The organism is Sphingomonas sp. IC081 (assembly GCF_006874585.1).
Classification (GTDB): domain Bacteria; phylum Pseudomonadota; class Alphaproteobacteria; order Sphingomonadales; family Sphingomonadaceae; genus Novosphingobium.
This window is the reverse complement of sequence record NZ_CP029765.1, coordinates 1-55,497: the sequence shown is the minus strand read 5'-3', so window position 1 is coordinate 55,497 and position 55,497 is coordinate 1. Positions and strand designations below refer to the sequence as shown.

Annotated in this window: 57 protein-coding genes (1 of these 57 only partly in view); 11 read left to right on the top strand and 46 right to left on the bottom strand. The window is 62.2% G+C overall.

The genetic code is table 11. The features are described 5' to 3' along the window. A protein-coding gene (gene mobF, locus DM450_RS24580; protein WP_142639995.1) for a MobF family relaxase crosses the window boundary here: on the bottom strand, window positions 1–2,509 show its 5' portion. 932 nt of this gene lie to the left of the window's left edge; 2,509 of the gene's 3,441 nt are visible here — the first part of the coding sequence; the start codon lies at window positions 2,507–2,509; its stop codon lies off the left edge, out of view. Window positions 2,510–2,512: 3 nt separating this feature from the next. Next, a complete protein-coding gene (locus DM450_RS24575; protein WP_142639993.1) occupies window positions 2,513–4,954 on the bottom strand; it encodes a type IV secretion system DNA-binding domain-containing protein in 2,442 nt (813 codons plus the stop codon). A gap of 785 nt (window positions 4,955–5,739) precedes the next feature. Here DM450_RS24575 and DM450_RS24570 point away from each other — a divergent pair. Next, the gene (locus tag DM450_RS24570) at window positions 5,740–6,012 is read left to right on the top strand and encodes a hypothetical protein (protein ID WP_236549569.1); all 273 of its coding nucleotides are present in this window, start codon (window positions 5,740–5,742) and stop codon (window positions 6,010–6,012) included. A 220-nt stretch (window positions 6,013–6,232) separates the two neighbouring features. Here the strand turns inward: DM450_RS24570 and DM450_RS24565 are convergent, their stop codons facing one another. From DM450_RS24565 to DM450_RS24545, 5 genes are all read right to left on the bottom strand, one after another. Further along, on the bottom strand, window positions 6,233–6,538 hold the full coding sequence (locus DM450_RS24565; RefSeq protein WP_142639990.1) for a hypothetical protein: 306 nt from the start codon (window positions 6,536–6,538) through the stop codon (window positions 6,233–6,235). Between the two features lie 342 nt (window positions 6,539–6,880). Next, window positions 6,881–7,459, bottom strand: a complete 579-nt coding sequence (locus DM450_RS24560) for a hypothetical protein (protein ID WP_142639988.1) — start codon at window positions 7,457–7,459, stop codon at window positions 6,881–6,883. 534 nt (window positions 7,460–7,993) lie between these two features. Next, a complete protein-coding gene (locus DM450_RS24555; RefSeq protein ID WP_142639986.1) occupies window positions 7,994–9,142 on the bottom strand; it encodes a DUF2493 domain-containing protein in 1,149 nt (382 codons plus the stop codon). Between the two features lie 76 nt (window positions 9,143–9,218). Beyond that, on the bottom strand, window positions 9,219–9,665 hold the full coding sequence (locus DM450_RS24550; RefSeq protein ID WP_142639984.1) for a DUF736 domain-containing protein: 447 nt from the start codon (window positions 9,663–9,665) through the stop codon (window positions 9,219–9,221). 804 nt (window positions 9,666–10,469) lie between these two features. Next, window positions 10,470–10,763, bottom strand: coding sequence for a hypothetical protein (locus tag DM450_RS24545; RefSeq protein ID WP_142639982.1), 294 nt, complete (start codon window positions 10,761–10,763; stop codon window positions 10,470–10,472). A gap of 62 nt (window positions 10,764–10,825) precedes the next feature. Between DM450_RS24545 and DM450_RS24540 the strand changes: the two genes are divergently transcribed. Both DM450_RS24540 and DM450_RS24535 read left to right on the top strand, forming a co-directional pair. Next, window positions 10,826–11,788 (top strand): hypothetical protein, encoded by a 963-nt coding sequence (locus tag DM450_RS24540; protein ID WP_142639980.1) that lies wholly within the window; start codon window positions 10,826–10,828, stop codon window positions 11,786–11,788. 65 nt (window positions 11,789–11,853) lie between these two features. Continuing rightward, on the top strand, window positions 11,854–12,165 hold the full coding sequence (locus DM450_RS24535) for an integration host factor subunit alpha (protein WP_142639978.1): 312 nt from the start codon (window positions 11,854–11,856) through the stop codon (window positions 12,163–12,165). On the opposite strand, the gene DM450_RS24530 is transcribed toward DM450_RS24535, so the two are convergent. Next, window positions 12,138–12,338, bottom strand: coding sequence for a hypothetical protein (locus DM450_RS24530; protein WP_083910358.1), 201 nt, complete (start codon window positions 12,336–12,338; stop codon window positions 12,138–12,140). The two genes, DM450_RS24535 and DM450_RS24530, sit on opposite strands and share 28 nt — an antisense overlap. A 153-nt stretch (window positions 12,339–12,491) precedes the next feature. Further along, window positions 12,492–12,725, bottom strand: coding sequence for a hypothetical protein (locus tag DM450_RS24525; RefSeq protein ID WP_142639976.1), 234 nt, complete (start codon window positions 12,723–12,725; stop codon window positions 12,492–12,494). Window positions 12,726–13,082: 357 nt separating this feature from the next. Between DM450_RS24525 and DM450_RS24520 the strand changes: the two genes are divergently transcribed. Next, window positions 13,083–13,547: a hypothetical protein gene (locus DM450_RS24520; RefSeq protein ID WP_142639974.1), complete on the top strand. Its 465-nt coding sequence runs from the start codon at window positions 13,083–13,085 to the stop codon at window positions 13,545–13,547. 4 nt (window positions 13,548–13,551) lie between these two features. Here the strand turns inward: DM450_RS24520 and DM450_RS24515 are convergent, their stop codons facing one another. The 4 genes from DM450_RS24515 to DM450_RS24500 form a co-directional block, all read right to left on the bottom strand. Then, window positions 13,552–13,746 (bottom strand): hypothetical protein, encoded by a 195-nt coding sequence (locus DM450_RS24515; protein ID WP_008832697.1) that lies wholly within the window; start codon window positions 13,744–13,746, stop codon window positions 13,552–13,554. 193 nt (window positions 13,747–13,939) lie between these two features. Continuing rightward, window positions 13,940–14,491 (bottom strand): hypothetical protein, encoded by a 552-nt coding sequence (locus tag DM450_RS24510; RefSeq protein ID WP_142639972.1) that lies wholly within the window; start codon window positions 14,489–14,491, stop codon window positions 13,940–13,942. Beyond that, complete coding sequence (locus DM450_RS24505; protein WP_312846187.1) at window positions 14,488–15,114, bottom strand: hypothetical protein; 627 nt, start codon at window positions 15,112–15,114, stop codon at window positions 14,488–14,490. Before DM450_RS24505 ends, DM450_RS24510 begins: the two co-directional genes overlap by 4 nt. Further along, a complete protein-coding gene (locus DM450_RS24500; RefSeq protein WP_142639970.1) occupies window positions 15,101–15,553 on the bottom strand; it encodes a hypothetical protein in 453 nt (150 codons plus the stop codon). The genes DM450_RS24505 and DM450_RS24500 overlap by 14 nt, the downstream gene beginning before the upstream one ends. Window positions 15,554–15,750: 197 nt before the next feature. On the opposite strand from DM450_RS24500, the gene DM450_RS26415 reads away from it, so the two are divergent. Further along, the gene (locus DM450_RS26415; RefSeq protein WP_255490601.1) at window positions 15,751–15,879 is read left to right on the top strand and encodes a hypothetical protein; all 129 of its coding nucleotides are present in this window, start codon (window positions 15,751–15,753) and stop codon (window positions 15,877–15,879) included. A gap of 130 nt (window positions 15,880–16,009) precedes the next feature. On the opposite strand, the gene DM450_RS24495 is transcribed toward DM450_RS26415, so the two are convergent. From DM450_RS24495 to DM450_RS24460, 8 genes are all read right to left on the bottom strand, one after another. Further along, entirely contained in the window at window positions 16,010–16,447 is a 438-nt protein-coding gene (locus DM450_RS24495) for a hypothetical protein (RefSeq protein WP_142639968.1), read from the bottom strand. After that, on the bottom strand, window positions 16,447–16,710 hold the full coding sequence (locus tag DM450_RS24490; protein WP_142639966.1) for a type II toxin-antitoxin system Phd/YefM family antitoxin: 264 nt from the start codon (window positions 16,708–16,710) through the stop codon (window positions 16,447–16,449). Before DM450_RS24490 ends, DM450_RS24495 begins: the two co-directional genes overlap by 1 nt. Window positions 16,711–16,784: 74 nt before the next feature. After that, window positions 16,785–17,153 carry a DUF3768 domain-containing protein gene (locus DM450_RS24485; protein WP_142639964.1) on the bottom strand — a complete coding sequence of 123 codons (369 nt, stop codon included), beginning with the start codon at window positions 17,151–17,153 and terminating at the stop codon, window positions 16,785–16,787. A gap of 17 nt (window positions 17,154–17,170) precedes the next feature. After that, entirely contained in the window at window positions 17,171–18,160 is a 990-nt protein-coding gene (locus DM450_RS24480; RefSeq protein ID WP_142639962.1) for a hypothetical protein, read from the bottom strand. Beyond that, window positions 18,157–18,960 (bottom strand): hypothetical protein, encoded by an 804-nt coding sequence (locus tag DM450_RS26025; protein ID WP_185928882.1) that lies wholly within the window; start codon window positions 18,958–18,960, stop codon window positions 18,157–18,159. Before DM450_RS26025 ends, DM450_RS24480 begins: the two co-directional genes overlap by 4 nt. Before the next feature lie 10 nt (window positions 18,961–18,970). Continuing rightward, the gene (locus tag DM450_RS24470; protein ID WP_142639960.1) at window positions 18,971–19,198 is read right to left on the bottom strand and encodes a hypothetical protein; all 228 of its coding nucleotides are present in this window, start codon (window positions 19,196–19,198) and stop codon (window positions 18,971–18,973) included. Window positions 19,199–19,239: 41 nt separating this feature from the next. After that, window positions 19,240–20,484 carry a hypothetical protein gene (locus DM450_RS24465; RefSeq protein ID WP_142639958.1) on the bottom strand — a complete coding sequence of 415 codons (1,245 nt, stop codon included), beginning with the start codon at window positions 20,482–20,484 and terminating at the stop codon, window positions 19,240–19,242. Beyond that, entirely contained in the window at window positions 20,481–21,695 is a 1,215-nt protein-coding gene (locus tag DM450_RS24460) for a helicase HerA domain-containing protein (protein WP_142639956.1), read from the bottom strand. Before DM450_RS24460 ends, DM450_RS24465 begins: the two co-directional genes overlap by 4 nt. Window positions 21,696–21,943: 248 nt before the next feature. Here DM450_RS24460 and DM450_RS24455 point away from each other — a divergent pair, with 248 nt between their 5' ends. Continuing rightward, window positions 21,944–22,852 (top strand): HEPN domain-containing protein, encoded by a 909-nt coding sequence (locus DM450_RS24455; protein ID WP_142639954.1) that lies wholly within the window; start codon window positions 21,944–21,946, stop codon window positions 22,850–22,852. 156 nt (window positions 22,853–23,008) lie between these two features. Here the strand turns inward: DM450_RS24455 and DM450_RS24450 are convergent. After that, a protein-coding gene (locus DM450_RS24450) for an IS3 family transposase (RefSeq protein WP_142639952.1) occupies window positions 23,009–24,180 on the bottom strand; the annotation gives its coding sequence in 2 pieces (ribosomal slippage) (window positions 23,009–23,916 and window positions 23,916–24,180; 1,173 coding nt in all). A gap of 281 nt (window positions 24,181–24,461) precedes the next feature. Here DM450_RS24450 and DM450_RS24445 point away from each other — a divergent pair. Further along, a complete protein-coding gene (locus DM450_RS24445) occupies window positions 24,462–25,727 on the top strand; it encodes an SIR2 family protein (protein ID WP_142639951.1) in 1,266 nt (421 codons plus the stop codon). Continuing rightward, window positions 25,724–27,469 carry an ATP-binding protein gene (locus DM450_RS24440; protein WP_142639949.1) on the top strand — a complete coding sequence of 582 codons (1,746 nt, stop codon included), beginning with the start codon at window positions 25,724–25,726 and terminating at the stop codon, window positions 27,467–27,469. Before DM450_RS24445 ends, DM450_RS24440 begins: the two co-directional genes overlap by 4 nt. Window positions 27,470–27,671: 202 nt before the next feature. Here DM450_RS24440 and DM450_RS26020 read toward each other — a convergent pair whose 3' ends face one another. The 8 genes from DM450_RS26020 to DM450_RS24400 all read right to left on the bottom strand — a co-directional run bounded on the left by DM450_RS26020 (window position 27,672) and on the right by DM450_RS24400 (window position 36,042). Beyond that, window positions 27,672–29,147, bottom strand: coding sequence for a hypothetical protein (locus tag DM450_RS26020; protein WP_185928881.1), 1,476 nt, complete (start codon window positions 29,145–29,147; stop codon window positions 27,672–27,674). A 22-nt stretch (window positions 29,148–29,169) separates the two neighbouring features. Continuing rightward, the gene (locus DM450_RS24430) at window positions 29,170–30,300 is read right to left on the bottom strand and encodes a phosphoadenosine phosphosulfate reductase family protein (RefSeq protein WP_142639947.1); all 1,131 of its coding nucleotides are present in this window, start codon (window positions 30,298–30,300) and stop codon (window positions 29,170–29,172) included. 4 nt (window positions 30,301–30,304) lie between these two features. Next, entirely contained in the window at window positions 30,305–31,084 is a 780-nt protein-coding gene (locus DM450_RS24425; protein WP_142639945.1) for a hypothetical protein, read from the bottom strand. Between the two features lie 18 nt (window positions 31,085–31,102). Beyond that, complete coding sequence (locus DM450_RS24420; protein ID WP_142639943.1) at window positions 31,103–31,609, bottom strand: hypothetical protein; 507 nt, start codon at window positions 31,607–31,609, stop codon at window positions 31,103–31,105. A gap of 50 nt (window positions 31,610–31,659) precedes the next feature. After that, entirely contained in the window at window positions 31,660–32,175 is a 516-nt protein-coding gene (locus DM450_RS26015; protein ID WP_185928880.1) for a hypothetical protein, read from the bottom strand. A gap of 16 nt (window positions 32,176–32,191) precedes the next feature. After that, entirely contained in the window at window positions 32,192–32,386 is a 195-nt protein-coding gene (locus DM450_RS24410) for a hypothetical protein (protein WP_236549604.1), read from the bottom strand. Window positions 32,387–32,501: 115 nt separating this feature from the next. After that, a complete protein-coding gene (locus tag DM450_RS24405) occupies window positions 32,502–32,843 on the bottom strand; it encodes a hypothetical protein (RefSeq protein ID WP_142639941.1) in 342 nt (113 codons plus the stop codon). Between the two features lie 241 nt (window positions 32,844–33,084). Then, window positions 33,085–36,042 (bottom strand): Tn3 family transposase, encoded by a 2,958-nt coding sequence (locus tag DM450_RS24400; RefSeq protein WP_142639904.1) that lies wholly within the window; start codon window positions 36,040–36,042, stop codon window positions 33,085–33,087. Window positions 36,043–36,180: 138 nt separating this feature from the next. Here DM450_RS24400 and DM450_RS24395 point away from each other — a divergent pair, with 138 nt between their 5' ends. Continuing rightward, window positions 36,181–36,741: a recombinase family protein gene (locus tag DM450_RS24395; protein ID WP_099231134.1), complete on the top strand. Its 561-nt coding sequence runs from the start codon at window positions 36,181–36,183 to the stop codon at window positions 36,739–36,741. Between the two features lie 517 nt (window positions 36,742–37,258). Here the strand turns inward: DM450_RS24395 and DM450_RS26010 are convergent. The 13 genes from DM450_RS26010 to DM450_RS24335 all read right to left on the bottom strand — a co-directional run bounded on the left by DM450_RS26010 (window position 37,259) and on the right by DM450_RS24335 (window position 49,932). Next, window positions 37,259–37,429 carry a hypothetical protein gene (locus tag DM450_RS26010; RefSeq protein ID WP_185928879.1) on the bottom strand — a complete coding sequence of 57 codons (171 nt, stop codon included), beginning with the start codon at window positions 37,427–37,429 and terminating at the stop codon, window positions 37,259–37,261. A gap of 86 nt (window positions 37,430–37,515) precedes the next feature. Further along, window positions 37,516–37,953, bottom strand: coding sequence for a hypothetical protein (locus DM450_RS24390; RefSeq protein WP_142639939.1), 438 nt, complete (start codon window positions 37,951–37,953; stop codon window positions 37,516–37,518). Window positions 37,954–38,024: 71 nt separating this feature from the next. Continuing rightward, entirely contained in the window at window positions 38,025–38,339 is a 315-nt protein-coding gene (locus DM450_RS24385; protein WP_142639937.1) for a hypothetical protein, read from the bottom strand. Window positions 38,340–38,514: 175 nt separating this feature from the next. Then, window positions 38,515–39,411 carry a hypothetical protein gene (locus tag DM450_RS24380; protein WP_306439320.1) on the bottom strand — a complete coding sequence of 299 codons (897 nt, stop codon included), beginning with the start codon at window positions 39,409–39,411 and terminating at the stop codon, window positions 38,515–38,517. Further along, window positions 39,408–40,013: a DUF7007 domain-containing protein gene (locus DM450_RS24375; protein ID WP_236549605.1), complete on the bottom strand. Its 606-nt coding sequence runs from the start codon at window positions 40,011–40,013 to the stop codon at window positions 39,408–39,410. The genes DM450_RS24380 and DM450_RS24375 overlap by 4 nt, the downstream gene beginning before the upstream one ends. A 42-nt stretch (window positions 40,014–40,055) precedes the next feature. Continuing rightward, the gene (locus tag DM450_RS24370) at window positions 40,056–40,274 is read right to left on the bottom strand and encodes a hypothetical protein (RefSeq protein WP_142639935.1); all 219 of its coding nucleotides are present in this window, start codon (window positions 40,272–40,274) and stop codon (window positions 40,056–40,058) included. Continuing rightward, window positions 40,262–40,486: a hypothetical protein gene (locus DM450_RS24365; RefSeq protein ID WP_142639933.1), complete on the bottom strand. Its 225-nt coding sequence runs from the start codon at window positions 40,484–40,486 to the stop codon at window positions 40,262–40,264. Before DM450_RS24365 ends, DM450_RS24370 begins: the two co-directional genes overlap by 13 nt. Beyond that, entirely contained in the window at window positions 40,483–41,127 is a 645-nt protein-coding gene (locus DM450_RS24360; RefSeq protein ID WP_142639931.1) for a DUF6927 domain-containing protein, read from the bottom strand. The genes DM450_RS24365 and DM450_RS24360 overlap by 4 nt, the downstream gene beginning before the upstream one ends. A gap of 24 nt (window positions 41,128–41,151) precedes the next feature. Then, window positions 41,152–42,081, bottom strand: a complete 930-nt coding sequence (locus DM450_RS24355; RefSeq protein WP_142639929.1) for an ArdC family protein — start codon at window positions 42,079–42,081, stop codon at window positions 41,152–41,154. Between the two features lie 92 nt (window positions 42,082–42,173). After that, entirely contained in the window at window positions 42,174–44,447 is a 2,274-nt protein-coding gene (locus tag DM450_RS24350; RefSeq protein WP_142639927.1) for a ParB/RepB/Spo0J family partition protein, read from the bottom strand. A 124-nt stretch (window positions 44,448–44,571) separates the two neighbouring features. Beyond that, complete coding sequence (locus DM450_RS24345; protein WP_142639925.1) at window positions 44,572–48,795, bottom strand: strawberry notch-like NTP hydrolase domain-containing protein; 4,224 nt, start codon at window positions 48,793–48,795, stop codon at window positions 44,572–44,574. A gap of 34 nt (window positions 48,796–48,829) precedes the next feature. After that, a complete protein-coding gene (locus tag DM450_RS24340; protein WP_142639923.1) occupies window positions 48,830–49,696 on the bottom strand; it encodes a toprim domain-containing protein in 867 nt (288 codons plus the stop codon). Continuing rightward, window positions 49,693–49,932 carry a hypothetical protein gene (locus tag DM450_RS24335; protein ID WP_142639921.1) on the bottom strand — a complete coding sequence of 80 codons (240 nt, stop codon included), beginning with the start codon at window positions 49,930–49,932 and terminating at the stop codon, window positions 49,693–49,695. Before DM450_RS24335 ends, DM450_RS24340 begins: the two co-directional genes overlap by 4 nt. Before the next feature lie 224 nt (window positions 49,933–50,156). On the opposite strand from DM450_RS24335, the gene DM450_RS24330 reads away from it, so the two are divergent. Continuing rightward, window positions 50,157–50,426 (top strand): hypothetical protein, encoded by a 270-nt coding sequence (locus tag DM450_RS24330; RefSeq protein WP_142639919.1) that lies wholly within the window; start codon window positions 50,157–50,159, stop codon window positions 50,424–50,426. 5 nt (window positions 50,427–50,431) lie between these two features. Here DM450_RS24330 and DM450_RS24325 read toward each other — a convergent pair whose 3' ends face one another. Next, window positions 50,432–51,724: a hypothetical protein gene (locus tag DM450_RS24325; RefSeq protein WP_142639917.1), complete on the bottom strand. Its 1,293-nt coding sequence runs from the start codon at window positions 51,722–51,724 to the stop codon at window positions 50,432–50,434. A 112-nt stretch (window positions 51,725–51,836) separates the two neighbouring features. Between DM450_RS24325 and DM450_RS24320 the strand changes: the two genes are divergently transcribed. Further along, entirely contained in the window at window positions 51,837–52,727 is an 891-nt protein-coding gene (locus tag DM450_RS24320; protein ID WP_185928878.1) for a lytic transglycosylase domain-containing protein, read from the top strand. A 265-nt stretch (window positions 52,728–52,992) separates the two neighbouring features. On the opposite strand, the gene DM450_RS24315 is transcribed toward DM450_RS24320, so the two are convergent. Beyond that, on the bottom strand, window positions 52,993–53,790 hold the full coding sequence (locus DM450_RS24315; protein WP_236549588.1) for a helix-turn-helix domain-containing protein: 798 nt from the start codon (window positions 53,788–53,790) through the stop codon (window positions 52,993–52,995). 709 nt (window positions 53,791–54,499) lie between these two features. Then, window positions 54,500–55,381 (bottom strand): replication initiator protein A, encoded by an 882-nt coding sequence (locus DM450_RS24310; RefSeq protein ID WP_008831578.1) that lies wholly within the window; start codon window positions 55,379–55,381, stop codon window positions 54,500–54,502. Between the last annotated feature and the right edge of the window lie 116 nt (window positions 55,382–55,497).

Below are 55,497 nucleotides of genomic sequence, written 5' to 3'. Positions count from 1 at the left end.
TCCAGCGGATCGTATCGCCCTCATAAATCTTGAGCGTCTCGAGATTTGAGAGTTCAAGACGGCTTCGGGTGATGCCGGAATCAATCTTCTGAGGATCGAAGCGCAGGTTGCGCCCATTGGGGCCTGTTAGCTGGACCTTGCCGTTGTCGAAGATGCGGCTAACCTGATACTGCCCCCGCCCTAGCCCGACTTCTCGGATTTGCCCCGTCACCGTCAGGGTCTGGCCAACGGTGTAATGATGGGCATAGCGCAGCTGCTCGCGCTCTTTGCTCACCCGGTCATGGACAATGACGTCCAGGCCGTCGCCCTTCAGAGTGCCCTCCTGACGCAAACCTTGCTGAATTTCGGTGTTGATCTCCGAGCGTGCGTCGCGGCCCGAGGCGAAGACGGCGGTAACAGCCCGGTCTTCTGCAGACAGGGCCAGCCATGCCTCGGCCGCCTGTGCAGCCGGTTCGGCATGTTCGCTGACATTGTCGCCCAGCACTTTCAGCGCGGCGCCGGCGCGGCCAGTGTTCGCAAGCGCCGCTACGGTCAGGAGTTGCTTGTTGTCCGGATTGATACGCACGTTCTGATCCATGCGCGCCATGGTGATGCCAGCGGCTTGTACCATGGCAAATGACTTGCCCGCGTCGATCGAGGAGAGCTGTTGACGGTCGCCAACGAAGGCTACCTTTTCGATGCCGAGCGCTTCAGTGATGCGCATCAGCTTGAGCATATCCTCGCTCGAAACCATTGAGGTTTCGTCGACGACGACGATCGTGCCGGCGAGTTCGCTGCGCCGATCCTGGGCCCCCCGACTGCTGGGATCGCTTAGGTATTTCTCGTTCTGCCACACGAAAGACGCAATGGTCTGTGCCGAAACTCCCGCCTTTTCCATGTCCTCGGCCGTGAGGTGCTTTGGCACCATGCCCTCGCGCATGTCGCCGACCATCTTGTTCTGAAACGCGAGGCCGAGGACTTGCTTGCCCTCATCGCGCGCGACGGCAGCAACAGTCTGCAGCATGGTAGACTTACCGGCGCCGGCGACACCCTGGACGACGACGTAGCGATCCTCACTCGAGACGATCATGGTTGCGGCCGCGAGCTGCCCTTGATTCAGTTCTCGGGGCGCTGCGGCCTCCTGAAGCCGCGATGGCGCACTGGCGGCATCGACGATCGAGGTGCCTTTGCCATTGCCGGTTTCGACGTGATCGAGAATGGATTGCTCGACCTTCAACGACTCAGGTGTGGTGACAGCGTCGACCATCTGGCCCTTGTGCTGGATTTGACCAGAAACGAGATCGCCATTTTTTATCAGTCGGTCGATGCGCGCTTCGACGTTGTCGATCGTGACGCCCTTGAGGCCAAGATCGAGAGCCGTCTTGGAGACTTGATGGACCTGGAAGGCGGCTTCCCGCTGGCTGAGGATGCGGACGGCCGAAGCGACCGCGAGTTGGGCACGAGCATCGCCAGGAGAGCCTGCCAGACGCGCAATGCCAGCATCGACCAGTGGTTCAGGGGATCGCAAGAGGCCGGATACAAATTCCCGCGCCGTGTTCACCACCTCGAGCATGGCCTTGTAACCGCGCACTGCGAGGTTTTCCGGCTGCTCGCGAGAGGCCCGCAACGCAGCGGCGAGGACGTCCTTCCCGTCAAATCCGAGTGCTGCAGCGCGCTCGATCCAGCCTTTGACCATGCCTTCGCGATCTTCAACATTCAGTTTTGCATCGCGAGTGTTGACGGTGACGCTGTCGCGTCCTTTTGGTGAGACGATCCCAAGCTGCTCGGACTTGATCAGGATTTCTTCCCGCCGTGTGCTGTTGGCGTCGATGACATCCTTGGGGACACCGACGATCTCGAAGGTGCCGTGCTTGCCGTCCAATTGAACCTTGTAGCCCAGCTCCTCCATACGGGTCCGCAGGAAGGCGTGCTGGATCGAGCCGATAACGGTGTTATTGGACCAGATCTTGTCGGCGTGAAGCGCCTGCCATTTGCCGTCCGGCATGCGCGTCATGTTGGCGACGATGGAATGGATATGGAGCTGCGGATCGAGTGCCCGGCTCGTGTCGTGCTGGAAAAGGGCGTAGACGAGATTGCCTGTCTGAATGGCGGCCGTCTTGCCCTCAACGGTCTTGCGGCCTTCGGCAAGGTTCTTCTCGACCCACGCCATGGTATCCTTGACCGAAAGAGCAAATGCGCCATCAGGTCCAAGAATGCGTTTGTCGCCGGCTATGTAGGCCATGATCGAGACTGACTTTGGCGCGGAGAACGTCAGGTCGTAGCCTGGCCTTCGGTTGTCCTTCGCTTCGATCTGTTCCCCGGTGGGTGTCTCACCCAGGAGAACCTTTTCGAACGCCTCACGGGTGACGCTTGATCCTTCTGCAATTGAGCTGTCGGAGAGGCCATTGCCTCCCCATTGGCTGACCTCCCCTGCCTGCTCATTTGTATAATAATCACCCGCAACGAAATCGTCGTTTGTGAAATATTTGGCGGCGCCACCAGCGGAGCGAACGGATGCAATGGAATGCATCGATCAGTCTCCGATACCCATATCTGAATCGCCCAGATCGGGATGATCGTGACTATGGTCTTTTCCGTCCCCCGTGCCGAAACCGTCACGCGCTTCACGGACGCCTAGATTTTCCTCGGCGGTATCTCTATTTTCTCCTCTTGCCTGGGTAGCGGCATCCTTATCGGAGGATCGAGAGGAGATTTCCTGTGCGTCTCGTCTGGCCGTGGAGTCCTTTGGCCGGGCGTTCTCCCGCTCTGGAGTATCGAGACCATTATGATCGACGGTACTGTCCTGTGCAGCTTCGCCTTTGACGGTCCCGGATTGCGATGCACCGGGGTCCATACGGTCAAGTGCTTCACGAGAGTTGGGATCGCGGCCCTCTTGCTCTTCACGCTCCTGCTCTGAGGGTTGTGAAAGGATATTGGAGGCGAGTGCGATTGGATTATCCCGCGCGGCCACCTCCTCTTCGCTGAGCGCGATGTTTTCCCCACGCCCACCGTCATCCCCACCCTTCGGCTTACCCCCACCTCCGCGAACATTGCCGTCCGGATCGTCCGGCTTTGACGGTGGCCGGCGCATGAAGCCCTCGGCAACTTTGGCATAGTGCTGCCACTCAAGCTGGATGCGCGCTGCCGGAAATCCATCCGGAAATTTCACGAAACCGTGCATCGAGGGCAGGTTCATGATGTCGTCGGGAATGACGAGTGGTTCGATCTGCTTGCGCGGTGTCAGCGTCGATGCGTCGCGGGTGGAATTGTAGCCGTAGGAATAGCCCTCATCCATTTGCCGGATTTCGCGATTGCCGATGTAGCGGGCGCACTGCTCGGCGGTGTCCAGATCCGCAGCAGCGAGCATCAGCTTTGTACGTGCAAGCGACGACAGGTTGCGGGCGTTTTCTTCCCCGTAGACCTGCACCAGTTTGTCGAAGGAGTGGAGGCCAAGGATCATGGCTCCGCCAAAGTTACGGGCCGTCTGGAGGCCGTTCTCGATGGCGGGCAGGCGGTGAAGCGCGCCCAGCTCGTCGAACATGAACCAGGTCCGCAAAGAACGGGTGTGCGGCATGGTCATGAGCGAGTGAATGGCAAGGTTCGACCACAGGGTCAGGAGGGCCTTGTTCATCTCGAGGTCGGTGTAGGTACAGGTGATGAAGAGGATCGATCCGGGCTTCTTCTCGCCGGTGATCCACTTCTTGATCGAGTATGGCTCGCCCTCGTCGGGAAGGAAGCGCAGCGCCTGCGCATTGGTGTTGAAAACGGCACGGATCGATTCCGCCATGCGGGCGGCTTCCGGGGCAGTGAGTGGATCGGCGATCGTCTTCTGAAGATGACGGTGGACCTGCTTGAGATCGGCCGTCATCAGGTTGTCGGCGAGCGCCTGATTGGAGGTCTGATCCTTCTCGATCAGCTTCATGCACATTTCGATGAAGAGGGTGCGTGCGGCGAGGGCCCAGAACGGTTCCGACGATCCGCCGTCGGAGGGGATCAGCGCCGCTGCGGCAGCGGTGAACTCGCTGTATGTCGAGCAGTCATTGAAGATCGACCATGACGGGCACCGCACGTCCATGGGATTGAGGATCGTGTCGCGCTCGGGGTCGTAGAATGCCTCGACGTAAGCGCCGGTAAGATCGAAGACCACGGCGGTATCCTGACGTTCGCGCATCTGCGCCAGATGCTTCCGAAGGACAGTGGTCTTGCCGGTGCCGGTGGTGCCCAGGAGCATGGTGTGGGATTGCTCGAGGCGGTGGGGATAGGGGATGCCGGCAAGGTAATAGGGATGGTGAATGCCGGCAGCCTTGCGGGCATCGAACGACATCTTGAGAACAGCTTTGGGCTTCTTGCCGGGGAAGAGGTCTTTGGCCTCCTCAACGAACTTCATCTGGTTGTGCTGGCTGATCTCCCTGTAGAGCAGATCCCGATCCACCAGCATGGCGCCGCGCTCGTGCCGTTCTTCCATGATCGAGCCGCCTCGCCGCCGCGAGAAATCGACATACCAGATCGAAGCCGGGATGGTCGCAAACGAGGCGATCAGGATCGAACCGATGACGCCGCGCAGTGCCTTATGCCAGGCGAGGGCGACCTCAGGGACATAGGGCACGTACCCCATGAAGGTGTGGCGCACGGTATGGTCTGGGAGTTGCAGGTTGGCCTGCTTCATCGGATCGAGCGCGCACCAGTCCCACAGCCACGACAGCATGCGCATGCAGATGAGCTGGAAATTGTTCTCGTCGAGGGTGAACGAGAGGATCGTGAAATAGGATAGGGCGAAGATGCCCAGCCACATGAGGAAGGGCATCTTCGCGCCCTGCAGCCACATGATAACCTGGGTGTTGAGCAGCTGGCTTCCGCGCACGAAGTTGCCATTGTTGCGAGGCGTGTCGCCGCGCGCGGAATGGTGTTTCAGGGGCCTCGGTGAACCGTCGCTGCGAATGTCTTTGCGGTCTTTGCCGCGTTTCTTACGCGCCATGATACCGCTCCATGCGACGGGTCGTTTCCTCGAGGACGAGTTTCCGATGATCGGGGTGTTCTTCGCGCAGGATCGTGTCGACGGCAGCCTGTGTGTACTCACACACTCGCGCTAGTCGAAGGTGGCTCGCATTATCGAATACGCCGCCGTCCAGGTGTCGCTTGACTATGAACCTTATGAGATCAGCAAAGGATCTGTCTTGGTCGGCAGCGATCGCGTCGAGCCGGTCAAGATCGTGTTTGTCGAACCTTACGGATCGCTGGGTACTTCTCATGTTCAAACCATCCTCTCGAATGAGGGGATGGTGAGCTTTTGCGGAAAGCGGGCTTTTACTACTCGCGTTCCCTGCGGATAGCAAGTTTAATTAGGCGCTAAAAATCCATGTAATCCCATGTAATCCCAGCCAAGTTTCTGAAATATCGCATAATTTGCAATGGGAGTGAATGGGATTACAAATGGGGTTGATTGGGATTACATTAAATATGTTGGTAACATGTTGTTATTCAACCATAATCCTGCAACACCGTTGCGTAGGGTGTGCCTATTGAGCTGTCTTATCGTCCGTGAAGCCTCGTTGTGTTCTGATCCTCGTCTGGTTCGGGCTTGCCTCCGGTTTCCGGGGGGCAAAGGTCCGCCGTGAGGCGGAAGCGACCGAAGGGGAAGGGCGCTTTGCGCGGGTCGAATGGGGTCGCAAGTGCATGGATCATCCGTGAGTGAAGGGTGCGACTTCGCAGTCGTATCGTAGGGGAGTACGACACGGGTTTTCCGGTGCGCCAGGTCCGGTTATGGTGGTGCTGTTCAGAGCCGATCAGCCTGACCAGAAGGTAATGAAAATGGCGAAGTCACTGGACGCAGAAATGGCCGCGATCGAGGCCGAGGAACGTAAGCTGTCGGAGCGTCGCAAGGCGCATCAACAGAAGGTGCGGGAGGCGGCGATCGGGACGGTCGAGAAGGCGGGGCTTTTCAAGCTCCCGCATGATCGACTGGAGCGGATCATGAAGGCGGTGAAGACGCTGGGCGTGGACGAGGTGGAGAAACGGCTTCAGGCGTCAGCCTGAGCCGTTCCGGCACCGAACAAACGACCGATGGCCGCGCGGATGGGCTTGCCCATTCGGGCGGCCATTCCTTTAGAGGCGGGCCCCGGCGATGCGTAGCCTTGGCCGTTAGGCCGAGGCGAGCGAGCCGGGGGCAGACGCGGCAGCGATCTGGACGGCATCAGACAAAAAAAGGGAAGCGCGGCCCTGTGGGGCTGCGCCTCCCATGCGTGGCGGATTGGGCTCACCAGTTGAGCGGGTTCTCCATGTGCTCGACGTAGAGGGCTTCGGATGCGAGCATGATCTCATGGTCGATCTCGATCATGCTCCAGTTGAGGCGGTCGGCATGGTTGTGGACCGTCTCGCGATCGTCGATCGTCATGGAGGTCCAATCGATCATTTCGATGAAGTCGTCGCGGCGGTCATGGATGCGACAGGCGCGGTGCATTTCGGCTTCGAGCGAGGCGATGCGATGCTCGATCCGGATCTCCTTATCCGACTTGGCGATGAACTCGATCTTGTCTTCCGGGAGGGTAACTGACGTGCTCATAACGCTCACTCCTTAGTCAAAACGACAGTTACGGTCGGACCTTCGGGGCGCGGTCGGGTCAGGGACGCGAAAGGCGAGCCTTTCGCGCCGCGAAGCGGCGGTGGGGGGCACGATTTTCTTTGGCGGCCGCTGCGCTGTAATTGGCGCGACGAGGTCGATCCGCCGAAGAAAATGGTGGGGCCCCGCCGTCCTTGACGCGGCCGCGCGCCGGAGGTCACAATGGGAAGACTGTGTGGTGGTTTTACCTATCGGCGTGGCGCGGGCGGCGATGCGTAGCCCTGGCCGTCAGGCCAAGGCAAGCGAGGCGACCCCGCGCCGAAAGGTGGAGTACTTTGCCGGGCGCTATGACCAGACCATGCGAAGGGCGCAGCTGGGCGACGTGATCGCGGCCATCTGGTTGAGTGCCGGCAGGTATCGGGCAAGGCCCGGCTCGGCATCGAGCCGGCTTGCCATGACGGGATCGGCAAGGCTGCCGCGCAGCTGCTCGATGCTGATGGTGCCGCAGCTGTCGAGGTCGAGGCCGAGCATCGCGAGGATGGCGTAGGCGTTCGAGTTGGAGACGTTCATCTCGGGCGCGGCGTCCGGGTTGGTCGAGAGCGTCACCATGATGTCGGGTTCGTCATCGCGGCGGGCGATGCGGATGCGACGGCCGAGAAATTGGGCCGTCTCGATCAGGGCGATCGCGTCGACGTCGAAGGTGAAGTGGCGGGCGATCATGGCGATCGGCATCATGGCGGTGCGGGCCTCCCACGCGAAGACGTGTTCGTCGAGCGAGCCGTAGTCGTGGATGATGAGATCGAGGCCATAGCGCTTGCCGTATTCGTCGAGTGTTTCGCGCAGGGCGCCCATCTGCAGGGGGTCGATCATGACGGGGCGCAGATTGTCGGGTTCGGCATCATCCTTGATGCGGAAAGTGATCATCGGGAAGCTCCTTCGTCAAACTCGCCTCGTCTCTCCCTCTCTCCTCCAGCGCCGATCCGGTCACGGATCGGGGACGCCGAAGGCGCAATGGGAGACAGAGCGAAATGCCACCCGAAGGGGGGAGGGCAGGGTGGTCCCGATGGTCCTGATCGGGAAGCCGCGGCGCTGGCAGACCGGCGCGGATCTGTGTTCATGCTCGCGGCAGCAGCGCGCGCCGGGTTCGATGCCCGGCGCGCGCTCCCCCGCCCTCGATATCTGGGGGCCAGGTCGAGCGGCGCGGGGCCGATCGTCTTGCTTGCGGCAGCTCCTTACCGGAGGGGGGAAGGTCGCCGCGCGCGGCGTCGCCAGCGAGCCCCGGCGGGGGCGATGTTGGCGGCGGCGCGCGCGGCGGCCTGGCGTGGGGGGAACCGTAGGGTTTCCCCCACCTAGCGCGACGTGGACGACAAAGGGCCAGCGCCGGGGACGTGCTCCGATGCTGGCCCAATGCTCCTGCCAAGGAAAGGGTAGGGGCGGCGCTGGTCCGCCCCTGTTATCTCATCCCCAATTCTGCCGCTTGGCGTCGGCGGGCATGGGGGCCTGTGCGTCATAGCGGAAGGCGTGGGTGGGAACGCCTGCGCCCTTCAGTTCGTCCAGCAAGTGCGACTGAATGCCGGTGCCTTGGCAAATGATCGCTTCGACGGGCCGGAGGCTGACAAGCTGGTCATTACGCTTGAAACCGGCGCTCTTTCCGAAGCGCTGCGCGTTCGGGGCAAAGGTGACAATCGGCACGCCAGCTTGTGCGGCCCAAGCTGCGGCGATGGCGTCGCATCCCTTGCGCTGGCCGGTGGTGCAAAGGGTCATGCTCGGGATGCGGGCCTTGATCTGGTCGAGGCGGGCGTAAAGCTGCTGATAGTCGTGCCATTCCTGACCGCCGGAAAAGACGACAATCGGGCCGGTGGGGTTGCGCTTTTCGCGCATGGCGGTTGCGCGGGCTTTCAGGAAATCGGCGGATGCGATCTGGCTTGCGGTGGTGACGCTCGAAACCCTCGATCCGCGCGCGGTGCTCCAAGGGCGGCCGGTCTGCGAACGGTAGCAGTTGGCGGCATAGTCGCGCATGCATTCGATGGCGGCGCGCTGCTCCATCTTGGTACGGGCGCGAAGCTGCAAATCTTCCATCTCGGTTGCATAGATTTCGCTGCGGTCGTCCTGCTCGATCCTGTCTTTCAGGTCGCGGCAAAGCGTGTCCTCCTCGCGGGCCAGCTTCTCAGCTTCGTAGTGAAACGAATTGACGATGCCCCATGCAATGGCCTGCGCGCTCGGCTCAAGGCGGGTGTCGCGGAAAAGGTCAAAGATGGTGTTGATGATGGCATGGCATTCTGCCTGCGCCTCGGCGGGCTCGGGCATGTCCAGTTCCTGTGCCTCGCCCCCCATGTCGAGGATGGAAAGCGCCGTCACGTCGCCGAATGCTTCGGTAAAGCTGTCGAGCACGGAATCTTGCGCGATCATGTCGGCAATCTCTGCCTCACGGGCCAGCGCTGCCAGCTCGTCGGGCGTGGCTGCGGTTCCGGCTTCATCCTCGCCGCGCATGGTGTCGGCAATCGCCTTGTCGAGATACTGCTTGCGCAGTTCGGCGGGCGTGGTGCCGATGGCCTTTGCGAAGTCGGCAAAGCTGCTATAGCTGCGGCTGTTCGTTTCCTTGGTCATGATAACTCATCCTTGGCAGGGGATAGCGAATAGGGTCGGGAGAGGGGGGCAACCCTCTCCCTTCCCGTCGGGGGGATCAGAACTCGGGGACGAAATCCTCGTCGGTCTGCGTGATCCGGCCATCTTCGGTGGCGTTGCCTTCACCGAAACTGTCGTCACGCTGGCGGCGGCGGGTCTGGCGGGTGCCGTCCATGTTCTGGCGCATGGGGGCCGGACGGTTCCAGACGACGCGATAGCCGTCTTCGTCGTCACCAAAGACCATGATTGCCATCTTCTCGGGCAGGCTGGGATCGTCGAGGCTGCCCTGATAGAAAACCTCGCCGGTCGAATTGCTGGTGGCTTCCCAAAGCGCGCCGACCTGCACCCACTTGCGAGCGACGTTCAACGCCATGATCTCGAACGCGGGGGCCTTCTCGTTCGTGCTTTCGACGGGGCGAAGGCCAAGGCGGGCAAGGTCGACAGTGAGGGTTGCGATCGAACCGATGAGCTGGCCGTTCTTGAGGGCGAAAGTACCGATGTTCATGAGCATTACTCCTATAGTGCGGGGCTTATCCCCTAGTCTTTGGTCCGGGGCCTCTCCCCTTCCCTTCCGACACACTAATCTTACTCGCTAAACTCAAAATATTGAAATGCATTGATTTCTTGACAGCTATTTACCGTACATGGTGAACCTGAGCCTAAATAGTTGTCGCGGTAGCGACATTACAAATAAACGTCGGCCCGCCAGGGCCGTCTTTACTGACCAACAGAGCGCAAGGGGGTGGGTTGTCATTCACCGCACACGGAGCCACCTTCGCCTGTGTCCCAAGTGGCACGCCGGGGATCGCTCGATCAAAAGACGTCGCGCTGCGGCCTAGCGGAGCTTGCCGATCCGCGCTGGCTGTCTGCGACAAGCAGACAAAAGCCAGCCAGCGCGGATTGGCTAGCGCAGCTTGGTCGGAGGCAGCTTTTGATTGAGCAACCCGGTGTGCGACGCCGGGACACTGGCGGGGGTGGCGCAGTGTGTGGTGAATGACCTGGCGCGAGGTTGGTGCTGGGGATCGGCGTCCTCGCCGGTCCCCAGCATGGATAAGAGAACCGGCCCCGAAGGGGACGACAACAGCCGCAGGCTACTGGCGCTGCGCGTGGGCCAAGGGCGCCGTGGGAGGCTGGAGGAGAGGGAAGGGGGCGCTCGCGCGACGCAGGGCCTCTCACGCCCGTTGCAGGCCGGATGACGACGAGGGCAGGGCGCCCGGGCAAGGGATCGAAACCCGAAGGGCGGAGACCCGCAGGGGCTCCGGGAGCCGCAGGCGACTAGAGCCCGGTCTCGCCGCAGGCGAGATGACCCCTAATCTCTTGGACGGATCCAATGAATGATCTGAAACCCGAGGCGTTCGATATGGTGCCGAGTGACTTTCCACTGCCCGTTTGTCAGCCGATAGGCACGATAACATTTCGGATGTTCGCTCTGAAGAACTGCACATTCGTCAACACGAATTAGCTTTTCGAAATCGCCATCATCTGATGGGTCATCGATTATCCGCAAAGAGAGATTTCTGCCGATAGCGCTCAGTTGGATTTCAATACCTCGACATTTGATCTCGAATGGTATGCGGTAGGTCTTGAGGCTGTCGTTGCTCATGTTAGGCTCCAGTTGTTGGAGCCGCGTAAGGCGCGCATGAGCGGGGCGAAGTCTAAAGGGCTATGAAGACCTTTGAAGAAGCGAAACTATCTCCTGAGATTATTCAATCAATTCAGACATCTATCGAGCGACGTGTTGATGGCCATGACATTCAGGCATTTCTGAAGGGGCTTGTAATCCTGAGCGCCATGGGCGGGTCGGGCGAGTTCACCCGCAAGCAGATTGTCGCCGAGGTCGATCCTATAAGGACTGAGTTCACCTCGAACGTCTGGGCTGACGAAAAGAAGCTCCGCCGCCAGTTCGATACGCATCGAGCCTACCTTTCGGAAGGGGTGCCCGGCTTATTGGAGTTCCGGTGCGATCAGGATCGAAGGCCCTATCGCTACCGTTTGGGGGTGATCGAGGAGCCGGAACAGGAGGTTCCGTTTCAGCTAGCCGGTTCGATCCTGCGTTATCGAACGGGCGAGACTGTTCCGAGGTTGTCACGGTTGGGACGACTGACGCACCCCGGCGTGGGTTTGCACGCGAAGGATTACCGAAGGTGGCTGTTTCTGACGCCGCTGATCGTTCTGTGCGTGACGTTCATGTTATTCATGGCCGCGCTGTCATTGGCGCTGTACTCTGCGGCAAAGGGCGTGTTTGCAGGCCCGATGACGTATCTGGCACTGCTAGCGGTGCCTTTAGGCTGTGTGTGGTCCTTGTCGCAGCGCTGGAATCGGTTGTTCACGGATCGCATTCTGCTGCTGGGTATGGGCGACGTTGCGGACGTCGACGGGGGGGTGGTTCTTAATTGCGAGCGTGGCAGTGAAGGACGACTGGCGATCGTGATCAGGAGATATTTCGCGGATTGCCCGATATGTGATGCTGAGACGGTGATGCTGGCGCGTGGCGGCTTGGAGTATCCGGGGCGGATTGTCGGACGGTGTCAAAACAGCCCGCGAGAGCACGTTTTCAGCTTTGATAGGGTGACGCTCGAGGGGGCACCGCTGCGGCAGCGGCGCCGCGATGAAGGGAAGGCCGTCTAGCGCGCGGGCGCACGTCAGTTGGCCGCAGGGCCCATATATGTTGATAGCAAAGGATTAGATGCCAAATGCCGGTAGATGAAGGATCGACGTTGACGCGCGCGGATCTTGCGGAGGCGCTGCATCGTGCGGTTGGGTTTTCAAGGAACGATGCACTTCACCTGGTCGAGCAGATCCTCGAGCGCATGACGGATGCGTTAGCCGCAGGCGAGAACGTGAAGATCACGAATTTCGGGACATTTTTGCTGAACGATAAGGCCGAGCGGGTCGGGCGCAATCCGAAGACGGGGGTGGAGGTGCCGGTATCAGCGCGGCGCGTGGTGACGTTCAGGCCGAGCCAGGGATTGCGCGATCAAGTGGCCGGGTCGCCTGCTACGTAAGTTGCGAGGCCGAGCCACGATCCGTTGCCGCCGCGAAATTGGCGCACGACGTCGCCGCGATCCCAATGGCCGGTGAAGATTCCGCGCCTGTTGATGCCGCCGACGGGTCGGGTACGAGCGGCCAGCAGTCTGGCACGGCGGGTGTCGCGATCGAGGTGACGCAGAGGTTCCATGGTGATGATCCTTGCTGCAGGAGCGATCGCGCAGCGATCGGTCAGATTTTCATGAAGAGCCACGCATAGATAAGCGAAGCGGCGAGGGCGGCGAACAGAGTCCAAGCCGCTCGTGGGGCGCCGTAGGCAGCGACGGGGAGGGCAGCTTTCATGTCAGGCTTCATCCTCGGCATGTTGCTGGTCCTGGGCGTTGACCCAGGCAAGGTTGATCGCGGCGCCTATGAATGCCCATCCGACGATCGCGATGACGGACCATGTTTGCCATGATCGAGGCGGTAGTTCGGTCAGGTTCCCGAACAGTGTCGTGATTGTGAAGTTGGCGATGAGCGGCGCCAGGATGACAATCCATGGCGTCCACAAGGGCCGATTCAAGAGCTTTGCCAGCATCGATGGGCTCCTATTTGTACCAGGGGTGACGGGAAGGGCTGCCTAGCTTGTCTCAATGCCTTGAAGCAGTCGGTCGACCAATAAGGCAAGCGATAGCGCGGCGATCAGCGGGTCGCCGGTCTGGCAAGAAGTTTGGAACAGGGGGTGTAGGGGTTGCCAGACCGGCGGGAACAAGACTGCATCTCGCTCGCGAGAAGAGTTTTGAGTTTCAAATCCTAACGGAAGGTTAATTTTGGTTGAGGCGGAAGTTCTCGATAATGAAAACCGCCGTCATTTGAATGACGGCAGTGAGCCTTGACTAGCACGTTCGCTTAATGTTCTAAATGCGTCATAGGTCTCAACGAAGGAGGACAACCTATGAAAATGAAGGACGTATTGGAGGGGTACAACTACGATCTGCCCCTGATGGACGCGATGAACGATGCCGAACTTCGACCTTTTCGCCGGCTGCTGGCGGGAGCCCTTATGGGTGAGAGCCTGGATGCCGGGTATTTCGCGACCCGCGAAATGGCCGATGCCTATTTCGATCTGTGGAACGACGTCCGCAAGGGCGTTCGCTACGGCGAAGGGTACTTGGCCTTCGAGGAAATCCTCAAGGACAAGAACCCGCTGCAGATGAAGCTGTGGTATCTGACCTGCGAGCGCGATCTGAATGAGACCGTTAAGGACATGCGCTGGCTCGCCATCCTTGCCAACCGGCGTGGGTACATGGCGCGGGCCGTGCGTGAATCGGGGGCAGATGTGCTGCATGTCGCGGCACGCAATCTGGTCGTGGGCAAGACGCCCGCCGAACTGGTGGCGGACAAGACGGTCTGGAATTGAGCGCTCAGGCTACGAGCGCCAGGATGGTTTCCGGCTCGATCGGCTGATGCCGTGAGACGCGGAAGGGTTGCAAGGGGTTGTCGGTGCGCACGACGAACTGGTCGGCGCCGGTGGTGTCGCGAAGCTGACAGGCGACGGCATAGCACTTCTCGAAGGAGGTGAGATGGCGGCGGCGGGCTGATAGAGACGAGATAGTCATAGGTTTGTCCTTCGGGTGATGTCCTTCGGGTGATGTTCGCAAATGCGCGGAAACGAGCCATGCAGGTTCGTTCATGCTAAATTGACCTATTGCGATGTATCGTGCTTGCAGCCGGAATCGACGTTGAGGCGTTGCTACGGCTGATCCACGGTAATGCATGGGTCTCATTCAATCGACGGGGTCGAAGCCGCTGCTACGGTTTCGGCCCCGTTATTGTATCGAGGCGGCGTTGACGCTCGGCGCGCAGATGCTCGACCAGGTGTGGATCGGCATGTGTCTGGATCAGGCGTAGAAGTGCGGCGTCGGGCAGACGCATGGGATCGAGGCGTGGTCCTTTCGGTTTGGGCTCCATGCGGCCGAGGCCCAGCAACACGATGCGGTTTCGGATTTCGACGAGGCGTTCACCGCGCTCGGCGCGGGTGAAGGCGCGATCGAGGCCGTAGAGCCAACCGGAATCGGCATGAACAAGCATGGCTTCGCAGCGCGAGAGATCATCGGCGTGCCGGCATTGACGGATACGCTCGACGGTCAGTTCGCGCGCGGTGGTGCGCACCCGTGCGTAATGATCGCTGCTCGGCCTCTCGATCGCGAAGAGGCGGTGCATGTGGCGGACCCATGAAGCCATGCTTTCCCAGGCGAACGCGGCGGGCGTGGATTTCGCGGGCTTGCGATATGCGCGCAGCGGCGGCGCCGATCGAGGTGGTTGCTTGTCGCCGTGAAACAGGTCGGGTTGCCGCGCACTCATGGGATCGGCTCGATGTCGCGAACCTCGACCATCCGGATCTTGGCGGTGCGCTCTGCACCGACAGGGTCGAGGAAGACATAACAGTGGTCAGCGAAGGTGCCGTTGCACAATCTCCAGATGACGCCCTCGCGGCCGAGGAAAAGGTGTGGTCCATACGCGGGATCTACGGCTCCCGGAGCATCGACGATGCGGACCCGTTGGCGTACCCGGAGCCAGTTTGCTGCGCCCTGCAGAATCGCGGCTTTGTCGTCCCTTGAAAGGTAGGCGGGGCGATCTGCCCGTTCCGGCCCGAAGGTGGCAAGGGGATCGTCCGCGATGCGATCGAGCTTTGCTTCGATCGTTTCCATGGCCGGTGTCTCGACCTCGGCCGCAGGCCGGTTCCGCCGGTAGTGGGTGATGGTTCGCCCGCTGAACAAGTCCGCCTGGGAGCCGAGGACGCGCTTGCTTTGCTGTTCGAGCTGATAGGCTCGGCGCCAGTGGTCATCAGGGGTGAGGGCGCGCGCTGGCGTAGGTTCGGCATAGACGATCGCCATAAGCTCAGCGAACTCTTCGGGAGACACTGTGGCGAGCTTGCGATTGTATCGCATGCCCCCAGCGCGAAGCGCTTTGCTAGCTTCGGTCATGGGTTGTGACCCCGAAATGGCCGGCCACCGCAGTTAGATGTGCAGCGAGCGCCCGTTCAGCATCGGCCGGGTCGGGCAGCGAGGCGGCCGGGAAAAGGCAGGGATACCGGAAATCCAAACGGGCATGGTAATCCGACAGATGACGGATCAGCCGTGATGCGTCGGCCGAGATCAGTTGGGAATCCGGGCACTGCCTGAGGTAGGACCGCTCAGCCCCATAAAGATCGTGACTGATGAAATGCATGAGGTCCATCTCGTCGAAGCCGTGCTTTTTGAGCAGCGATTTCAACGACAGCTCCAGGGCGTGACCCATGCTCTGCCAGAAAGGCGCTTCACACTGGTTCCCGTCCAGCAATGCGCGCGTGGCACGGCCGTATTCGAGCGCCATTCGCAGATATCGGACGCCCAAATCTTCATCGCTGCGAGATTGCTCACGCATTGGTTTCTCCTCGAGGCTGATTGAAGTGCTGCTTTCGCGGCCAGGATTGACCTACAGCGGGTGTGGCCCTAGAATGGAAATCGCTCTAAGGCATTGATATTTAACATAATTGTTATTATCGCACCGTGTCAGATGGGCGTTGAACATGGCCCGCGCGCATGGGATGATCGCCCTGCGATGACAGAGGAACACGGATCATGGACCCGAAAGAGATGACCGACGCACAGTTGGTCGATGCCTGGGACAAAGTCGACGACGGTGAAAATCTGACCGATTTTGAACAGGCCGTTCTCAATGAAATCGAGCGGCGCAATATCGATCTGTAGAAGTCCGTTAGGATTATGACAATTCGTCGCTGCCCATGGCAGATTACTTGAACTTGTGTTCGGCGCTGCTAGAGCGCCGGACAGGTGCCGGGTAAACGCGACCGCCCGGCACCGCCATCATTTCATCGGATCAAGAGGTACGCTGTACCTGCCCAACCAAGCGGGCATCATAAGCTGCCAACCATTTCGTCCGAACGATGTCGTAGAGGCCTGCTGGCAACAGGCCATAGGCAACGCTGGCATCGGTATCACCTGGGACTGGACGAAGGTCAGGGCCAGGCCAGCGAAAGCGGTTGGCTTCAGTCAGGATGATCCAGGATCGGTCAATATCGAGACCGAGGCGTGCTTTCGTTCCTGCAGGAATTTCGACGGCGAGGCGTTCATCTGTAGGCGGCGTATGTGTGATCGGTAGCACGGTGACAACGTGTTCGCCGCCCTTCAATGTAGTTGCCAGCAATATGGCACAAGGGCGGTCTTTGCTGCCTTCCTCGCTACCGCTCTGGGCTTCATGGCTCCACAGGAATGAATAACGGATAACAAGGCCTGGAACCGGCGTGGGAAGCGGCATCAGTTACCCTGCAGTTCGTTGTCAAAATCTGCAGCTTGGCTCGGAGCCCGTGATGCAGCCACCAAAGCGCGATCATCATCGGTGAAGTCATTGATAGCGAGGACTTCCCGGTCACGGCTTTTCAAACGGTGGTATTCCGCAGCTGACATGAGCACCAAACTATCGTGCCCGTGATGGGTGATGGTGAGTGGGGCAATCAAGGCCTGCCGACTGATACGGCCAAATGACTTCGAAGCTTCCACGGAACTAACAGATGGTTGCATAGCGTATCTCCTCACCGGAAAATACGGACTTTCCGGACAAATATCAAGGCCGCATCCTGAAGTAGACCAGAGCCTCAGAGATCCTCGCGCACCATAAGCGTCATGACGCGGCGCGTGACGCTGGCGTCAGTGGGGTCAGGGGAACCCCATTTCAGGTCTGCGTCGTAGGCGTCGATCTGGAAATAGACCGTCGTTCCCCGGTAATCGATCTGGCCACGATCGCGCTCGGTCCTGTCGTCCTCGGGATAGCTGAACTTTCGGACTTCGGCGAGGATCTGGGCCTGGGCGACAAGCTCGGCCATGGTACTGTCAGCGAAAGTGCCAAGACAGGTCCGGGTGATGATGATCCGCCCGGTACGGTCGAGACCGTGGCGGCAACGATCGTTGAGACGGGCGATGATTTCCCGCTCAGACATGCCGGCGGTGGCAGTTGCGAGGGACATGGCAATTCTCCTGTAGGTCAGGCGGCGAGACGGGGACGCTGTGATGCGGGCACCGCAGCGTTGAAGCGTTCGATCCAGCTGCGCATGGTTGGGCGGTCATCGACGGGGATCGAAGCGGCGACGTCCTGAAACCGGATCAGGTCGAGCGGGGCCTCGGTGATGATCCGGTCGATGTCCTCGGCGGGAAGTAGCCCCTCGTGCCGGATGAAATCCGTCATGCGGCCCGGCCGCGCCTTGGTGGTCTTGCGCCAGAGGCCCTCGACCGTTCGCAGGCGCGGTGCCGCCCTCGCCTCCACCAGAACGATCAGCCGCAAGCACCAGGCTGGAAGTTCGCGGATCTCCTGCGCACGATTGGATATGCAGAGCCAACATGCGGACTTATCTGGCACCGGCAGACCTTCGTCCTCGATGCGGCGGATGCAGGCATCGCGATCCCAGCCCCATTCCCGAAGGGGATACTGGCATTCGTAGAGTGGATCGTCGATCGACAGGGCATGGTTGGCGCGCAAGGTGTCCCTTGGACCGGCGTCGTAGCCGATCAGGCGGATCACCCGCTGGCCGCGAGCCCATGCTTCCTGGGCGGGTTTCCATGTCTTCAGGAAGGCGTCCTGTGGAGCCTTCTTATATTTCAACGAACAGCTTGATCCACCGAGACTTTTGCTCGGCAAAGTCGCGTTTGTGAGGCACATTTCCAGCAGGGAATAATAGGGTGGCCAGTGTTTGAAGCGCTTGGGCTGGTAGCGCACGATTTCGTGGCGGATGCCGCGTGCGGCCATCCATGGCCGGATCACGTCGAGGTACTCGTAAGTGGACGGTTTCTCGACACCGGTATCAGCAGTCAATACCAGGTCAGGGACTTTGCCTTGCGCGACAAGCTCCACCAAAAGTGCGGTGGAATCGACACCGACGCCATAGGCGAGGACAGTCGGCGCCCGAGGCGGCAGGATGTAGTCCGGGACGCGGGAGCCCACGTCCACGGCCTTGGCTGTGATCTTCCCACCCCTCATGTCGAGGCCCTGGGGTGCTGGTCCCAATCGAACTCGGGCAGTTCGTCGATCTGGGGGCCGTCGCAGTCCCACATGATCCATGCGCAGTTTTCGCGCTTGGCGATGTGGATGGCAGAACGGATCTCGAGAGGAACGCCCTCGGCCTCGGTTATGCCGACGTCGTCGCCGACGTGCATGAACCAGCCATAGTCGTCCTTGTCGAAGCAGGTCCAGGGACAGTGCGGCATCCAGTCCGTGGCCGTGGCGGGGCTCATATGGACGGTGCCGAGCACGAGTATCCTGGCGATCTCGAGAGGAGGCGGGACGTGGACGGCCTTGGCGAGTGCGACGGGAGGGATGAAGGCGCCCTCCCCGATTTCGTCGGTGACGACGATCGGGGGCACGGGAAATTCGGCCTCGTCGAGATAGGCGTTCACCGCGGCGAGACTGCCGAGCGTCTCGATCTTGGCGCGATCGACATAGGCGGTGCCGTCTTCGCTGCAGGGATAGATGATCGGATCGCCGGTCCCGGTAAAGACCACCTTCTCCGGGCCCCATTGCCCGGTGAAGCCGTAGGAGGAGCGCACGAACGGTACGCCGTGGGCCTGGCAGATCGGTTCCAGTTCCTTGAAGGTGCCATTGGGGACTTCGTGCGCATAGAGGCGCAGGGGCTGGCCTTCGGGAATGTCGCTGTCGTTGAAAGGTTCGCCGTCCCAATCGGTGGACAGGGCCTCGGCCGCAATAGCGGCCGAGAGGGTCTGCCAGAGGAAAAGGTTGATGGTGCCGCCGATCGTGATCGACGCGGAAACGCGGTCTACCATGGTCCCGCCCTCAGCGCAGTTCTTCGAGGACATTTGCGCAAAGCTGCGCATCCTCGCGGGCAAGTCGTTCGACGCGCGGCATGTCGCCCATGTCGATGACTTCGTAATCGTCGGACATGAAGGTCCAGTCTTCCTCGCGGAAGTCGTCATGCCAGCACCAGGTTCCGTCGGGCCAGAGGACGAGTTTGATGCCTTCGTTGGCGTTCGGGGCGGCAGTCGGCTGAGTTTTGGGGCACATGCTGCATCTCCTGCTGGCGCGGAAAATCCTTGCCTTCGCCTTCACCCCTCCCCCTTCCCTTTCGCGGCCTCGGGCAGATTCAGGATGTCAGCGAGTGTCGGAGGCACTGGCCTGCGGGGGCGACGGCCGAACGCGAGGCCCTGCTTTGCGGCATATTTGTGCAGAGCATCGACCTCCCGGCCGAGCGCCGCGGCAAGGTCTGTGAGGCTGATGCCGTGCTCATGCGCGATCCGCAGCGCGTCCAGATGGTCGCTCGTCCAGCGCTGACGCCCTTCATGGGCAAGGCCGAGTATATTCGCGCGGGTGAAGATGGCCGCGCGCGTCCGGCCCATCTGGCGGGCAAGTTCAGGCGTCGGGATCTTGCCGTAGTCGCGTCGAAGCCGAGCTTCGTCGGCCTCGGACCAGTCAGGACCAAGGCGGAAGCCTTTGGGCCGTGCATGGGTGCCGCGAAGGTTTAGATATTCCGCTCGCCAGCGGATCGAGAAGACCGATCGACCCAGACGATTGCGAAGAGGCGTCAGGCTGGCGTTGTCGCGATAGGCTTTGATGAGCAGTTCATCTTCCTCGGGCATCCAGGCGCGGCCCCAACCCTTGCCCTGCCCGGTTCGCTTCATCAGTCCCTGAAGCGACGACTTGGTGCGGGTCGGGAATCCTTCCGTGCCAAGGATCGTGCCGATCTCGGCGTAGCTGTGTCCGGCTTCTACAAGTTCGATGGCGCGTTCGATCTCGGCGTTTGTCCAGCCCTTGGGGGTGCTGGCATGCTTGATGCCCAGCTTGCCGGCACGGCTATAGACACCGGAATGGGGTCTGCCGATTATCAGGGCGACCTGTGCTGTCGGAATGTCGGCGGCAAAGCCGGCGCGCAGCTGTGCATCTTCCCATGGCGTCCATGCCGGTGCTGCCGCTTCGCTGAGGCCAAGGATCGCGGCACGGGCATAGACTGCGCCGCATGAGCGGCCGAACCGCGCCGCAATAGTGGCTGCAGGCTCCTGTCCATAAGTCTGGATCAGTTCGTGGTCTTCAAGCTCGTTCCAGGGCCGTGTCGAATGACGGCGCAGGCCAAGGGTGCAGACCTTGTCCCTGACACCATGCAGGCCGCGTCCCAGGGCCTCGGCGATTTCCGGCATCGGGGTGTCATCGTTGAACAGCCGGCGCAGGGTGCGAACCTCCTGCGGGGTCCAGCTGTCTGATCGGTACTGCATCTCCCCCAGCGGCGCAGATGCCTTCGGCAACGGGTCCGCGAGTGAAACAAGCTCGACGATGATGGCTGCGGTGTCGTCGCTCATGACAGACCCACCACATGCACATCGCTGAGACGGGCGCGCAGCCGCGTATGGAGCCGTGCCATCCGGTCATCGGCCCGTGGCATGGTATCCACCGCCGAAAGCGCGGAGAGGACGTCCAGCGCCTGATCCACGGCCTCGCGCGAGATGCCGAGGTGCTTGGCCAGTTCGTTGGCTGTCGTGGCGTTGGGGGATATGCCTTTCAGCGCCAGGCAAATTGCCGTGGCGGTGGGTGCGATGGAATCGAGCAGGAAGGCATCGAGGGCGCGGCTGCCGCGAGACTTCAGGCTGTCGTCGCGCTGGCTCGGCGCTTCGCGAAGATGCTCGAGGTCGAGGAGCTTCTGAGCCTCGGAGTGGTCGAGGTCGGCTGCGCCATGCAGCTGAGGGGTGGCGCCGAGATGCTCGGTGATGGTCTGGTCGATCTTGGCCATGATCGGGGTGCGGGTGAGCGCGGGGCCGAAGGCGTAGAACTCGCCGGCGCGTAAGGTACGCAGCTTTTCGGCTTCGTTGCGGCTGAATCCCAGAATGTCGGCGGCGCGGATGATGTCGCGGTCGAAGACATTGATGCCGATGAGGAAGTTCTGAAGCTCGGAGACGACGGAGCTGGAGAGCTTGGCAAGGCGCTGTGTCGCGATGATGGGCGCGATGCCGCGTTTGCGGCCTCGGGCGCACAAGTCGGTGAGCGTGGCGACGCCGAGACGGCGGGTTTCCGCATCGCGGGCGGAACCGGCTTGATGGGGGGCAAGCAGGTGCCCTTCGTCGATCGCGACGAGAACCGTGTGCTTCCAGTCCTCGCGCGGCGCACCGACAAGGCCGGCGAAGAAGGCCGATGCCTTGATGATCCGTTGTTCGGGGTCGAGGTCGGTGAGATCCAGATGAAGGGCGATGCGATGGTGACGCGCGCGGGTTGCGGCGGCGGTCAGGCCATCGGCAGCGATTTCAACGGCCTTGAGCGTCGTCGCGCCGATGTGCGCGGCGAGATTGCCGAACTCGCCTTCGGGATCGACGATCATGGTCTGAACGTAGTCGAAAGCCTCTTCGACGATGCGGCGCATGGTCTGGCTCTTGCCGGCACCGGACCCGCCCTGGACAAGCATGCGTCCCGCAAGGACGCGGTCGAGATCCAGTTCGAGGGGGCCGTAGGACGTTTGGCCGATGGGAACCGCGCAGCGCGGCGGCGCTGGCGGTCCCGGCAGTTTCACGACGTTGGACATGGGGCGGCTCCTTTCGGGTTGCTCGCCTGTCCCTTCCCCCTCTCCTCAATTCGGCACTGGCCCCCGAGGACTCAGGGCATTACATGAAAGGGGCACTGATATACGCTTGCGCCCATTTTGGTCGTTCGAGAACCGATTAAGCGTCGCCGATATCTGCCTGTCCGCTATCCCTAGCTCCCTGATCGGCATGCTGTAGCGCGTAGAATAGTCCGATACCCGAATGCCCTACGCCTGCTATAGCTTGGCGCATGACAGACGTACCGACCGAAGGCCCCGCTTTCGAGGCAATGATGAGCGGGATCGATGCGGAGCTGAAAGCTAAAGGCGTGGACATTCCGAGCCGCCCAATCTCCGCCGTTGGCGAGGTGAGCATCCGTTATGGGAACATCCCTATCCCACTTGGGGAGGGGGCCGTTAGGGGACCGCCAGAGATCGAGCGCTACCGGCCGCTCGCGAGAGCGATACGGAATTGGTATTACGAAACATATGGAGACCGGATCAAGATTGACATGGCGGTGGGCAAGATCGTCCTACTGCTCGAGGGCGACCTGTACGCTCTGCGGATCCCTCAGTTCGTCGGCAGCGTAAATTTCATTGCGGAGCGAGAGTGGATCCAGAAGGCACCAATTGGCCGCGGTTCCGCAACCACCAACGTCGTGCAGCTTGTAGACGGCATGACACCAGGGTTGGCTCAAAGACTATCTGACGAGGCGCTGCTTGAAATTGGGTCCTCGTTCGAGATCGGCCTGCTTGCATTCTATACCCTTATGAGCACACAGAATGAACTGATGGCCATTGCGCGCAACGATATAAAGATGGCGGTATCGAACCTGATGGAGCGACACGATCACTTCGGCGCTTCGAAATGGGCGTCGCTTCAGTCAGCCGAAAAGGTTCTGAAGGCCGCAATCGCGCTCAAAGGCGGTCGCTTCAAGTACGTGCATGATCTGGGGCAGCTGTGCCATCAGCTTACCGAACTTGGCATGGTTTTCGACCATGCTCGGCTCGTCGACGACATTCAATGCACGCCGAAGATCAGGTACGGAGAGGAGGCGTGCTCGCGCGAACAGGCACTTGTGGCGCATCAAGCTTCTTTGGTCTTGGTCAACCGGCTGCGGGATGCGGGCGCAGGCTTCGAACTGGGGCTGGGTGGATAATGAATCCCGTGCGTGCCGTATGCGCCCATCCAGGCCGCTCAATCAGAAAAGTCTCGCGCCTTACGAGCGGTAAGTCCGGTTGTGGCCGGGGGCTGTGAGGTGGTCCCGCCTTCTTGGACAGTTTGGCGGCTGAGTTAAGCTAATCCCGGTTGTCGTTCATGCCGCCTGTTTGATCATCAGATCATGGGGGGCATGCCCCCCATGATCTGATTGCCCGATCCGCCGATAGGCCTCGACCGGGGTTTTTCCGGCCAGGCCCGAGTGCGGACGCTGGGTGTTGTAATAGGTGATCCAGCGGCCAAGGCCAGCTTTCAACTCCGAGCCGGTCTCGAAGGCGTGGAGATAAACGCATTCGTACTTCAGGGATCGCCAAAGGCGTTCGATGAAGACATTGTCCATCCACCGGCCCCGACCGTCCATGCTGATGCGGACCTCTGCCTCGCGCAGCACAGTGGTGAAGGCCTGCGACGTGAACTGGCTACCTTGGTCGGTATTGAAGATCTCGGGCTTGCCGAAGCGAGCCAGCGCCTCCTCCAGCGCCGCGACGCAGAACCCTGCATCCATCGTATTCGATAGCCGCCACGCCAGCACCTTCCGGGTTGCCCAGTCCATGATCGCAACCAGGTACAAGAAGCCGCGCCGCATCGGGATGTAGGTCACATCGGCGCACCAGACCTGATTGGGCCGGTCGATCACCAACTTGCGCAGCAGATACGGATAGACCCGGTGCTGCGGGTGCGGATCACTCGTGCGCGGCCGCTGGTAGATCGGCGTCAGGCCCATCTTCGCCATCAGCCGCCGGGCCCGGCGGCGACCAACCTCATGGCCTGCGCGCCGCAGGTGACGTGCCATCTGCCGGCTGCCGTACCAAGGGCAGTCCAGGAACGTCGCATCGATCACCGTCATCAGCGCCAGCGTCTCATCCGCTTCCGGCACAGGCGCATAATAATACGATGAACGGCCAATCGAGAGCAGGCGACATTGCGCCGAGATCGACAGGCAGTGGTGAGCAGGTTCGACCATCGCCCGCCTCCGCTCCACGCTCATCGACCGAAGGCTTTCGCTAAAAAATCCCGCTCCACCACCAGTTGCCCGATCTTGGCGTGCAGCTTCTCTACCTCGCTCTCGCTGGCAGCCTTGACCGCATCGCCGGCTCCGGAGAACGTGCCTGCCATCCCGTCAATGGCCTGCCGCTTCCAGGAGGCGATCATCGTGTGGTGCACGCCATGCTTGGCTGCCAGTTCCGCCAGCGTCAGGTCACCCCGGATCGCTTCCAGCGCCACCTTGGCTTTGAAATCGGCGCTATAGCGCTTCCTCGTCGTCTTCATTCCCTTACCAATCCATCAGGTCGGGATTAGCTTAGCATCCTGTCCAGAAAAGCGGGACCACCTCACTGGGACAATGCTGTCATTTTAGACGGCCCCCCAAAGTGGCAATTTTTTGGCAAGAGCTGACGTTCGCACAGCAGACCATCCAAGGTTCGCTTCCAGAGCTTCGGTCACCCGCTGATGGCGGGGTGAGCTGTCGAAAAATGCAGGCCTATCGCTTCCCTTTAGTTCAAAAGCCCGCGAAGCTCCTGGAAACAGAGTGAACGACAACAGGGGTCCAAATGCCATTCTGGGACGGCCGTGCTGCCAATGCTGCGGATATCAGACTCTATGTTCCCGGCGCGGGCTGGCGGGCGGCGGTCAGCATGGAGGGCGACACCGACGACGCGCCGGTTCCAGGGTCGGCCAACGCGGTCGGCAGCGTGCTACTGAACATCCTCAACGCCACCAATCTGGTAGTCCTCACCGGCACCGGCTCGTCTTTCGGCGTCAGCAATCCGCAAGGGCGACCGACTCCGGCGGGGATGTGGGATGTCTGGGTCGCTGTGCGCGCTGCGGCGGGCGACGCTGTTTTCGATGCGATCGTTGCCAGCTTCGGCGCCGAGCGCGTGAGCGAGAATATCGAGAAGCTGCTCACCTTATGCAAACTCTATCTCGAACTTCATGACGGCGAGACGAGCGAGCCCGTGCTATCCATGCAGGCTTTTGTCGAAACCGCCGAGCAGGCAATCTTGGCGCGCGTTGATTTCATCGATCGAGAGAGCGGCCTCGACGCTCACGATGCTCTGATCCGCAAAATCGGACGCCGTGGGGTACGCAAACCCCGCGCCAAACTCTTCACAACTAATTATGACCTCTGCTTTGAAGAGGTGGCGCGCCGATCACGTTTCACGTTGATCGACGGTTTTTCGCACAATCTCGACCAAACCTACGATCGCACCCATTTCGATCTCGATATCGTGCGTCGGGAGGGACACCGCGAGAACCCCGACTATGTTGCCAATGTCCTACAATTCTACAAGCTGCATGGCTCGATCGACTGGCGCCGTGTCGAAGGCGACATCCTGCGCACCCGCGCGCAGGTCGGCAAGCCGGTCCTGATCTATCCGCGTTCAAGCAAATATCAGGAGAGTTTCGACGCGCCCTATCTCGACATGCTCTCGGCCTTCCAGGCGGCATTGCGCGAACCAGATACCGCGCTCCTGATTTCCGGGTTCGGGTTTAATGACGATCATATCAGCAGTCCGATCATGTCCGCGATCGAATCCAACATGTCGCTGCGGCTCGCGATTTGCGATCTTGCTTTCATCCCTGACGAGCAGCTGGTGCTCGGGGCCCACGATCTGGCGGGCAAGGCCGAGCTTCCCAACCGCTTTCTTACCCGGTTCCGGCGTCTAGCCGACAGTGGCGATGCCCGTGTGCACTTGATGAACGGCCGGTTCCAGGATCTCGCCGCCGCGATGCCGGACCTGATCGGCGAAACCGACCGCGAGCGGCATGTCCAGCGCATGCGCGCTATCCAGCAAGGCGCGGCGGGTCCGGCATGAACCCGATCAATCCGATCGAGACCGATCGCTACGTCGGTACGGTGACCCAAGTCACGGCGTCCCATGTCCATATGAACCTGCCCAACGCCGTGCCGGGGCGCGAGAGCCGGGGAACGTCGTTGGGAGCGGTCGGCGACTTCGTATTCATCGATTGCGAACGATCCTTCATACTTGGTCGCATCGTCGAGACCCGCCTGCCCGACGGCGAGCGGCTGACCGTCGAGCCCAAGGTAGGTGATGGCGGTACGGTCAACCCGATCGGGCGAGTGCAGCTGCTCGCCGCCGTCGAACAGCGTTCCAATCGGCTGAAGCGAGGCCTTGTCCAGTTCCCGCAGATCGGTGACGCAGTCTATCTCGCCCAGCCCCAGCTTCTCGCGACCCTGATCCGCAATGCGGTCGCAGGATCAGACGATCTGACCCTAAGCATCGGCCGGATCGATGCCGCCGATGGGGTTGATGTCTGCCTGCCCCCCGATCGCCTCTTTGGGCGTCATTGCGGGGTGTTTGGCGCGACCGGGGGAGGCAAGAGTTGGACGGTCGCTACGCTGGTCGAGCAGGTGAAGGCCGCCGGCGGCAAGGCGGTTGTTCTCGATCCGACCGGCGAGTTTTCCGACCTCGCCTGTGTCGACACGGTATTCACCTTTGCGGAGCCGACTGCGGGTCAGGAGTTAGCGTATTTCCCCTATCGGCACATGACAGAGGACGATCTATTTTCGCTGTTCCGGCCATCGGGACAGAGCCAGGGACCCAAGCTGCGCGAAGCGATCCGCAGTCTCAAGCTGGTAAGCGCAATGGGGGCTGCCATCTCGCAGGGCGTCACTGTCGCGGACGGAACGATCATCAAACGCACGAAGCCGCGCGCGCCATTCCTCACAGCCGTGCGCGATCACGCGGTCACGCTGCATGCGCCTGGATGCGCTTTCGATATTCATCGCCTCGCAGAGCAGATCCGAGCCGAGTGCATCTATCTGACGGGTGAGCCTGGCCATTTTGGCAATGCCGACCAAGGCAGTGTCGCCTTCTGCGAAAGCCTGACTGCGCGGATCAACACGCTCCTCGCGTCGCAGGAACTGCAATGCGTCTTCGGACAGGACGGGGTCTCGCTGGTCGACGAACTTCGTGCTTTCTTCGAGGACGACGCGCGAGATGTCGCCGTGGTGTCCTTCAAGGAGGTGCGTTTCGAGCATAATACACGCGAGATCCTTCTCAACGTGATCGGACGTTTTCTGCTCAGCGAGGCGCGCGCTAATCGTTTCCGGACCGACCCCCTGGTGGTGTTCCTTGATGAGGCCCACCAATTTCTCGGCCGGACCGTCGGGGACGATTATGCGTCGATCAAACTCGATTCCTTTGGCATTATCGCCAAGGAAGGCCGAAAATATGGGCTGACGTGCGTGCTCGCGACCCAGCGCCCGCGCGACGTGCCGCCGGACGTGCTCAGCCAACTTGGCACTCTTATCGTCCACCGCCTGACCAATGATCAGGACCGCGAGACGGTCGAGCGCGCCTGTGGCGATCTCGACCGCGGTGCCGCTCAGTTCGTGCCCATGCTTGCACCGGGCGAGGCTGTGGTCATCGGCCCTGAACTGCCCGCACCGGTGCCGATCTTCGTACGTCGCCCCGCGACCCCGCCCGACAGCAAAGGGCCGGCGTTCCAAAAGTCTTGGCAGGATCGCCTTGCGAAGCGGCAGGCCGCTCTAGAACCGCCCCTGGCTCCCGCGCAGGGCGAGCCCGCACCGTAACCAAGAACTGATTTCGTCCGTGGGATTGCAGCCCGCTTGGTCCATTCGTCGTCGACCATTTCGGATATCAATATCGTCAGCTATCGCCGAGACCCGGCTCAGAACCGGACAGTCGCCTACCGGCCCAAGGCAGTCTGCCGCGAGTGCACGGAAAACAGGTGTTGTCGACGCCAGCGGTCGCTAGCGCATCTCCGTGCCCGTTCTATGTAAAGCCCCCGGGCTGGGCAGTGAACTCGGAAGACGCATAGGCGCGCCAGAGATGGCCTTCGGCCTCGATCTGGTGTTCGAAGGTGCGGATCGAATTTCCGACGGTGACGATCAGGCCCTTCTCTTCATCCAGTTCGATGTGGCCGGGTTCGTAGAGACGGCCAGGCCGGATGCAGGGTTCGTTGTCGCCCATTTCGCAACCGGCGGCTGCGAGGTCGGGCACAGTGATGCCGGTGCAGCGCCACAGGTCGAAGCGTTCGCCTTCGGCGCTGGCGGTCATGTAACGCTCCCTGGCGATCGTCCATGCCGCGTTGACGTGATCGAGGTCATCACCGATGTCCGTAATTGCGCCGCGGGCGATCAGCTGATCCCCGCGATAGGTGAGCCACACGGCGAGCATGACCATGTTGGCATCGAGGTGATCGTGCGAGGCGCAGCAGCCCGGCGTGATCGTCTGGTTGGTGAGGCGCATGGTCTGCCATTCGTCAGGCGTCAGTTGGTGGGCGAGAGCCTTGGCGAAGGCGCAGGCAAGCGTTTCGCGGTTCGCGTGCTCCATGGCCTCGGCGTAATCCTCGCCGGTGTAGATCGCCTCAAGCTCGTCATCGGCATTGCGGCGATAGAGCCCAAAGCGGGGTTCGCCCGCGATTTCGCGGACCGCAGGCTCGGGATAGTCGATCCACATTTCCACCGGCTCGCCCATCGGCCCGGTGCAGACTTCGAAGCTGGGCTTGGTGTCGTTGCGCCAGCTTTTGTCCGTCCAGTCTCCCGGAATGGGCGGCATGCAGGCAATGGGATAGTCGGGGAATTGCAGAGCCCACCGGGTTTCGACTTCCTGTGTGGTGTAGCCGAAGGCGAGCGACACAAAGCCACCCTCGGCCTTCAGCGCCTTGACTGATGCGATCAACTCGCGGTCGCCGTCGGCACTCGAAAGCAGTTCGGCGCGAACATGCGGCCACGTATGTTCGGCCACGCTGATGTTGAGGAAGCCGTTCCATTCACGGTCATCGGTGTAGCCGGGGAAGATCGTGCCTTCGCCGAACGACCACGAGACTTCGCGGCGCCCGCCTGCGTCGCGCGCTTTTGCGCGGGGCGAGGACTTTGGCTCGGCCTTGTCGAGCATCAGCACGAGAATGGAGGGGCGATCCGCTTCATCCAGAGGGCGGGAATCGAGGATATGGCGGCCACCCCGCCCGATGCCGAATGCGTTGAAGGTGGGCGAATGTCCGCCATTGGCATTGGCGCACTTCGTCCCGGCATCATGGTACTGAATATCTACGAATCCTGCCGGGCTTCGTTCGCGATCGGGCAGGAAGCAGAAGGTCACACGGCGGCCGTCGCTCGTTCGGGCAGTGATGGTGTATTCGCCATCGGGAACGTCGATGGGCTTGTGCGGCACGTCGTTGAAGCCCGCAAAGCCGAGCGCGACGGCCTCGGCCTGGGACATGACGGGATGGTCCGTGGAAGCGGTCATGGCAGTCTCCTATTGCTATCGGTCAGGCGGCGCGGCGCTGGGCGATGAGGTCGGCAAAGCGGTCCCGCACGGCGCGGGCGGTCGGAAAGCGGTTGGCAAGCTGGTGGCGCGCGAGGATCGGCGCACGGGCCTCGGCAATGGCCGCGGCCTCGGGCAATGTCGGCAGGCGCGGCGGCCACCCCCTGACGTATCGCAGACCCTTGGGCATCGCGCCCTCGACCTCGCGGCGCCGATGCGCGTCGATCTTGGCGGCCGCGATGCGGATCTGCAGGTCTGGCGGCAAGAGATCAGGTGCGGTGTCCGCAAGCCAGCGCGCTGGCTGAAACGAGAACGTGGACGTCGCCTCGAGGTCGCACAGGTGGATCAGTGCATCGCGGTTGGCGGGAGCGTTGGCCGATGCGCGGGCGTCGGCGATCGACTGCAGCACGCAGAAACGGCAAGAAAGCCGCGAACTGGAGTAGCAGGTATAGGCTTCGTGAAGCGGGATGCCGAGATGGCGGTGTGCGGCGAAGACTTCGGCCGTCGTCCATTCGACGATGGGATGCCAGAGCATCATGCGCGTGCCATGGGCATTGCCTGCACCGGCGTAGCGCGTGTCAGCCTTCCATTCCGGGGCTTTGGACCGCGCGGTGCTTTCATCACGGCGGATGCCAAGGACGTTGATGATGGTCTCGCCACGCAGTGTGCGCGCCAGGTGCGGGCCGATGACATGCGCCTTGGCCTCGGAGGTGCAGAAGCGCAGCGAGGCCGAGGACCATGGACCGATCAGGTTGTAGGTCTCGAGGGCCTCGTAGCGGCGCTTGCCGTTCTCGAAGCGCTGTGCCCAGCGGTCGAACAGGTCGCCGGCGTTACGGCGCACGACGCAGAGCGGTAGATCCGCAAGTGCTGCCAGCTGTTCGACCATGGCGGGGGTGCTGTCCCATTCGGCGCGGCCGAGGTCGGCATGGATGACCAGGCGACGGTTACGGGGATGGCCGAGCTGATCGAGCATGATCGAGACGGCGAACATCGCGGCCGAGGAATCCTTGCCGCCCGAGACGTTAAAGACGATCCAGGCCCCGGCCTTGATCGCGGCGCGGATCTCGGCAGGCAGGACGAGCGAAGGCAGTCCTGCCGGCGCGGTGCCGGCAGGCTGCAAATGCTGATGCAGCATGGGATCAGTGGGACGTCAGATGGGTGGTGATCGCCGCTTCCTCGACGACGGGAAGCCTGCTTGCGAGGTCGCGCGCGATCGCTTCGCGGTAGGCGACCGCCATCCACATTTCGCGCGGGTGTCCTCTGTATTCCTTGCCGACCAGCTTGATCTTGTCGCCGTACTGTTCGATGCGCTGCCCGTTGTAGCAGACCAGGATCTCCCATTGGGTGACGCTGAAGCGCTTCTGCTCGATGGTGACAAGGGCGGGGTCGAAGACCGGCTTGGGTGTCTCGGAAGGACCGGCGCCCGTTCCGAGAACGCGGCCGATGATGCCGGTGGTGCTGTGAAAATCGATCCCGGCGTCAGTGATGATGACGCAGCCGCCGCCAAATTCGTCAGGCCGCAAGGCATCGCAGGTGTGCGCCCATGAGAATGCGCAAGGGAGTGCGGATTTGCAGGCGGTGAAGATCAGGTTTGCCACCTGATCGACGCCGAACTGGTTGCCGCTGAAGCTGACTTTGCAGTGTCCCTCGGCATCGACTTCGCTGATGACGATGCTGCAGTCGAACGACGGGAAATCGGGATCGTCGAAGAGGTCGAGAAAACTCCCGAAATCGTCACCGTCCTTGGGCGGGAAGAGAGCGGCAAAGCGCGGACCGAGGTTGTCGTATTCGAGGTCGCGGGGAGTATCGCTCGCGAAATCCTCGACGATTTCGCTCGCGCGCTGCGCCAGCCTGACCAATTCGGCATCCTCGGCGGTCATCTCGAGGATGAAGGAACTGGAGAGGTAATTGTTTGCCATGATGGATCTCCTGAGCAGTCAGGCGGGATCGCCGGCGAGACGCGCGCAGGCGGTCTCGGCGAGTTTGGGGAATGCGGCCGAAAGGTTGGTGTGGATCGTCTCGAATGCGGGGATCGCGAAACGACCGTTGGCGCCGGGCCGCGTGGTCAGCAGCGCGCCGATCGCCACTTCGTCGAGTTCGGGCCGGGGAATGGAGGCGACGTTGCCGTCATATTCGACAGGACAGGCAATCGCAGCCTCGATCCAGGAGCCGAGCCCGTCTTCTACGGCCTCGGCGTAGGCGGCGACGGCAGGATCGTCTTCATCGTCGATGTGCAGGACGAGGGTTCGATAGGTGCCGAAATCGTGCCGGTTAGGCTTGCTGGTGAGGCGGCATCCCTGCGGAGGAAGGCCATGGATGGCGATGATGCCGATCCGATAGGCGTCGATCTCGAAGCGGTTGACCCGCGCGAAATCGGGGGTCTGGCCAAGCTGGGCGCAGTCGGCGTTCGCGGGCGCTGCGCCAATGTCGATGGTGTAGGACAAGGGAACCTCCGTCGATCCTCCATGGATCGCCCATCCCCTTCCCCCTCATCTCAAGGGTCATCAGGCTCGATGGTGAAGTTCCAGCCATGCACATGAAGCATCTCGTTCGTGCCGCGATCGAAGGCCAGGAAAGTGTCATCGAGGTCGGCTTCAGGTTCGATCAGCCATTCGAGGGTATGGTGGGTACTGTCTGCGATGACGGCGCGCGTGTAACCGGCCTCGCGGGCTTCGGCCTCGGTGTGGATCGGCGGAGGCGATGCCTGGATGAAGGGCTTCGCAGCCTCCTGGGCAGGCCCATCGAATGTGCCGAGGGTCTTCAGGCGATCGGTCTCCAGCGTCGCGCCAAGATCCTCGGGCAGATCGGCATATTCGGCGGCGACCGTGATTGCGGCCGCTGCGGTGGGAAGTTCGCCGGGGGCAGCGCCCTTCCAGATGTATGTCGCTTCCTCGCCGTCGATGCGGGGATGGGGTTGCATGACCTGGACGAAGAACGTGCCCAAAGGCCGGTCCCATCCGATGGCGACGCTGCTCGCAACGCCTTTTCCGGGAAAATCATAACGGCTCATGAGGGTGGATCTCCGTTCAATTCGCCAGCGCGAGCCATTCCACATGCCAGGGGCGCGGGAATGGATTGTAGCGGATGAAGGCAGGGACAAGGGGCATGCCCATGGCAGCGAGGCTTTCCGCCGTGGAAACCCGCTGGAGGGCTTCGGCAAGGTCATCTTCCAGCATGAAGTCCAGCATGGCAGCTTCGTGGACCTGTTCACAAGTGAGCATTGTCCAGTCCAGCGCATCGAGGAAACCTCGCGGCGCTGGGTGAAGCGTTCGATCCGGGCGGCATCGCTGCGAACGAGATCGAGAACCTGATGTGTGGTGAGCATGGGATGTCTCCCTAAGCGGCGATGGGCTCGCGCGGCGCCTGCGTGTGGGGCTCGATGGGCGCGGGCGAGGGTACGATGGCATCGAGCCGCAGATCACGGCGGATGCGCGCTGCGAAACGGATTGGCCGGACGAAATCGCGCATTGCCGCGAAGCGCAGCTTCTGGCCGGATGCAGGACCGCGTTTGGCGAAGTATTGCACCTCGTTGCCCTCATGGAGCGGGCCGACGCTGAGCATGATCGAAATGTCATCGCTCGACAGCGCGACATATCCCGCGATTGCCGGGTCGCTGGGTGTGGAGCTGATAGAGTAGCTGCCCGGCGCCAAGCCGATTTCCATCGCGAGCGCCTTCATGGCCTTGGCACCGTCCTTGTGGAATCGCTCTTTGGCAACGCGGTCATGGGCCACTCCACGCACGGCCAGGGTGAGAAGTGCGGGAAAGCGTTCGAGTTCGATGACGCGGCGGCTGCAGGCGAAACGCAGGCTGTCATCATCGGCGCGGTCGGCGGTGACGGCTGCGAAGTGGGGCTGACTACACGAAAGTGCGTTTTACGTACGCCAGGGGGGAACCTTTGGCGAACGCGGGTGAATGGCATCATGCGGCCAGGAGCGAGGAAGGCGTGCGCAACGGGCGGAGCTGGCCGGGATCGGGGCGGCTTTCGACATTCCAGCGATAGTCGCCGGTGAGCGAGATATGCTCCCATCCCAGCGGGGCGATATGGCGCGCAACGTCCTCCGGGATCGCCAGCGCCCCGACCGCCCGTTCGAGATAGCGGGTGTTCCACAGGATGATGGCGGCCACGAGGAGATTGAGGCCGGAGGCGCGATAGGTCTGGTTCTCGAACCGCCGGTCGCGCAGCTCGCCGAGCTGGTTGAAGAAGAGCGCGCGGGCGAGCGCGTTGCGGGCCTCGCCCTTGTTGAGACCGGCCTGGGTGCGCCGGCGCAGGTCGAGATCGCGCAGCCAGTCGAGCATGAAGATCGAGCGCTCTATCCGCCCGACCTCGCGCAAGGCCAGCGCGAGTCCGTTCTGGCGTGGGTAAGCGGACAATCTGCGCAGCATCGCCGAAGCGGTGGCGGTGCCGCTGCGGATCGAAGTGGTGAGGCGCAGCAGTTCGTCCCAATGGGCGGCGACATGCCCGATGGCTACCGGATCGCCGGTCATACCGGCCAGCAGCGGCCCCGCTTCCTGGCCCGGCAGTAGATGCAGGCGCCGGTCCTTCAGGTCGCGCAGGCGCGGCGCGAAGCGGTAGCCGAAGAAGGGCATGAGGCCGAACACATGGTCGGATGCGCCGCCGGTATCGGTGTAATGCTCTTCGATCGACAGGCCGGTGGCATGGTATAGCAGCCCGTCGAGAACATAGGGAGCCTCGCCGGCGGTCGCCGCGATCACGCGGCTCGAGAACGGATCATATTGGTCCGAGACGTGGGTGTAGAAGCTGACGCCGGGTTCATTGCCGTTGCGCGCATTGATGTCGCCGATCGCGGCGCCGCGCCCGCCCGCATGGAAGAGCTGGCCGTCACTGGAAGAGGTGGTGCCGTCGCCCCACAGCGCGGCCAACGGCACGGTGCGGTGAACGTCGATCAACCGCCCCAGCGCCTCGCTATAAGCGGCTTCGCTGATATGCCAGTCGTGCAGATGGGCGAGCTGACGCAGGGTCGCGCCCTGACAGGTCTCGGCCATGCGCGTCAGCCCGAGATTGATGCCATCGGCCAGGATCACGGTCAGGAGCGCGTTACGATCGTCCGCCACGCGACCGGAGCGGCGATGGGTGAAGCACTCGGAAAAGCCAGTCCAGCTATCGACCTCCAAAAGGAGATCGGTGATCTTCACGCGTGGCAGCCGATCATAGGCGACGCGGCGCATATTCTCTGCATCCGGCGGCGTGATCGCCTTGAGCGGGGATACGACAAGGCCATTGTCGTCAAGGCGCACCTGGGGCAGTTCTCCCTGTCGAGCGAGGATCGTCACCCGCTCGATCGCGGTGTCGAGACTGGCGCGGCGACCGGCGACGAAGCTGTCGAAATCAGTATCGATCGCCAGTGGCAGCGGTCCTCGCGCGCGCATCGCATCGAAGGTTGCAGGCGGCAGGAGATAGCTGTCGAAGGCGCGATAATGACGGCTCGCCGCCACCCATATGTCGCCGGCGCGCAGCCGGTCGCGCAGTTGGGTGAGCACGCACAGCTCATAGGCGGCGCGGACGACCACGCCATCGCGCAGCACGAACGGCCGCCATGACGGCGGCACGAAGCGGAGCGGTGGGTTATCGGGCAGGCGCCGTCGTCCGGTGCGATAAATGTCGGCGATCAGCCGAACCGCATCGAGCAAGCCCTGCACCGCACCGGCCCCGCGAAACTCAAAGGCGTTGAGGAACGGCCCGATCACGGAGCGCAGCGAGCGCTGCCGTTCGATCAGTTCCGCCGTGCGGTCGATTGTTTCCGGCGCGATCAGTAGCTCGGCGTCCACGACCGCCGTTCCCAACCTTTCCCAGTCGATCGAACTGATGGCGGCAAGAGAATCGACGCCTCGCGCCCGCGCGTCGAGCAATGTCCGGCATGAGCCGGTGAGCAGGCGAAGCTGCGCCTGCAATGACCGGATCGTGCCGATCGCCTTGTCCTTGGTCCGATTCTCGGCCCGTCGCATCATGCTCCCCAGGAGCTTGTCCATCATCGTCAGCACCGCATCGGTCAGGCTTTCCTCAAGCCGGATGCCGGCAGCGACAAGGATCGCATGACGGCGTAGGTCGGGCAGTTCCGCCAGATGCTGCGGCGTGATGCGCGCCGCCTCGTCGGCGATCCGGTCGAATGCCGCCTGCGGGATGGTCGCGGCGCGCGAGGCCGCCAGGCCCAGCGCGCGAACTTGGTCGAGCCGTTCGATCAGTCGCAGGATATTGCGCGGGGCCGGCGATAGGGGCGGGTTGCGCAGCCATGAGAGCCAGGTCGCGCTTTTGTCGTCGCGCCGCGACAGGAGGGCGTCGAGCGTCGCGCGTTCGGGTTCGCCGAGATCTCCGGCGAGCACGTCATGGACCAGATCTCCGGCCTGCTGCCGCGCCCGTCGCACTATCGCCTCAATCACCGTCACGGGCGGCAGCAGCAATCGCCGGCGTCGCATCTCGTCGATGACGATGCCCGCAAGCCGCGAGGACTGGGTGACGGTCTGCGCGATCGGCATGGCGAACGCGACCAGCGCGTGGAAATCCGCACGACTGAAAACGAGATGACCGAAGCGCCGCGACAGGTCGGCGAGGTGCGACCGCCGCGTTTCGTCGCGGCGGGCATAGTCGCGCCATGATGCGGGCGACACATCCAACTGATGGGCCACGAACGCGAGGATCGGCATGGGCGGCACTTCGCCGGCTTCCAGCACGCGCCCCGGCCAGCGCAGATACAGCATCAGCATCGCATAGCCGAGACGGGTGACGTCGCCACGCCGGGATGCGATCAGTTCGAGGTCGTCACGGGTCAAGGTGAAGTGACGCGCGATCTCGCGTTCATCGAGCGACGGATCATAATGGCCCGCAAGCATCTCGCGGGTTAGCAGGTGTCTTCTGGCCAAGGTCGAACCCCTCCATGTCGCTGTCCGTCAGACGTCCGTTGGACGGTCACTGGGAATGTGTCCATCAACTCTGGACGTTCGATGGCGATTCGGACAAGATCGCATTATGATGGGAAAACGGACAGTATGGGGCGGCCCGTGGCGCTGATCGGCTATGCGCGGGTATCCACCCCCGACCAGAAGCTCTCGCTTCAGCACGACGCACTGGAGCGGGCAGGATGCGACCGTGTTTTCGACGATCATGCGTCGGGCGCCAGGACTGACAGGCCCGGTCTTGCTGAAGCGCTGGCCTATCTGCGCGCCGGCGACACGCTGGTGGTGTGGAAGCTCGATCGGCTCGGCCGCTCGATGAGCCATCTGATCGAGAAGATCGGTGAATTGGCGTCGCGGGGCATCGGGTTCCGCTCGCTCACCGAGAACATCGACACAACCACGCCGGGAGGCATGCTGGTGTTCAACATCTTCGGCTCCCTCGCGCAGTTCGAGCGCGATCTGATCCGCGAGCGCACCCAGGCGGGTCTGCGCGCCGCGCGCGAGCGCGGCAGCAAGGGCGGTCGCCGCCCTGTCGTCACTCCCGACAAGCTGCGCAAGGCCCGGGCGCACATCGCAGCAGGCCTTACTGTGCGGGAGGCCGCCGCCCGCCTTAAAATCGGAAAAACCGCCCTTTACAAAGCGTTGGAAGGCGCAACGGCGGAATAGCTATGGCACCAAATATCGATCAGATCCGTTACCACGCTACACCAGCGCGGTCCCGCGTAGACGCACGTATTCGGGTTATCATGGGAATCTACATAGCCTGCTTCGGCCTCGGTTTTTTCAATCATGCGCGAGACTTTGTAGCATACGGATGGAGGCCCTATGATTGGGGACCATTTCAACTCGAGCTATTTTGGACATCACTGATATTCTTAGACGCGCTTGCTATTGTGCTACTTCTATCGCGCTTCAGACGGGCGGGATTGGTTTTGGCCGCGTCAATAATGATCGGTGACGTCGCTGCAAACACCTACGCTCTGGTAGCTTTGAGCATTCCGGCATTTGGCTTTTCGGTGCCGCTTCAGGCAACGTTTTTGGGCTTTATCCTAGGCTCGCTACCGTTCGTTTGGCCCGCAAAACCTTCTATGTTCCGATGAGCGCTGGCGCCTGTAGCAGCCTTCCCCCGTAATCGTACTGCATTCGTTCGTGTATCGCGTACGTAAAACTCACTTTCGTGTAGTCACCCCAAGTGGCGCGCGAGGAGCGCGATTGCCGGGTCATGGTCGGGGTCGACGCCGGCGATACGGCAGTCTTCCATCGCCCTGTTGAGCGCATGCAGCGTCGCGGTAATGGTCGTGAGGCTGCTGGGGTCGATCGCCTGCATGTGACGGAACGGGACGTCGTAGGTCATGGTAGGGCTCCGGGTCAGACCGAGCGCATTCCCGCGCTCGATCCTCCCTTCCCCCTCTCCTCTGCGGCCTCGGACCCTTGGCTGTTTCAGGTCTCGGAGGGGAACCAGTCGGCCTCGGTGATCGTGCCGGTGGCCTCGAGCGCCTCGATGTCGTCGAGCTGCCAGCGCCTACCGCCGGGTCCGAGATTGGCATAGCCCGCGTAGAAACGGTCGTTGTGCTCGATGAACTGCGTGTAGACGCGCTCAACGACGGCTTCACCGACAAACCAACCGGGGTTGAAGCGGCTATAGATCGGGGGGAGGACGCCCAGCATGTGGGTGTAAAAGCGCTCGGTGACGCGGGTCAGCGGGAATTTCGCGAGCGTGCGGGCCACTTCGGCCTTCCAGTAATCATCGCAGTCGAGAAGGAAGGCCGTGGGGTCAGTCCGCTGGTATGCGGCAAGCGCCCGGTTTTGGTCCGCGGCCTCGGCAATATAGGATTGGGCACGCGGGTTCTCGCCGGTCATGATGTAGCAGTCGGGCATGGAGGGACTCCTCTCGCGAAGAATTTCGCGCTGAGAACACTCCCTCTTTTCTCTTGGCCGCGATCCGGATTTCAGGTCGTTGCGCACTTCCTGGCCCGCCACAGACCGATCAATTCGCTCATAGCCTCTCGCTCACCGAAGGCGTCCGCATAAACGGCACCGGGATGATCCGCGAGATAACCGATGATGGTGGCAATATCGATGCCGATCGCACGATCGAGGCCGAAGATGTCCGAGACGTCGAAATGGCCCCAATCGTCACCATTCCACCATGCAAGGAGGAAGTTCGCAACCTTGGCGGACTGTCCGGTATCCGACCGAGCAACGTCGATCAGGCGAGAAAGAGAGGCGGCAGCGTTGGCGTGATCGATATTGATGGCAGTCATGACGATCTCCTTCAGGGTGAAGCGTATGCGAGGAAATGAATAGAAGCTACAGGCAAGCTATGCTGGTGCGAGCGCGGTAGATGTCGGCCGCCCACGTTTCGATCCAGCCAGTGGTTACTTCATCGTGGGCAAGATCGCCGGTTTCTATAAGCGCGCGGATCTCCGCCTGTGCTTGCTAGATGGCGGCTTCCCATGGATCAGACGGACTTTGTGAAGGTGCCGGTTCTATCGTGATCGTGAGCGGGCGATGAGGCTCGCGCAGTCGATCGAGCTGGGCGATGGTCCATCTCTCCATATGGTCGGCCGCGAAGGCATCGGTCTTCGAGACCTGCCGGCGCCGGGCATCACGGCGCGCGGCCGTGCCCCAGGCCTGGGAATCTAGAGAGGCTACGCGATGTGCGTAGGGCTGAAGGAAGGGGATGGCGGCTCCCTTCACGCCGAAGAGGTGGAGGCGGGGGCCAGGGTTGGGCAGCACCGCGTCGAGGTGCGCGACAACGGCGATCAATCCGTCAGGGCCATGGATGTCGCGGCGACACATGGAGCCGACGCCGACGATCGTGCCGGGATTCATCGACCACGCCAGCATTTCGGCGCAACGCTCGTAGTCCTCTGGATAGCGACCCTGCAGGACGGGCATGAACCGGTCGATGATGCCGAGGTCATGCGCGCGCGATCGGCATTCGCGGTTCGTCGCCACGGTGCGGGCGATACGGTCGAGGACTTCGGCGCGATCGGCGGCAATCTCCGCTTCGCAGCAATAGTCGGCGGCCGCGAAGCGCCGGAACGGATAGGATGCGGCCAGAGCCATGTAGTCGGCGATCGACCATGGATAGCCGCCATATCTGGACATCAGGACATAGCCCGCGCTGTCGAGGTCGAGGCTGTTGAGCCCGTGGGCATTCGTCAGTTGACCAGTGCGCCAGCCTCGCCATTCGCGCCAGCCCCCTGATGCGGTGCGCCAGCGCGAAAGGCAGTTCGCGGAAATCAGCATGGGCTGCTGTATGATCCGCGCGCGCTGAAGGATTGGTCCTTCGTTGAGATGGGGCAGGCCGACGATCACCTCGATCGTCATGGCAGGATCTCGGCGTCGAGTTCGTCGAAGCTGATGACGCTGGCGCGCTCATCATACCGGGCGGCATCGACGAGGGCCTTGAATATGGGATCGGCGTATGTCGGACGGGCCAGATGATCGACGCTGGCGAGCCGGTAGCCAAACACGCCGACTTTGCCGCTCGGCACCCAATCGGCCCAATCGCCGTAGGCGGTGGTCACAACGACCTGACCGATGCGTGCCTCGAACGCTTCGCGCTCGCGCCTGACATGGCTCTGGCGGGGTTCTACGGCTTCGCCGGCATAGGCTTCCCATCGCTCGGGCCGCCAGCATTTGACGGTGCTGGTGGCAAGCGAGAGTTCGATGTCGAAGAGCGGATCTCCGGCAGCGGCAAATTCGGTCTGGAACGCCACGATCACGAGCGACCAGTCAACGTCATGCTCGTACTCGGGTTCATCCAGGCGCAGTGCCTCGGGCATCGCGGCCTGGCGTGTTTCGGACAGGATAAAGCCGCCATGCGACGGGGTCACGACGCGCCAGATGCCGGGGAGCCGCTGCGTGGTAGTGACGGGCTTGCCCCAGCGGGTCATCTCAGGTGCGGGGGAGGAAGCGAATGCGGGCATGTGTACTCTCCTCGATCGTTCGCTTCCACCTTCCCGCTCCCCTCATTCGGCCTCGGAGAGCCAGGTCGCCATGTTCTGGACGACGGGGCGCCGCTCGCAGTGCCGCCGAGCGCCCTCGGCGCTGTTGATGGCGCTGTGAAGGCGGCCAGCGGCCTTGGAGGCCCCGGCCTCGCGCAAGAGGGCGCGGGCACGGCGCATGAGTTTCAGGGCGTCGTCGATTTGTTGCTTCGAACGCGGTGTGGCGGGTTTCAGGCGGGGCATCTCAAGTCCTCCTGTCTCTTGAGGGCAATGCGCGCGGCGACCTCGCTTGCCGAAAGGTCAGTGCGCTCGATCACGCGCCAGGGCTGCAGGTCATTGCCGGGGGTGATCATGACCGCGATTCCGGCCTGCATCATGCGCTGCGCGACGCGGATGGCATTCTCGCGGCTGCAGAGCCGTGCCCGCAGCGGCGAGAGGGTGGATGCCGCGCTCATGGCGGGGGCATCGCAGCGGATGGGCGGGGGGCGAAGACCGTTCGGTGGACCTTCGTTTCCGGGACGATCGACCATTCGAGGTCACGGAAATTGCGAATGCGGTAGTGGCCGTATGTGCCGACAGGCCGGAAGGTGATGGTCGCGCCCCGCTTGATGACGGTGAACTCGTCGCCGGCGAAGCCATCGGTGAATGTGATCGCCTGCGGGAATTTGACGCGCATGCCGTCGACGATCTTCCGGGAACGCTTCTGCAGGCGGGCGAGGCAGCGCCGACGCCAGTCGAGAGCATTCTCGTTGGTGGTCGGCGTCAGCAGGCGAAGGATATTCTCGGGTGCTTCTGCTTCGCAGGGGCCCATGCCTTCGCTCATGTCCTTGAACCCGAAGTGCATGGCCTCCTTGTCCCTCGGGTTCCACTTCACGAGGCAGACCATGGCGATGACCTCGGTCGGCACGCCGTTTTCGGAGTATTGCACCGCTGCGTACCACACCCGGTTGCCGGGGCAGGACGAGGCAAGGACGCGAGCGCCGCGCGCGATTCCGTTGTCGTCCGGCGCATTGATGAAGGTGAACTGGGCGTCGAGATAGGACTTGGGCGTAGCGTGCCCGCCCATGTGGTGCCTGTTCATGAAGAGCCAGCCCATGGTGATGTCTCCTGCTAATGGAAGTCATGCCGCGGCCTTCAGGGCATCGCCGGCAGGCGCGTTCGCCTCGGCAAGGCTGAAGGCGCGCAGATAGTTGAATGCTTGCTCGGCTTTGGCCGAGGCGGTGAAGATGGCGCTGTGGTCAGCGCGAAGCACCTTGATCCAATTAGCAAGGTAGCTGGCATGGCTGTCATGCAGCTCGGTCGGCAAGCCGAGGTCGGCGCAAACGTAACTTGCTGTTAGTTCAGCACAAAGTTCCTCGACGCAGTAAGCATCGTCACCGAAACGCTTGCCGAAAGTGCGATTGAGCCGCTCCTTGCTGCCACTCCAATGGGCACTTTCATGCGCCCTCGTGGAAGCGTAGGCGTCGCCCGATCTGAAGCAGCCGGGGCGGGGAAGCTGGATGTAATCGCCGAGCGGGCTGTAATACGCCTCGTCGCCGCCGTGGCGAACCCGGGCAGGGATCGCCGCGAAGAATGTATCGATCGCGTCCTGGCGCTGCGATAGCAGGGTCGGTGTCGGGGGTACGTCGCGCGCGTAGTAGTAATCGGGCAGGCCCTCTATCTCGTCGGCGTTGTAGACGATGTAGTGACGCAGGAAGCGGATCAGCTGGCCGGTAGCCTCGCCCAGCAATCCCGGCTGCCCTGCCTTGCGGAAGCTGGAGGCGTAGATCGACATGGATGGATCGGCCTGGCGGCGCACATGCGCGCCAAGTTCCTCGGCCTGGCGGGCTGTCATCCAGTAGCGGCTGCGGTAGCCACGCGCGTCGGCGATCGTCCAGAGCCAGAGGCAGTTGATGCCGTTGTACGGAGTGCCTTCATGGCGGAGCGGTCGGCCGCCCTCCCCGGTCAGCGACCAGGAGCGGGTCCACGGGGTTGTGCCGGCCTCGAGCCGGGAAACGATGGCATTGGTGACTTCGCGCGCGATGTCGCGCGAATTGCGGGGTGTCTTCATCTGGAATGTCCCTTGTCCGGTGTGGCGAGAAAAGCCGCCGGTGAGCCGTAAAGCCCACCGGCGGATCGTCGGTCGGGTCGGATGGACGCTCGTTATTCCGCCGCTTCGGCCCACTGGCTGACGGCATCGTTATCGCCGTAGACTGCCGGCGAGCCGTCATCGATCTGCTGATCGTCGTCGCCTTCGCCGGTGTGCTCGTCGTCGATCGAGACGTTCTCGCCATCATCGCCGTCGTCGGGACCGGAAAGGGCAGCGTCGATCAGGCTGGCCAAATCGTCTTCGACGTCGTCAGGTGCGCTCGCCTCGCCGGTGTCCCCGGCTTCGTCGCCATCGTCATGATCGGTGGACGTCTCGGGGGTGTTGAAGCGCATCGCTGCGGGCACCCAGGCCAGTGCCCTTTCCTTGACGTCGGCCTCGATCACCGCGTCGCCGGCGAACAGCTTCTCGCAAGAGGTCGAGATTTCGCCCTTCTTCTGGCTCGCATGGCGGCCCGAGAGGGCGGGACCGCCGACTTCGTCGAGCAGCGAGAGCAGAGCACCCTTGGGAACGCGGTCGAAGAAATTCTCCGAGGTCGGGCGCCACCACTTGGCAACATCGACTTCGAGCAGCCCGGCAAGGTGGTTCTGGAGGGCGTTCTGACGATGGCTGTAGGTTTCCTTCGCCTTGAACGACCGGGCAACGATCCACGCGAGCCATGCCGCCTTGACCTCGTCGTCCAGCGCGCGGAAGGCGTCGAAGCGATCGACCATGCTCTTGTGCTCGGTCCAGGACGCATCGAGACCTTCGCGCACTTCGGCCAGATAGTCATGGGCGACCGACTTGGGATAGGCGGCACCACGAACCGGATCTTCCGGGTGCGAAGCCCGGATCGTGGTGCCGCAGGTCTCGTCCGTCCCCGTGGACTTGTCGACCATGGCGAACAGCATGTAATCGAGCGCGAGCGCCGGGTTGGCGATCATCGAAGCGCCCAGAACGTCGCGGCGCTGCACCGAAAGCTGGTCGAGGAGAACCTGGCTGAGTGCCTTGCCGCCAGGGGCAGCCTCGTCGGGCGAAACTTCCTTGGTGCCCCCGGTGAAGGTTCCGGTCTCGCCCTCCTCGATGCGGAACGTCGGAGTGCGCGGGGCCGCTTCGCCGGCAGGTTCGCTTTCGATGCCGTCGTCGCCGGTCTCGGCCGCGTCCTCGTCGTCCTCATCGGGTTCGACCATGGTGACGCTGAGCGGTGTTTCGCTGTAGTAGGTGTCGCCGAGTTCCATCCGGCCGTCCTGCGAGAGCGTCAGGAACAGGCCGACACGCGGCGCAAGTTCGGGAGGGAGGATCTTCTCGCGGCGACCGGCATCACGCAGTTCGTCGCTGAGAGCATCGTGTTCGGCATCGAGGGCCTGCCAGGCTTCTTCCTCCAGATCCTCGTCTTCCATCTCGAGGCTGACGATGCTCAGGCGCGCTTCGATTTCGCTGATGCGGATGGTCTGGGCCTCGGTGAGCGGAAGGCTCGGCAGGTGGACGTGGAACAGGCCGCGCGCAGCTTCCCAGGTCGAGTTCGAGGCAACCGGGCGAATCCAGGCGAGGCCGCGTTCTTCACCGATGCGCTTGGCTTCGGCCTCCATGGCGGCCGCCGCGAGGGCCTGCGCGATCTCGGGGTTGGTCCAGCGATCGCCGTTGTCACTGAACAGGTCGCGATCGACGATGCCGCCTGCGGCCACATAGGCTTCCTCGCCGACGAGCCGCGCGACGGGATCGGTCGACTTCATGGATTCGTTGGCGATGACGCGGCGGATGGTGTCGGCGCTGGCGTGGTAGCTGTTGGCGCCATAGCTGTTCCAGACCATCAGCTGGCGCTCATGGCTTTCGGTCGAAGCATAAGCCTTGGCCATGTCGAGCGTCATCGCGCCCGATTTCAGAGCTTCGAAGATCGGCTCGGCGAGATTGGCGAGGCGCAGGCGGCCTTCGACGAAGCGGCGGGTGATGCCGAAACGCTTGGCGACGGCGTCGATGTCGCCGCCCTGGCCGAGGCAGTGCTGGAAGGCCCGGCATTCGTCGGCAGGCGACATATTGAGGTGATGGAAGTTTTCAGCGAGCGAGGCTTCGGAAAGCTCGTCGTTGCCGCCGGTGAGGATGAGGACCGGCACGTCGTATTCGGCTTCGTTGATCTCGCCGCGTTCGGCGAGCAGCTTCAGGGCTCGAAAACGGCGGCTGCCGGCGATGACACCGTAGGAACCTCGCGGCTTCTTCACCGAGGCTACGACCAGGTTCTGCAGGATGCCGCGCGCGGAAATGTCGGCGGCGAACTGTTCGATCAGGTCTTCGCCGCGGGTGCGCACGTTGATGTCGGACAGGACCAGCTTCGCGAGCTTGACGGTCTGGATCATGGGGAAAACACCTTCTTCTCATCGTCCGGCCAATTCACGGACACCCTTCCTCCTCCCCCTCCTCTCCTGACCGACCCGGCTGCATCGGGGCTCGGGCTCGATCAGGATGAAGAGGCGAAGAGGGTCAGGAGGGTTTGAGGATCTCGGTGATGATGGCTTCGGCCTGCGCGACGGGGATGAAGACGCGGGTGCGGTACTGGATGATCTCGGTGAAGGCGCCGAGCGACTTGAGCCACGCAAGCTGCGATGCCGGGGCGTCGACGATCTCGACACGCGGGTTGCCGTTCACATGCGAGCGCTTGAAGGCCATCGGGAACGGGCGCGTCACCTGGACGCTGCGCCCGGCGAGGACGGCATTGACGATCTCTTCGACGGGCATCTCCTCGCTGCTCGCAAGGCCCAGCTTGGTGAAGAGGTCGACGATGCTGTGCTCGAAGACGATACGGCCAAGCCAGCTGTTGCCATTCTTGTCGACGATCCGGTTGACCGCGAGATGATCGGAAGGCAGCGCCGACCAGATTGGCAGGAGGAGGCCGGTTGCGAGGCGCACCGTCTCGGTGTCCAGCTGCTCGGCCGCCTCATTGACTTCGGCCTGCCACTTCGCCCGGAAGGTCTCTTCGTCGATCTCTTCCCATGCCGTCTCGAACAGATCCGCCTCGCGCATGGATTTGCGGCTGCAGGGGCGCTGCAGCTCGATGCGAAGGATCGGCTCGCCCTCGTCGTCCATCCAGGCGTTTGCCCTGCTGCGCAATGCGACGCGGCCCGACTTGCCGTTCATGACGAATGCGGGGTTGTCGCGCCAGCGGACCATGTCGAGGATGCGTTCGAGCGAGATCGGGTTCTTGCGCCGCGCGATCTCGATCGTGAGAAGGTGCGTGGTGGCGCCGGTGCCAGCATCGGTCCGCAGGATCGTGTCGCTGATGACGCGGGCGCTGTCGGCCGTGATCGTCTCGACGCCGACATCGAGGGTGCCGGCCTCGCGCGCGGCGGCGACGCGGGTTTCAACGAGGGTGAGGTATTCCTCGAAGATCCTGTTCTGCAGCGCGATCGGCAGGGCCAGCAGGCGATTGAGCCAGCGCTGGATTGGCGGCAGGTCTTCCTTCAGGACACCGTCGCCCTCGGAAATCTCAAGGCCGCTCAGACCCACGAACTCGGTCATGTTGGTGCTCTTGAGCTTGCCGAGATAAAGAAGGTGGAACCACGACACGAGGGCGTCCCTTGCGTATTCACTCTCCAGGTTGTCGGCAGGATCGAACAGGCCCTGCCCTCCGGTCTGGCGCTGGCCGCGTGTGAGAGCGCCAAGACTGTCGAGGCGGCGAGCGATCGTCGAGGTGAAGCGCAGCTCGCCCTTGCAGTCGGTGGTGACGGGACGGAACAGCGGCGTCGATGCCTGATGGGTGCGGTGCGTGCGGCCGAGCCCCTGAATGGCCCGGTCGGCGCGCCAGCCCGGTTCGAGCAGGAGATGGGCACGTCGGTCCTGGTTCACGGCATCGAGGCTGGCATGGTAGGACCGGCCAGTGCCGCCGGCATCGGAGAAGACGAGCACCTTCTTCTGATCGTTCATGAAGGCGCTGGCCTCGGCCTGACTGGTGCGCGCGGTGCGGGTCTCGACCTTCTGGCGGCCGTCCGGGCCTGTGATGAGCCGCTTGGATCGCCCGGTGACTTCGGCGATGCGATCCGGCCCGAAATGCTCGATGAGCGCATCGAGGCCGGACTTGATGGGTGGCAGCGCGCACAGATGCTCGATCAGGTTGTCGCGCGCGGCCATGGCTTCGGGATTGTGGACCGGGTTGCCGTCCTCGTCGCGCATGGGCCGGGAATGCAGGGCGCCGGTGTCGTCCTTGAAGACCTCCATCTGGTGGGTCGGGAAGGCGCGCTTGAGGTAATCTACGATCTGGTCGGTGGGCGACAACTCGATCTGGGGCTCGGCGCGTTCCTCGGCCGTCATCTCGGAGAGACGTCTGTCGAGGATGGCCTCCGCCGTTGTCACCAGCTGCACGACCACCGAATGATCCTGCTTCAGGTGCCCCTCGATCGCCGCGATCACGGTGGGCAGCTTCATGGAAAGCAGCACCTGGCCGAAGAAACGCTGGCGCGTCCCTTCCAGACGCGAACGGGCGGCGGCCTTCGCGCCCGAGTTCAGCGTTTTGCCCTCGAGGGCGTCGACCACGTTTGTCGCCTCGAGCGCGGCAGCAAGGTTGGTGTTGATGACCTGCCATGCCCGGCAATAGGTGTCGTAGATCTCGATCTGGGCAGGCGTCAGTTCGTGGCGCAGCACTTCGTATTCGACGCCGGCGAAACTGAGCGCGCGCGCCGTGTAGAGCCCGAGCGCCTTCAGGTCACGCGCGACCAGTTCCATCGCGGCGATGCCGCCCTGACGGATGTTGGAGATGAAGGATTCCCGGTCCGGGAAGGAGGTTTCCGGGCCCCAGAGGCCGAGGCGCACGGCATAGGCCAGGTTGTTGACGTCCGAGGCGCCGGTGGCGGACGCATAGAGCACGCGCGCATCGGGAAGATGGTTCTGCAGAAGGACGCCGCAGATGCCCTGCTGCGAGCCTTCGGTCTTGCCAAGAGCTCCCTTCCCGCCCGCGACACCGCCCATTTCGTGGGCCTCGTCGAAGGCGATCACGCCGTCGAAGTCGGGGCCGGCCCAATCGAGGATCTGCTGTAGGCGCGTTGCGTCAGAGCGGCCCGATCGCAGCCCCGGATACGTGACGAACAAGGTGCCTTCTTCGAGCGTGATGGGCTGGCCGATCTTCCAGTTCGAAAGCGGCTGCACGTCGGCCGACAGGCCGCCGAGCGCGGTGACGTCGCGGCGGATGTCCTCGAGCAGCGGCTCGTTCTTGGTGACGAAGATGTGGCGGCGGCGGCCCTGCAGCTTGTTGTCGAGGATACAGGCAGCGATCTGGCGGCCCTTGCCCGCGCCGGTGCCATCGCCCAGGAAGAAGCCCTTGCGGTACTTGCGGCCTTCAGGGTCGATGTCGAGGCCAACGCCCTCCTTGGCGGGCCTGAAGGTGCCCGGCAGCGTCTGGTTCCAGGCGTGGCCTGCATAGACGACGGTTTCGAGCTGGGAAGAGGAGAGGAGCCGCTCGCTGACGGTGCGCTCGGGCAGATGGGGGATGTGATCGGGGATCGGCGCCGGGATCGAGCCCATGGCGACCGACTCAACGAGCGCGGTGGGGTGCTCTCCTGCAGCGTCGAAGACGATGCGGCTTGGCCGGTACGGCAGGTAGACGCCGACCTGCTGCGCCAGCGGTGCCGGGGTGTCCAGCTTGCGATAGCCGACGGGCAGGACCGCATTGGCCTTGGGCGCGTGATAGGGGCGCGGCGCGGCCACCTTGGTCTTGCGCGCGGCGCCGAACAGTGAAGTCGCCTTCGCGGGCGCGACGCGAGCGGGAAGATCGTCTGTGGGCTGCAGATTGATGCGCGCGGGGATTTCGACGGCATCGAGGAAGTCGAGGACGGCTGCGCGCTCGATGACGGCGGGCATGAGGTCGCCGGCGATCTTGTCGATGACATAGAGGCGAACCGCAATGTTGGTGCCATGCTTGCGATAGCAATGCTCGAGGCGGAGCGAGGAGCGCACCGTGCAGCCGCTCAGGATCGCTTCGTAGGCAGTGCGAAGCCGCGCGCAGGGCGTGAACCAGTCGGGCATGATGGCAACGACGCGCCCGCCTGGGCTGACCCGCTTGATTGCCGCCTGCAGATGGCGCAGCGCCGCCAGGTCATCGGCGCCGCGGCCGATGCTGCGCGAGAACGGCGGGTTCATGAGCACGACGCTTGGACGCGGGAGATCCGCGTGAAGGGCGACCAGCGCCGCGCCATCATGGCCGGTGATCGTCGCATCGGGGAAGATATGCGCGAGCCGTTCGCGGCGGCGCGGGTCGATTTCGTTGAGCTGGAGGATGCGGCCGCGCGGAGCCTGGGCGATCAGGAGGCCGTTGCCCGCGCTTGGCTCGAGCACGACATCATCGGCGCCGATCGACGCGAGCAGCATGGCCAGCGCCGCGATGTCGGCGGGGGTCGAGAACTGCTGCAGCTCGATCTGTTCCTCGCTGCGCACGGTCTGGGTCGGCAGGCGCTGCATCAGCGCGGACGAAATGGCGATGTCTGCAGGGGCGTTGATGTGATGGCGGTCGCTTGCGAGATGAAGGGCGAGGGCATGCTCGAGCATCTCGAAGCTGTCGCGCTGGGTCCAGCGCCCGTCGGCATCCGTGCCGCCGAACGCCTCCACCATGGCATCGTTCAGGTGGCGCCTCGAGATAGCGGCACCGGTGGCGAGAAGGGTAGCGATCGTGCATGCCGCCGGCGCATCATTGACGTGCGTGAGATCGAGAAGGTCGCGCATGGGGGTCTCCTTGGGCTCTCTGCCGAACGGCAGATCACCCTTCCCCTCCCCCTCCCCTTTTCTGCGTCTCGAGGGCTTCGAGCGCCTGGGCCCAATCCTTGAAGCCCTTCGGGAAATCGACCCGGATCACACGGTTGTCATGGGCGTAGCGGTGCGATGCGCGGTTTACCGCCCGGCGTCCGGCCGTGTCGTAATCGCCTGCCAGGATAAGTTCGGTCACGCTGTCAGGGATCGTCACCAGGCCGAACCGGCGCGAGCCGAGCGTTGCCCAGCACGGCAGTTTGTTGATGCGGCTCCAGGCCCGCGCAGTCTCGAAGCCTTCGGCAAGCCCGATGGTGGGGCCGATACCGCCTCCGCGCCATGCCCCCATGCCGAGCGAACCGATGGTCGCCTTGGCGGTGTAGCGCGCGGTTTCAGGATCGAGGAAGATCCGCTGCAGGGCGACAAGCCGCTGACCTTCGCGCACCGCGACCAGCAAGGCGGGCTTGAAGACGGTGTTGGGCTTGGCGCCATGCGGGCAGCGCGGATGAAAGCGCACGTCACCGGGAACGGGAAGCAGGAATCGCGAGGCCAGATAGCGTTCGCCCAGCGTGCCCGCGACGGACTGCGCCTGGGACCAGAGCCGCTCGATATTCGCGGTGCCGGCGCGCACATTGTCTGGCGGCGGCTCGTAGTGGCGCGTGATGGCGATGCGATCGAGTTCGCGCAGCACGTCGATGGAATCGCAACCGGCAAAGCAGGTCACGAGGATGCCGCGATCCCCCTGCCGGAGGGACAGGCTGGGGGTGTGGTCATCATGGGCCGGGCAGCGGCACATGGCCCGGGTTCCGTGCCAGGTGCCGCGCAGGGTGCCGACGATGTCGATGAGCTGCTGCGAGGGGCGACGGGCGACGATAGTCATTGATCGTTGCCTGGCTGTGCCAGCGGCATGACACGCGCGATCGCGTAAATGGCTTCGCTGTTCTGGAAATAGGAGGCCACCGCCCGATCGTCGTCAGGATGGGCAGGCAAGCCGATGGTGGCGGAGCGGGCGCGCACATAGTCGACAAGCGCGCTTTCGGCCGCCGGCTTGCTGGGGTGAATGTCTACGATGTCATCAGATCCCGGCTCGCTGATGAAGAGAACAAAGCGTTCCATGGGGAGTTACCTCCATGACGCAGATGCGCGGTAAGGCAGCTGCTTATGGTTGAAGGGCGTTTGGCCGATCTGCTCGGTCCACTCCCTCTCTTCCCTCTCCACTCTTGCCGCATTTGTCTGTGAAAATACTTGATAGTCCAACGATATTATCGATTTACCTGTAAGAATGTAGGTTTCGGAATCGGATGCCCTGGTAGAAAATTACAGGTATAGCGGAAGGATAGATGTCACAGTTCACGCCTCTCGAGATCGCCAACTGGATGGCCATTTACCTCGCAACCAGCCTGTGCTGTGCGATTGCCATGGTCCTGTCGGTCTCGGTCGCGCTGCACGGCATCTGGAACGATCGGATCTGGCAGGACGCGCGCAGCGTCAAAGGTGCTGCGTTGCTGCTGCCCCGGATATGGTGGCGCTGGCAGAAACTCTATCTGCTCTCGACGCCAGTGACGCTGGGCATCATCGGATATTTTGCGGCCAGCCTTTCCTGGCGCTGACGGTCTCAAAGGCCGAGCCCTCGAAGAAGCGCGCGCCGTCCCGTGTGAGCGTCATCGTCCTGCCGGTCGATGGTCACGATTTGCCCAAGATGCGCCATGCGTGGATGCGTGATGGCCTTGCTCGCCTCGTACTCCTCGGTTTTGAAGCCCATGGCCTCGACGACAAGATTGCGGATCTCGCCGGTCTCGCGTGATCTTGCCTCGATCAGGAAATCCGGGCGACACGGCCCATCGGGTGTCAGGGTGTCGAAAACCGGTTTGTCGATCGCGAGGTCAATGCCGCGGCCGTGCAATTCCTGCTGGGTGCGCAGGATGGTTCGGAGAACGTCGCGCTCGAAATCGGAATCGACCGGCGCGAACAGGCGCCCATTGAGGATGGGCTGGGCATAGGCGCGCAGCGGCGCGTAGCCCTTGGCCTCGGGATATTTGCCGATGACGATGATGACCAGGAACGGACCCGCAATCGGGTTGCCTCGCACCGATGGCGACTGGATGCGGTTGGCGATCGTGACGGTGTCGCCGTCAGGCAGCGTGATTTCCTGTCCATGAATGCCCTTGGCATAGAGAAGGACAAAGCCTTGCGGCGCATGGTCGCGGGGCCATCTGTCCTCCAGCGCGCGCAGCGTGGCGTAGACGGCGCGCGCCTGCAGGGGCTTCGGGTGGGTCCAGAAGGCTTTCTCCAGCTGGATTCCCGGCGCGATCTCGATCAGCCCCGCCGCTCTGGTGAGCGCCGCGAACTCATGCCGGATCGACCATTCCTCCCGATAGGCGAGCGGAGCAATGCGGTTGACGCCGGCAGCGGCCATGAGGCGCCAGAGCAATCGGGCCAGCCTCGGGATCGAGGCGTGTCGGGTGCGATCGTCGTTGGAATCGTCCTCGGGGCGCTGCGCCAGTTTCTCCGGCGCGGGTTTAAGCACCTCGAAGAAGCCTGAGGGTGGCTCGAGCGGCGTCGATCGCGAGCGTACCTCGCTGATGCGGATCGTCACCTGGTCGCGGAAGAACGGGCAGTCGGGCAGATGCTCGGGCCGCTTCGAACTGGTGAGCCGTCGCAGATAGTATGTTTCTGCCTCGGAGAGAAAGGCCGGCGTCAGGATGGCGGGAGCCTTGTCGGCGCCTAGACAATCGCAGGCGATCCACCTGTGCCCGATCCGGGCCTGCTGGACGAGCGTGATGCCGGCCTGTTCGTCGTGGACCGTGCCTTTGCCGACGTACCATCGAATCAGCGCCGCGCGCAGATCGGGGGGCAGAGGGATGCGATTTGAGCCTTTGCCGTTGGTGTCGCGGGGGACGAGCCACATGCTGGAAGCCTTCCAAAGCCTTTTTCTAAAAAAGTGTTCGTGAGCTTGGCGGCGTTGACAAGGGCAAAGGCGGTGAACTCCAATTCTCTTATCAAGGCTTTGGAGGGTTCATATGCGTGTACATCGAGCATCGGGACTGATCGCGTTACTTTGCATCGTTCCCAATAGTGTGAGCGCGGGCGAAGTAAAAACGACGCGAAAGGTGGAGCTTGTCGTCATGGGGCAGCCTGTGCCGGAGGCGGACGTCTCGCCGGTAATGCCGGTTGCTGGATCTGACGCGGGTATTCCCGAGGCGTTCCGCGTCCATGATCTGTCGCGCCGCTATGTTGAGTATCAGATGGGGCAGGAGTTTTCTGCGCCGGCAGTGGGCCAGGGCGAGCTTGCAGCCTCGTATGATCTGGCGGCGGCCGGGGTTGAACCGGTTTCCTCGATCGCGGTGCCAGGGTGGATGAAAGGGCAGTATCCTACGCTTGCTGCAGTCCCTTTCACGCCGGGATGCGCCTCTCTTCCCTATCGTCCATCGGGTTTTCTGAAGCCGGATGCCGAGGCACGCCGCGCCGCCTATTATGGAATGATGAGTGCGATCGCCTGCGAGCACGGCATTCCGACCGGGCTGTTCGACGCCATGATCATTCAAGAGAGCCGGTATAATCCGGCAGCGACCTCGAAGATGAAAGCCTACGGCCTGGCGCAACTGATGCCGGGGACTGCGGCCCAGCTTGGGGTTAATCCCTACGATCCCGTCCAGAATCTGCGCGGCGGCGCCCGTTATCTGCGGACCCAGCTCGACACGTTCGGGCAGGTGCATCTGGCGCTGGCGGCCTATAACGCCGGGCCGGGCCGGGTTAAAGGCGGGGTTGTTCCGCGGATCAGGGAAACGCAGGGCTACGTGGCGACTATCCTCGATAATTGGTCGCGGCTGCGTGGATATGGTGCGGTACAGCGACGGGCCCGTTTCGTGCCTGAGCCCAAAGGCCGCACCGTAGCGGTATCGGCATTCTGATCCCTTTGAATTTCGCGCCTTTCCAACCCTTCGTAAAGCGCGAGGGCATGAAAAGAGAGCGGAAGAAGTCGCATGCTCCCCCTGGGAGCACGTGGCGGCGTAGCCGACACTCCTGAGGGTGCGGCTTTGTGCGTTGGTTTCTTGTGTGAACTGTTGATGCTGCCTTGGATCGTCAGGTCGGCGTGTTGGCCGACTTAGGCCAACTCCATTTTCCCTTATACAAATAATATTTGGTTTGCGGTTAAGCGCCATAATGAACCTCGCGCTATGAAGCACATGAAATGGCCACCTTTGCCCTCGCTGATGCTTTACGTTCACGGTCTTCCTTATTGTCCATTGCAGCGCCAAGCTGGGCAAGGACGCCGCCGAGCACGCCGCCCACGGACATCTTTGCAAATTCCTTGCATGAGAGGGACGCGACCATCGCGCTGACCTGCTCGGCTTCATCCGAACGGCGCCAGTCATCGTCAACGGGGGGTGGTGCAGAGCGCATCCAGCGAGGCGTATATCGATGAACGCTCTTGGGCGTTAGAATGCGGTAGACGTTGGAAGTCTGCTTGAAACGAGGTCCAGGCCCATCGGCTTCAACCCGTTTGAACCGGCGCTGCCGGATGATGAAGCCGATGACTTCCAGCACGGCGAGAGCGCGCCTGACTGTGGAACGGCCAAGCCCTGTCGCTTCAACGAGGTGGTCGTAACTGGGATAGACTTTCCCGGCGCACAGGCGCGCCAGCTTGGTCAGCTCTTCGTAGATGCGCACAGCCGAGGCCGTAAGGGTCGTGAGCAGCCTTTCAGATGCAGTGAGGCTGCGTAGGCCCGCCTTGTGCTCGCGCAACAGCTTCCTCCCGGCATCGAGTGCATACCTGGCCTTGGCCAGCATGCGATCAGGCTCGCCCTTGCTCGGCACCTGGAAGAAGGTTTCTTCGAAGGTGTTCGCCTCGAGGCTGCCCGCCCTTACAGGTGCCCCGGTGCGATGCTTCGCGCCGGAACGGGACTTTTTAGTATTAACTGGGACACCGGACAGCACACTTTGTGCCGTATCACCGACTGCATAGATCCCCATCGTCATCCTCCTTGATGGAGGCTGGACCAGGCAAAGAGGTTCCTTGGCGCAGAACGCGCATCCTTGCATCGGGGACCGGGATCGGTTATGTCGGGTCTAATGTAATGGACCGTTAGCGGTTGGCGCCGCTGACATACCCGATCGAAATTCGATCGCTGAAAATGGGATGCCCGGCCTTAGCGCCGGGTTTTCCTTTATTTGGTCACAGCCAAAAACTCCTGCTTCAGAAACAATTCACCACCGATGCGGCATTGCCTCGCTGTAGTGTAAGCATGCGATCGAGAGCTGATGCATGCGCGAAAGACAATTGAATCGGTTCTCATTGAATGGCTGCATCGCAGTCGAAGCCAAAGAGGTTTGACTCGTGCTTTGACACGGAAAACTCATTTTTCTTTCGTGCTTTGACACGGAAAAGTGTGCTTGCGATGATCGTAGGCAGAGTCTGCTTGCACCCGTTCCGCAGAACAGTTCGTGTTTTGACACGGAAAACTACCTGATGGCGAGCGTAGGCCAAGTCCGGTCGCCCCGGTCCCAAACAAGAGTTCGTGCTTTGACACGGAAAACCCTGCTGAGAGGGACGATCTCGTTGACGGCTTCAGGGGGACGGACGATTCGTGCTTTGACACGGAAAACCTCTGATGGGGTTCTTTGTTCGTGTCTCAAGCAGTACGTAGAGCTCAGGTATGACTTGTACTGCAATACTCATGCATCAATCGAACAATGGAAGTGTCTGATTGTCCAATTGCGTGATTGGGATGGACGAGAACAACACGATCGTCTTTATCTTAGGTCGCCCACCACGAGCCGACGGTATTTTCTCTTCGGCTAGGCGAACCTCATATTCCGGCAGAGTCTGGTCTTCAGCTACGACGCGTAGTTGCCTTTTGAAGTGCTCAAGTCCCCGCTTATCAGTTGCGCATCCAACTCTTTCAGCAAGGGTTTCCATGTCAATTTCAAAGCCCGTTTCGTCAACGCAATTGAATTTGGCCAACTCATACAATCGCCGTTCAATCGGGCCGAGTTTGAAAAATCCCAAATGGTAAGCGGCAATGCGCTTGTCCTGCAGGATGGCGCGATATAGCCAATCGCATACCATCACTTCGATTTTCTTGACCCTGCGATCACCATTGCTGGATTTGATGTACTTAATATCGGCCTTCAGAAGCCACGAGAAAGCGCTGTCCGAACCTTCTCCCCCGGTCTCAATGTTCGTGATGATCTGAGTGCCTTGGAGGCGAGCCAGGGAAGCTTTGAGCATGTCATAGGATCGGGCTGACGGGTTGGTGCTCGTCACGCGAAATAAATCATTCGCGGTGAAGCTCATCACCCGGTCGACCCTTTCACCGCGATCCATGCGTTCAGCCATGAGGCTGGCGATATATAGAAGAATTTCCTTGTCATAAATCGTAGCAACCCCTGTTTTACTGGGGTTGATCTCGATCCGCGCGGAGCCGTTTTCAAAGACCATGGGGGTCATTTGAGGCCGTTTGGAGAGGGCAAAGAATGGAAACTCCGCAACCGTTCGCTCCCCATGCACGTCCGCGTACAGTGGGCTGTCGAGTTCGAAGAGGTCGCGTTGCTGGATATCCATACCTAGGTGCCTTGAGCGGTTAGCGATCGAAAGCATGGTTCGCACGGTGTGCGATGTCTATCTCGCTTTGTTCCGCGGCTTAGTTTTCCGTGTCAAAGCACGAACATTTGCTGTGG

Bases quoted from the DNA above. Each gene is read 5' to 3' on its own strand.
- DM450_RS24575 (WP_142639993.1), bottom strand. From the start codon at position 4,954: ATGGCGCGTAAGAAACGCGGCAAAGACCGCAAAGACATTCGCAGCGAC.
- DM450_RS24570 (WP_236549569.1), top strand. From the start codon at position 5,740: ATGGTGGTGCTGTTCAGAGCCGATCAGCCTGACCAGAAGGTAATGAAA.
- DM450_RS24565 (WP_142639990.1), bottom strand. From the start codon at position 6,538: ATGAGCACGTCAGTTACCCTCCCGGAAGACAAGATCGAGTTCATCGCC.
- DM450_RS24560 (WP_142639988.1), bottom strand. From the start codon at position 7,459: ATGATCACTTTCCGCATCAAGGATGATGCCGAACCCGACAATCTGCGC.
- DM450_RS24555 (WP_142639986.1), bottom strand. From the start codon at position 9,142: ATGACCAAGGAAACGAACAGCCGCAGCTATAGCAGCTTTGCCGACTTC.
- DM450_RS24550 (WP_142639984.1), bottom strand. From the start codon at position 9,665: ATGAACATCGGTACTTTCGCCCTCAAGAACGGCCAGCTCATCGGTTCG.
- DM450_RS24545 (WP_142639982.1), bottom strand. From the start codon at position 10,763: ATGAGCAACGACAGCCTCAAGACCTACCGCATACCATTCGAGATCAAA.
- DM450_RS24540 (WP_142639980.1), top strand. From the start codon at position 10,826: ATGAAGACCTTTGAAGAAGCGAAACTATCTCCTGAGATTATTCAATCA.
- DM450_RS24535 (WP_142639978.1), top strand. From the start codon at position 11,854: ATGCCGGTAGATGAAGGATCGACGTTGACGCGCGCGGATCTTGCGGAG.
- DM450_RS24530 (WP_083910358.1), bottom strand. From the start codon at position 12,338: ATGGAACCTCTGCGTCACCTCGATCGCGACACCCGCCGTGCCAGACTG.
- DM450_RS24525 (WP_142639976.1), bottom strand. From the start codon at position 12,725: ATGCTGGCAAAGCTCTTGAATCGGCCCTTGTGGACGCCATGGATTGTC.
- DM450_RS24520 (WP_142639974.1), top strand. From the start codon at position 13,083: ATGAAAATGAAGGACGTATTGGAGGGGTACAACTACGATCTGCCCCTG.
- DM450_RS24515 (WP_008832697.1), bottom strand. From the start codon at position 13,746: ATGACTATCTCGTCTCTATCAGCCCGCCGCCGCCATCTCACCTCCTTC.
- DM450_RS24510 (WP_142639972.1), bottom strand. From the start codon at position 14,491: ATGAGTGCGCGGCAACCCGACCTGTTTCACGGCGACAAGCAACCACCT.
- DM450_RS24505 (WP_312846187.1), bottom strand. From the start codon at position 15,114: ATGACCGAAGCTAGCAAAGCGCTTCGCGCTGGGGGCATGCGATACAAT.
- DM450_RS24500 (WP_142639970.1), bottom strand. From the start codon at position 15,553: ATGCGTGAGCAATCTCGCAGCGATGAAGATTTGGGCGTCCGATATCTG.
- DM450_RS26415 (WP_255490601.1), top strand. From the start codon at position 15,751: ATGGACCCGAAAGAGATGACCGACGCACAGTTGGTCGATGCCTGGGAC.
- DM450_RS24495 (WP_142639968.1), bottom strand. From the start codon at position 16,447: ATGCCGCTTCCCACGCCGGTTCCAGGCCTTGTTATCCGTTATTCATTC.
- DM450_RS24490 (WP_142639966.1), bottom strand. From the start codon at position 16,710: ATGCAACCATCTGTTAGTTCCGTGGAAGCTTCGAAGTCATTTGGCCGT.
- DM450_RS24485 (WP_142639964.1), bottom strand. From the start codon at position 17,153: ATGTCCCTCGCAACTGCCACCGCCGGCATGTCTGAGCGGGAAATCATC.
- DM450_RS24480 (WP_142639962.1), bottom strand. From the start codon at position 18,160: ATGAGGGGTGGGAAGATCACAGCCAAGGCCGTGGACGTGGGCTCCCGC.
- DM450_RS26025 (WP_185928882.1), bottom strand. From the start codon at position 18,960: ATGGTAGACCGCGTTTCCGCGTCGATCACGATCGGCGGCACCATCAAC.
- DM450_RS24470 (WP_142639960.1), bottom strand. From the start codon at position 19,198: ATGTGCCCCAAAACTCAGCCGACTGCCGCCCCGAACGCCAACGAAGGC.
- DM450_RS24465 (WP_142639958.1), bottom strand. From the start codon at position 20,484: ATGAGCGACGACACCGCAGCCATCATCGTCGAGCTTGTTTCACTCGCG.
- DM450_RS24460 (WP_142639956.1), bottom strand. From the start codon at position 21,695: ATGTCCAACGTCGTGAAACTGCCGGGACCGCCAGCGCCGCCGCGCTGC.
- DM450_RS24455 (WP_142639954.1), top strand. From the start codon at position 21,944: ATGACAGACGTACCGACCGAAGGCCCCGCTTTCGAGGCAATGATGAGC.
- DM450_RS24445 (WP_142639951.1), top strand. From the start codon at position 24,462: ATGCCATTCTGGGACGGCCGTGCTGCCAATGCTGCGGATATCAGACTC.
- DM450_RS24440 (WP_142639949.1), top strand. From the start codon at position 25,724: ATGAACCCGATCAATCCGATCGAGACCGATCGCTACGTCGGTACGGTG.
- DM450_RS26020 (WP_185928881.1), bottom strand. From the start codon at position 29,147: ATGACCGCTTCCACGGACCATCCCGTCATGTCCCAGGCCGAGGCCGTC.
- DM450_RS24430 (WP_142639947.1), bottom strand. From the start codon at position 30,300: ATGCTGCATCAGCATTTGCAGCCTGCCGGCACCGCGCCGGCAGGACTG.
- DM450_RS24425 (WP_142639945.1), bottom strand. From the start codon at position 31,084: ATGGCAAACAATTACCTCTCCAGTTCCTTCATCCTCGAGATGACCGCC.
- DM450_RS26015 (WP_185928880.1), bottom strand. From the start codon at position 32,175: ATGAGCCGTTATGATTTTCCCGGAAAAGGCGTTGCGAGCAGCGTCGCC.
- DM450_RS24410 (WP_236549604.1), bottom strand. From the start codon at position 32,386: ATGCTCACTTGTGAACAGGTCCACGAAGCTGCCATGCTGGACTTCATG.
- DM450_RS24405 (WP_142639941.1), bottom strand. From the start codon at position 32,843: ATGAAGGCGCTCGCGATGGAAATCGGCTTGGCGCCGGGCAGCTACTCT.
- DM450_RS26010 (WP_185928879.1), bottom strand. From the start codon at position 37,429: ATGACCTACGACGTCCCGTTCCGTCACATGCAGGCGATCGACCCCAGC.
- DM450_RS24390 (WP_142639939.1), bottom strand. From the start codon at position 37,953: ATGCCCGACTGCTACATCATGACCGGCGAGAACCCGCGTGCCCAATCC.
- DM450_RS24385 (WP_142639937.1), bottom strand. From the start codon at position 38,339: ATGACTGCCATCAATATCGATCACGCCAACGCTGCCGCCTCTCTTTCT.
- DM450_RS24380 (WP_306439320.1), bottom strand. From the start codon at position 39,411: ATGACGATCGAGGTGATCGTCGGCCTGCCCCATCTCAACGAAGGACCA.
- DM450_RS24375 (WP_236549605.1), bottom strand. From the start codon at position 40,013: ATGCCCGCATTCGCTTCCTCCCCCGCACCTGAGATGACCCGCTGGGGC.
- DM450_RS24370 (WP_142639935.1), bottom strand. From the start codon at position 40,274: ATGCCCCGCCTGAAACCCGCCACACCGCGTTCGAAGCAACAAATCGAC.
- DM450_RS24365 (WP_142639933.1), bottom strand. From the start codon at position 40,486: ATGAGCGCGGCATCCACCCTCTCGCCGCTGCGGGCACGGCTCTGCAGC.
- DM450_RS24360 (WP_142639931.1), bottom strand. From the start codon at position 41,127: ATGGGCTGGCTCTTCATGAACAGGCACCACATGGGCGGGCACGCTACG.
- DM450_RS24355 (WP_142639929.1), bottom strand. From the start codon at position 42,081: ATGAAGACACCCCGCAATTCGCGCGACATCGCGCGCGAAGTCACCAAT.
- DM450_RS24350 (WP_142639927.1), bottom strand. From the start codon at position 44,447: ATGATCCAGACCGTCAAGCTCGCGAAGCTGGTCCTGTCCGACATCAAC.
- DM450_RS24345 (WP_142639925.1), bottom strand. From the start codon at position 48,795: ATGCGCGACCTTCTCGATCTCACGCACGTCAATGATGCGCCGGCGGCA.
- DM450_RS24340 (WP_142639923.1), bottom strand. From the start codon at position 49,696: ATGACTATCGTCGCCCGTCGCCCCTCGCAGCAGCTCATCGACATCGTC.
- DM450_RS24335 (WP_142639921.1), bottom strand. From the start codon at position 49,932: ATGGAACGCTTTGTTCTCTTCATCAGCGAGCCGGGATCTGATGACATC.
- DM450_RS24330 (WP_142639919.1), top strand. From the start codon at position 50,157: ATGTCACAGTTCACGCCTCTCGAGATCGCCAACTGGATGGCCATTTAC.
- DM450_RS24325 (WP_142639917.1), bottom strand. From the start codon at position 51,724: ATGTGGCTCGTCCCCCGCGACACCAACGGCAAAGGCTCAAATCGCATC.
- DM450_RS24320 (WP_185928878.1), top strand. From the start codon at position 51,837: ATGCGTGTACATCGAGCATCGGGACTGATCGCGTTACTTTGCATCGTT.
- DM450_RS24315 (WP_236549588.1), bottom strand. From the start codon at position 53,790: ATGGGGATCTATGCAGTCGGTGATACGGCACAAAGTGTGCTGTCCGGT.
- DM450_RS24310 (WP_008831578.1), bottom strand. From the start codon at position 55,381: ATGGATATCCAGCAACGCGACCTCTTCGAACTCGACAGCCCACTGTAC.